The 57,671-nt window shown below is 57.2% G+C and carries 47 protein-coding genes and 1 riboswitch (2 of these 48 running past the window's edge); of the genes, 22 read left to right on the top strand and 25 right to left on the bottom strand.

The window, feature by feature from the left end:
• A protein-coding gene (locus tag AC13C0_RS08900) for a PilN domain-containing protein (protein ID WP_136629685.1) crosses the window boundary here: on the bottom strand, window positions 1–516 show its 5' portion. Its footprint begins 48 nt before the window's first position; the window shows 516 of its 564 coding nt (coding positions 1–516); it begins with the start codon at window positions 514–516; its stop codon lies off the left edge, out of view.
• Window positions 516–1,580: a pilus assembly protein PilM gene (locus tag AC13C0_RS08895; RefSeq protein ID WP_117619546.1), complete on the bottom strand. Its 1,065-nt coding sequence runs from the start codon at window positions 1,578–1,580 to the stop codon at window positions 516–518. The genes AC13C0_RS08900 and AC13C0_RS08895 overlap by 1 nt, the downstream gene beginning before the upstream one ends.
• A gap of 194 nt (window positions 1,581–1,774) precedes the next feature.
• On the opposite strand from AC13C0_RS08895, the gene AC13C0_RS08890 reads away from it, so the two are divergent.
• A complete protein-coding gene (locus AC13C0_RS08890; RefSeq protein ID WP_482954293.1) occupies window positions 1,775–4,300 on the top strand; it encodes a penicillin-binding protein 1A in 2,526 nt (841 codons plus the stop codon).
• A gap of 71 nt (window positions 4,301–4,371) precedes the next feature.
• Here AC13C0_RS08890 and AC13C0_RS08885 read toward each other — a convergent pair whose 3' ends face one another.
• Complete coding sequence (locus AC13C0_RS08885) at window positions 4,372–5,637, bottom strand: malic enzyme-like NAD(P)-binding protein (protein WP_482954292.1); 1,266 nt, start codon at window positions 5,635–5,637, stop codon at window positions 4,372–4,374.
• Between the two features lie 216 nt (window positions 5,638–5,853).
• Window positions 5,854–6,075, bottom strand: a complete 222-nt coding sequence (gene rpmE / locus AC13C0_RS08880) for a 50S ribosomal protein L31 (protein ID WP_117619543.1) — start codon at window positions 6,073–6,075, stop codon at window positions 5,854–5,856.
• A gap of 263 nt (window positions 6,076–6,338) precedes the next feature.
• Between rpmE and AC13C0_RS08875 the strand changes: the two genes are divergently transcribed.
• The 6 genes from AC13C0_RS08875 to hslU all read left to right on the top strand — a co-directional run bounded on the left by AC13C0_RS08875 (window position 6,339) and on the right by hslU (window position 14,899).
• The gene (locus tag AC13C0_RS08875; protein WP_482954291.1) at window positions 6,339–8,513 is read left to right on the top strand and encodes a primosomal protein N'; all 2,175 of its coding nucleotides are present in this window, start codon (window positions 6,339–6,341) and stop codon (window positions 8,511–8,513) included.
• A gap of 199 nt (window positions 8,514–8,712) precedes the next feature.
• On the top strand, window positions 8,713–10,413 hold the full coding sequence (locus tag AC13C0_RS08870) for a hypothetical protein (protein WP_482954290.1): 1,701 nt from the start codon (window positions 8,713–8,715) through the stop codon (window positions 10,411–10,413).
• Window positions 10,414–10,555: 142 nt separating this feature from the next.
• Window positions 10,556–12,241 (top strand): arginine--tRNA ligase, encoded by a 1,686-nt coding sequence (gene argS / locus AC13C0_RS08865; RefSeq protein WP_482954289.1) that lies wholly within the window; start codon window positions 10,556–10,558, stop codon window positions 12,239–12,241.
• A 5-nt stretch (window positions 12,242–12,246) separates the two neighbouring features.
• Window positions 12,247–12,891, top strand: a complete 645-nt coding sequence (locus AC13C0_RS08860) for an SPOR domain-containing protein (protein ID WP_482954288.1) — start codon at window positions 12,247–12,249, stop codon at window positions 12,889–12,891.
• Between the two features lie 136 nt (window positions 12,892–13,027).
• Window positions 13,028–13,558 (top strand): ATP-dependent protease subunit HslV, encoded by a 531-nt coding sequence (hslV, locus tag AC13C0_RS08855; RefSeq protein ID WP_008170810.1) that lies wholly within the window; start codon window positions 13,028–13,030, stop codon window positions 13,556–13,558.
• A 12-nt stretch (window positions 13,559–13,570) separates the two neighbouring features.
• Window positions 13,571–14,899, top strand: coding sequence for an ATP-dependent protease ATPase subunit HslU (gene hslU / locus AC13C0_RS08850; RefSeq protein ID WP_482954287.1), 1,329 nt, complete (start codon window positions 13,571–13,573; stop codon window positions 14,897–14,899).
• A gap of 73 nt (window positions 14,900–14,972) precedes the next feature.
• On the opposite strand, the gene AC13C0_RS08845 is transcribed toward hslU, so the two are convergent.
• From AC13C0_RS08845 to AC13C0_RS08835, 3 genes are all read right to left on the bottom strand, one after another.
• Window positions 14,973–16,214 carry a patatin-like phospholipase family protein gene (locus tag AC13C0_RS08845; protein WP_482954286.1) on the bottom strand — a complete coding sequence of 414 codons (1,242 nt, stop codon included), beginning with the start codon at window positions 16,212–16,214 and terminating at the stop codon, window positions 14,973–14,975.
• 109 nt (window positions 16,215–16,323) lie between these two features.
• On the bottom strand, window positions 16,324–18,630 hold the full coding sequence (gene ptsP, locus AC13C0_RS08840) for a phosphoenolpyruvate--protein phosphotransferase (RefSeq protein WP_341581361.1): 2,307 nt from the start codon (window positions 18,628–18,630) through the stop codon (window positions 16,324–16,326).
• A 15-nt stretch (window positions 18,631–18,645) separates the two neighbouring features.
• Window positions 18,646–19,176, bottom strand: coding sequence for an RNA pyrophosphohydrolase (locus AC13C0_RS08835; RefSeq protein WP_117619536.1), 531 nt, complete (start codon window positions 19,174–19,176; stop codon window positions 18,646–18,648).
• 173 nt (window positions 19,177–19,349) lie between these two features.
• Here AC13C0_RS08835 and AC13C0_RS08830 point away from each other — a divergent pair, with 173 nt between their 5' ends.
• On the top strand, window positions 19,350–20,006 hold the full coding sequence (locus AC13C0_RS08830) for a histidinol-phosphatase (protein ID WP_117619535.1): 657 nt from the start codon (window positions 19,350–19,352) through the stop codon (window positions 20,004–20,006).
• Window positions 20,007–20,114: 108 nt separating this feature from the next.
• Here the strand turns inward: AC13C0_RS08830 and AC13C0_RS08825 are convergent, their stop codons facing one another.
• The 3 genes from AC13C0_RS08825 to AC13C0_RS08815 all read right to left on the bottom strand — a co-directional run bounded on the left by AC13C0_RS08825 (window position 20,115) and on the right by AC13C0_RS08815 (window position 22,833).
• Window positions 20,115–21,311: a class I SAM-dependent rRNA methyltransferase gene (locus AC13C0_RS08825; RefSeq protein WP_482954285.1), complete on the bottom strand. Its 1,197-nt coding sequence runs from the start codon at window positions 21,309–21,311 to the stop codon at window positions 20,115–20,117.
• Between the two features lie 193 nt (window positions 21,312–21,504).
• Window positions 21,505–21,897, bottom strand: coding sequence for a glycine cleavage system protein GcvH (gcvH, locus tag AC13C0_RS08820; RefSeq protein WP_482954284.1), 393 nt, complete (start codon window positions 21,895–21,897; stop codon window positions 21,505–21,507).
• Window positions 21,898–21,942: 45 nt separating this feature from the next.
• Window positions 21,943–22,833: a LysR family transcriptional regulator gene (locus tag AC13C0_RS08815; RefSeq protein WP_117620437.1), complete on the bottom strand. Its 891-nt coding sequence runs from the start codon at window positions 22,831–22,833 to the stop codon at window positions 21,943–21,945.
• A 120-nt stretch (window positions 22,834–22,953) separates the two neighbouring features.
• On the opposite strand from AC13C0_RS08815, the gene metE reads away from it, so the two are divergent.
• The gene (gene metE / locus AC13C0_RS08810) at window positions 22,954–25,233 is read left to right on the top strand and encodes a 5-methyltetrahydropteroyltriglutamate--homocysteine S-methyltransferase (protein WP_117619532.1); all 2,280 of its coding nucleotides are present in this window, start codon (window positions 22,954–22,956) and stop codon (window positions 25,231–25,233) included.
• Here the strand turns inward: metE and cpdA are convergent.
• The 4 genes from cpdA to thiC all read right to left on the bottom strand — a co-directional run bounded on the left by cpdA (window position 25,227) and on the right by thiC (window position 29,564).
• Window positions 25,227–26,033: a 3',5'-cyclic-AMP phosphodiesterase gene (gene cpdA, locus AC13C0_RS08805; RefSeq protein WP_117619531.1), complete on the bottom strand. Its 807-nt coding sequence runs from the start codon at window positions 26,031–26,033 to the stop codon at window positions 25,227–25,229. The genes metE and cpdA overlap by 7 nt on opposite strands.
• A gap of 205 nt (window positions 26,034–26,238) precedes the next feature.
• Window positions 26,239–26,724 (bottom strand): DUF1249 domain-containing protein, encoded by a 486-nt coding sequence (locus AC13C0_RS08800; RefSeq protein WP_117619530.1) that lies wholly within the window; start codon window positions 26,722–26,724, stop codon window positions 26,239–26,241.
• Complete coding sequence (locus tag AC13C0_RS08795; RefSeq protein WP_341581359.1) at window positions 26,724–27,341, bottom strand: NUDIX domain-containing protein; 618 nt, start codon at window positions 27,339–27,341, stop codon at window positions 26,724–26,726. Before AC13C0_RS08795 ends, AC13C0_RS08800 begins: the two co-directional genes overlap by 1 nt.
• Window positions 27,342–27,686: 345 nt before the next feature.
• Window positions 27,687–29,564, bottom strand: coding sequence for a phosphomethylpyrimidine synthase ThiC (thiC, locus tag AC13C0_RS08790; RefSeq protein WP_341581358.1), 1,878 nt, complete (start codon window positions 29,562–29,564; stop codon window positions 27,687–27,689).
• A 77-nt stretch (window positions 29,565–29,641) separates the two neighbouring features.
• A riboswitch (TPP riboswitch) is annotated at window positions 29,642–29,755 on the bottom strand.
• Between the two features lie 175 nt (window positions 29,756–29,930).
• On the opposite strand from thiC, the gene AC13C0_RS08785 reads away from it, so the two are divergent.
• Window positions 29,931–31,334, top strand: coding sequence for a TolC family outer membrane protein (locus AC13C0_RS08785; RefSeq protein WP_482954283.1), 1,404 nt, complete (start codon window positions 29,931–29,933; stop codon window positions 31,332–31,334).
• 49 nt (window positions 31,335–31,383) lie between these two features.
• On the opposite strand, the gene waaA is transcribed toward AC13C0_RS08785, so the two are convergent.
• A complete protein-coding gene (gene waaA, locus AC13C0_RS08780; protein ID WP_117619526.1) occupies window positions 31,384–32,637 on the bottom strand; it encodes a lipid IV(A) 3-deoxy-D-manno-octulosonic acid transferase in 1,254 nt (417 codons plus the stop codon).
• A gap of 121 nt (window positions 32,638–32,758) precedes the next feature.
• Between waaA and lpxL the strand changes: the two genes are divergently transcribed.
• From lpxL to AC13C0_RS08760, 4 genes are read left to right on the top strand one after another with little or no spacing between them, the layout of a single operon-like run.
• Window positions 32,759–33,706: an LpxL/LpxP family Kdo(2)-lipid IV(A) lauroyl/palmitoleoyl acyltransferase gene (gene lpxL / locus AC13C0_RS08775; protein ID WP_341581355.1), complete on the top strand. Its 948-nt coding sequence runs from the start codon at window positions 32,759–32,761 to the stop codon at window positions 33,704–33,706.
• Between the two features lie 51 nt (window positions 33,707–33,757).
• Window positions 33,758–34,747: a mitochondrial fission ELM1 family protein gene (locus AC13C0_RS08770; RefSeq protein WP_117619524.1), complete on the top strand. Its 990-nt coding sequence runs from the start codon at window positions 33,758–33,760 to the stop codon at window positions 34,745–34,747.
• Entirely contained in the window at window positions 34,744–35,859 is a 1,116-nt protein-coding gene (locus AC13C0_RS08765; RefSeq protein ID WP_117619523.1) for a glycosyltransferase family 4 protein, read from the top strand. Before AC13C0_RS08770 ends, AC13C0_RS08765 begins: the two co-directional genes overlap by 4 nt.
• Entirely contained in the window at window positions 35,856–36,911 is a 1,056-nt protein-coding gene (locus AC13C0_RS08760; RefSeq protein ID WP_117619522.1) for a glycosyltransferase, read from the top strand. The genes AC13C0_RS08765 and AC13C0_RS08760 overlap by 4 nt, the downstream gene beginning before the upstream one ends.
• Window positions 36,912–36,918: 7 nt before the next feature.
• Here AC13C0_RS08760 and AC13C0_RS08755 read toward each other — a convergent pair whose 3' ends face one another.
• Window positions 36,919–37,722, bottom strand: a complete 804-nt coding sequence (locus AC13C0_RS08755) for a glycosyltransferase family 2 protein (RefSeq protein ID WP_482954282.1) — start codon at window positions 37,720–37,722, stop codon at window positions 36,919–36,921.
• A 133-nt stretch (window positions 37,723–37,855) separates the two neighbouring features.
• On the opposite strand from AC13C0_RS08755, the gene AC13C0_RS08750 reads away from it, so the two are divergent.
• Genes AC13C0_RS08750 through AC13C0_RS08735 form a run of 4 tightly spaced genes read left to right on the top strand, consistent with a single transcriptional unit; the run spans window position 37,856 to window position 43,600 of the window.
• Window positions 37,856–39,277: a mannose-1-phosphate guanylyltransferase/mannose-6-phosphate isomerase gene (locus tag AC13C0_RS08750; RefSeq protein ID WP_341581352.1), complete on the top strand. Its 1,422-nt coding sequence runs from the start codon at window positions 37,856–37,858 to the stop codon at window positions 39,275–39,277.
• Window positions 39,274–40,179 carry a lysophospholipid acyltransferase family protein gene (locus AC13C0_RS08745; protein WP_482954281.1) on the top strand — a complete coding sequence of 302 codons (906 nt, stop codon included), beginning with the start codon at window positions 39,274–39,276 and terminating at the stop codon, window positions 40,177–40,179. The genes AC13C0_RS08750 and AC13C0_RS08745 overlap by 4 nt, the downstream gene beginning before the upstream one ends.
• Complete coding sequence (locus AC13C0_RS08740; RefSeq protein WP_482954280.1) at window positions 40,173–42,185, top strand: O-antigen ligase family protein; 2,013 nt, start codon at window positions 40,173–40,175, stop codon at window positions 42,183–42,185. Before AC13C0_RS08745 ends, AC13C0_RS08740 begins: the two co-directional genes overlap by 7 nt.
• A gap of 53 nt (window positions 42,186–42,238) precedes the next feature.
• The gene (locus AC13C0_RS08735; protein WP_482954279.1) at window positions 42,239–43,600 is read left to right on the top strand and encodes an O-antigen ligase family protein; all 1,362 of its coding nucleotides are present in this window, start codon (window positions 42,239–42,241) and stop codon (window positions 43,598–43,600) included.
• Here AC13C0_RS08735 and AC13C0_RS08730 read toward each other — a convergent pair.
• From AC13C0_RS08730 to AC13C0_RS08710, 5 genes are all read right to left on the bottom strand, one after another.
• Window positions 43,555–44,250, bottom strand: coding sequence for a glycosyltransferase family 32 protein (locus tag AC13C0_RS08730; protein WP_482954278.1), 696 nt, complete (start codon window positions 44,248–44,250; stop codon window positions 43,555–43,557). The genes AC13C0_RS08735 and AC13C0_RS08730 overlap by 46 nt on opposite strands.
• Window positions 44,240–45,028 (bottom strand): glycosyltransferase family 25 protein, encoded by a 789-nt coding sequence (locus tag AC13C0_RS08725; RefSeq protein WP_482954277.1) that lies wholly within the window; start codon window positions 45,026–45,028, stop codon window positions 44,240–44,242. Before AC13C0_RS08725 ends, AC13C0_RS08730 begins: the two co-directional genes overlap by 11 nt.
• A 100-nt stretch (window positions 45,029–45,128) precedes the next feature.
• The gene (locus AC13C0_RS08720; RefSeq protein ID WP_482954276.1) at window positions 45,129–46,202 is read right to left on the bottom strand and encodes a CDP-glycerol glycerophosphotransferase family protein; all 1,074 of its coding nucleotides are present in this window, start codon (window positions 46,200–46,202) and stop codon (window positions 45,129–45,131) included.
• Window positions 46,203–47,321 (bottom strand): glycosyltransferase family 4 protein, encoded by a 1,119-nt coding sequence (locus tag AC13C0_RS08715; protein WP_482954275.1) that lies wholly within the window; start codon window positions 47,319–47,321, stop codon window positions 46,203–46,205. It lies immediately after the preceding gene.
• Window positions 47,318–48,034, bottom strand: a complete 717-nt coding sequence (locus AC13C0_RS08710; protein WP_482954274.1) for a 3-deoxy-D-manno-octulosonic acid kinase — start codon at window positions 48,032–48,034, stop codon at window positions 47,318–47,320. Before AC13C0_RS08710 ends, AC13C0_RS08715 begins: the two co-directional genes overlap by 4 nt.
• Before the next feature lie 161 nt (window positions 48,035–48,195).
• Between AC13C0_RS08710 and AC13C0_RS08705 the strand changes: the two genes are divergently transcribed.
• Entirely contained in the window at window positions 48,196–49,254 is a 1,059-nt protein-coding gene (locus AC13C0_RS08705) for a glycosyltransferase family 9 protein (protein WP_482954273.1), read from the top strand.
• A 23-nt stretch (window positions 49,255–49,277) separates the two neighbouring features.
• Here the strand turns inward: AC13C0_RS08705 and AC13C0_RS08700 are convergent, their stop codons facing one another.
• The 3 genes from AC13C0_RS08700 to glnE all read right to left on the bottom strand — a co-directional run bounded on the left by AC13C0_RS08700 (window position 49,278) and on the right by glnE (window position 53,682).
• Window positions 49,278–49,685, bottom strand: coding sequence for a DUF6165 family protein (locus AC13C0_RS08700; RefSeq protein WP_482954272.1), 408 nt, complete (start codon window positions 49,683–49,685; stop codon window positions 49,278–49,280).
• Between the two features lie 87 nt (window positions 49,686–49,772).
• On the bottom strand, window positions 49,773–50,699 hold the full coding sequence (locus AC13C0_RS08695; protein ID WP_117619509.1) for a branched-chain amino acid transaminase: 927 nt from the start codon (window positions 50,697–50,699) through the stop codon (window positions 49,773–49,775).
• A 76-nt stretch (window positions 50,700–50,775) separates the two neighbouring features.
• The gene (gene glnE / locus AC13C0_RS08690; RefSeq protein ID WP_482954271.1) at window positions 50,776–53,682 is read right to left on the bottom strand and encodes a bifunctional [glutamate--ammonia ligase]-adenylyl-L-tyrosine phosphorylase/[glutamate--ammonia-ligase] adenylyltransferase; all 2,907 of its coding nucleotides are present in this window, start codon (window positions 53,680–53,682) and stop codon (window positions 50,776–50,778) included.
• 80 nt (window positions 53,683–53,762) lie between these two features.
• On the opposite strand from glnE, the gene AC13C0_RS08685 reads away from it, so the two are divergent.
• Window positions 53,763–54,932, top strand: a complete 1,170-nt coding sequence (locus AC13C0_RS08685; RefSeq protein ID WP_482954270.1) for a potassium channel family protein — start codon at window positions 53,763–53,765, stop codon at window positions 54,930–54,932.
• 30 nt (window positions 54,933–54,962) lie between these two features.
• Here the strand turns inward: AC13C0_RS08685 and AC13C0_RS08680 are convergent, their stop codons facing one another.
• A complete protein-coding gene (locus AC13C0_RS08680) occupies window positions 54,963–55,820 on the bottom strand; it encodes a CYTH domain-containing protein (RefSeq protein ID WP_341581334.1) in 858 nt (285 codons plus the stop codon).
• 201 nt (window positions 55,821–56,021) lie between these two features.
• Here AC13C0_RS08680 and AC13C0_RS08675 point away from each other — a divergent pair, with 201 nt between their 5' ends.
• A complete protein-coding gene (locus AC13C0_RS08675; RefSeq protein WP_482954269.1) occupies window positions 56,022–56,930 on the top strand; it encodes a cation diffusion facilitator family transporter in 909 nt (302 codons plus the stop codon).
• A gap of 182 nt (window positions 56,931–57,112) precedes the next feature.
• On the top strand, window positions 57,113–57,671 hold the 5' end (the start) of the coding sequence (locus AC13C0_RS08670) for a TolC family protein (RefSeq protein WP_341581332.1). The gene runs 743 nt beyond the window's last position; only the first 559 of its 1,302 coding nucleotides appear in the window; its start codon is at window positions 57,113–57,115; its stop codon lies beyond the right edge, outside the window.

Genomic DNA, 57,671 nt, shown 5'->3' with positions numbered 1-57,671 from the left:
TTGAAACTGACTGTACCCGGCCCGGCGGCTGTCAGCTGCCGACACGTTTGATAGGTTGGGATCAGCAAACCAATAGGACTCCTCGAACTGACGCATCAACGTGGAAACGCGGCTGTTGGATTCCGCCATGCCCACGATATCCAGCCGGTCTCCTGTGCGCTTGAGGTCAGTATAGAAAAGACCATCGGGCAGCGTTCTGACCAGCTCGTCAAAAACCCGGACAATAACCGGGCGTTTACCCTGAAGGTCCTGGATAACATGCATCCGGGCAAGCAGCTCATCCCGTTTGCGTTTGAGATTCTCGATTTCCTTGATCTGCTGATCCAGCTTCTTGGCCGCCGTTTCAATATAAGCGTTCCGCGATTGCTGGTAAGCGATCCGGCTGTCCATATCGGACTTCCAGAGGAATACCAGGCCACCGGCAATGATCGCCGCACCAAGAATCATCACGACGAACTGTTTCTGCTTTTCGGCACGAAGTTCTTCGCGCCAGGGTCGGAGGTTAATCTTTGCCATCAGTCGAAGCTCCTCATTGCCAGGCCGCAGGCAATCATCAGAGAGGGAGCATCATTACTCAGCGCCGATGCATTGACCCGTGACCCCACTGCCATATCTGCAAACGGGTTTGCCACCAGTGCCGGTGTTCCTGTTTTTTCTTCGACCATTTCAGTCAGCCCCTGGATAGAGGCAGTACCGCCTGCCAGAACCACATAGTCGACAGCATTATACTGGCTGGCACCAAAGAAGAACTGAAGCGCCCGCGCCACCTGCTGCACGACAGCTTCACGGAACGGCGTCAGAACCTCTGACTCATAGTCATCGGGCAATCCACCCTGCTTCTTGGCGAGCCCGGCCTCTTCAAGAGACAATCCGTACCGGCGCTGGATTTCCTCAGTCAGCTGTTTGCCGCCAAAAATCTGCTCCCGGGTGTACACTGTCTTTCCGCCGGCCAGGACACTGAGTGTTGTCATGGTTGCGCCAATGTCGACAATAGCAACCACCAGCTCTTCACCCTGTGAGTCAAGCTGCGGCTCTATCAGCGCATATGCCCGTTCCAGTGAGTAGGCTTCGACATCAACAACTTTGGTTGTCAGTGAGGCAATCTCGAGGGCGTCTTCCCGTATGTCGACATTTTCTTTCCGGCACGCGGCCAGAAGCACATCAACCTGATCAGGATTGCTTTCGGAGGGACCCTGTACCTCAAAGTCGATGGCCACCTCATCCAGCGGGTATGGAATGTACTGATCTGCCTCGAGGGCGATCTGATCTTCCATCTCGAACTCGTTGAGGCCACCATCCATCTGGATGACCTTGGTGATAACCGCGGAGCCGGAGACCGCGACCGCAACCTGCTTCACGCTGGTGCGGGACTTGGAGGCAACGCGCTTCAGCACTTCGCCCACCGCCTCGACATCCGTGATATTTTTTTCGACCACAGCGTTCGCCGGTAACGGCTCCACTGCGTAGCTTTCAACCTTGTACCGGTCACCCTGCTTCGACAGCTCCAGAAGTTTGACCGAGCTGGAGCTTATATCCACGCCCAGCACTGCACTGGATTTCTTTCCTAACAATCCGAACACGCGCTCACCCTATACCTGGTTAGATGCACCGGGTTACGTAACTTATGTGTTTTTTATTTAAGAGAATTTCTTCATTATTCCGTCTACAATGCGTGTTCTTCTTAATCGAGAACCATTGCAGCGGTGAAGCGACTCATCCTTCCTAAAGCAATTTCTCAAATGATAGACCTATATCCAACAGTTGTCAGAAAAAAATGTCTCATTTGTTGCGCACATCTCGCCTTTTTGCCTGGGTGTTTCTTACCGGACTGAGTGTCGCCGTTATCGTAACCTCAGGCTTTTATCTCTATCTTCGCCCCGGGCTTCCACCGGTTGCTCAACTGCTGGAAATAAAACTCCAGACACCGCTGCGGGTATATAGCAAAGACAAGAGATTAATAGCAGAATTCGGTGAAAAGAGAAGGGCACCGATCACAATCGAACAGATCCCAACAATTCAGTTACAAGCCTTTATGGCCGCTGAAGACTCGCGTTTTTACGAGCATTTCGGGGTCGACATCAAAGGCCTGGCGCGGGCTGCCATCGAACTGGTCTCAACCGGGGAGATCCAGTCCGGGGGCAGCACCATCACGATGCAGGTTGCAAAAAATTACTTTTTGTCACGGGACAGAACCTTTATACGGAAGTTCAACGAGATACTTCTGGCTCTTCAGATAGAACGTGAACTGGACAAGAACCGGATTCTTGAGCTCTACCTGAACAAGATTTATCTCGGCAACCGGGCTTACGGGATTGCCGCCGCAGCCCAGGTCTATTACAACAAGCCCGTCTCCCAGCTTTCGCTCGCTCAAATGGCCATGCTCGCGGGCCTTCCAAAAGCGCCGTCCGCCTACAACCCGCTGGCCAACCCGGAGCGCGCGATGATTCGCCGGAACTGGATTCTGGGCCGGATGCAGGAACTGGGCTACATCACCCCGGACGCCTATGAGCTTGCGCTTGCAGCCCCACTCACAGCCAGTTACAACAGTACTGACAGCGAAGTTGACGCTGATTATGTCGCAGAGATGGCCCGCTCCGAACTGGTTCGGCGCTACGGCGAAGACGCCTACACCGATGGCTATACAGTTACGCTCACCGTTGACAGCACGAAGCAGCAGGCTGCCACGAAAGCCCTCAGAGATGGCCTGGAGGCCTACGACCGGCGCCATGGATTCCGGGGCCCTATCGGCCAGATTGATCCGGAGACTCTGGCCGACGGCGACCTGTCGGAGATTGTGCAGAATTATCCCCGGGTCGAGTCCCTGATCCCTGCCATTGTTACCAACGTTGACGACAAAGCCCAAAATGTCCGGGTACACGCTCGAATGCCAGGCCCCGCTATCATGCCTTTCGAAACCATGACATGGGCTAGACGTTATAAAACCGAAGACCTCACTGGCCCGGAACCCGAAAAGCCCTCGGATGTGGTTGCAGTGGGCGACGTTGTCTACGTGCGCGTTCAGGCGCCAAAGCCGGCGGGGACAACTCCCGAAAAGGAAGACCAAGACCGCAACGGGACTGCGGAGCCGGCCAGGCCGGCCATTGTATCACTCGCACAGATTCCCCGCGTTGAAGGTGCCCTGATCTCTCTGGAAGCCCAAACAGGTGCCATTCAGGCTCTCACAGGCGGTTACAGCTTCGGCCAGAGCAAATACAACCGGGCCGTCCAGGCGCAAAGACAACCCGGCTCCACCTTCAAGCCCTTCCTTTACCTCAGCGCACTCGAAAGCGGCATGACACCCGCAACCATCTATAACGATGCGCCGATAGTGTTTAATGACTCCGAACTCGAGTCCGCATGGCGGCCACAGAATTCATCCGGGCAATTTTATGGTCCGACCCGACTTCGCGAAGCCCTCTATCGCTCGCGAAACCTGGTTTCCATCCGACTACTACGCGATCTTGGCATCCAGAAAACGATTGACTACCTGGCGCAACTGGAAATTCCGGTCGAGAAAATGCCGGACAACCTGTCACTGTCCCTTGGGAGCGGCCTGCTTACCCCCATGGAGCTTGCCAGAGGCATGGCGGTGATTGCCAACGGCGGGTATGACGTTGAACCCTATCTGATCGAGACCATCAAGAACGTCCGCGGCGAGATTGTCTATCAGGCTCCGAAAACCGTTCTGTGCGACCAGGAGTGCAAGGAGATCGCAGAAGAGAACGGAACAGACACCGAAAACAGCGAAACGAGCACGGAAGCAGAACCTGCGGAAAGCACCGATAATACACAGCAGGTGCGAGTGATGCGCCGGCTCGCAGATGAACGCTCAGTATTCATTCTTCATTCCATGATGCGGGACGTCATCCGCCTGGGCACAGGTCGTCGGGCCCTGGCACTGGGGCGTGAGGATATTGCGGGCAAGACAGGCACCACCAACGAGCAGAAAGACACCTGGTTTGCGGGGTTCAATCATGAACTGGCCACAACAACCTGGGTTGGGTTCGATCAGCCGGCACCACTGGGCAGGGGTGAATTTGGCGCGAGCACTGCATTGCCCGTCTGGCTGGATTATATGAAAGTCGCCCTCGAGGGCGAGCCTCCTTCCTTCATGCCCCGCCCTAACGGCATCGTGAACATCCGGATCAACCCGGAGACCGGACAGCGGGCAAGACCGGGCGAAGACGGTGTGTTTGAGGTCTTTCGGGAAGATGATGCACCACCGCCACTGCTGTCCGAAGAAGAGAGCGATCGCAACGGGAGCTCCGGAGAAGACGACCTTTCACGCAGGATTTTCTGACACAAACGGAACAGACATAAAAAAACCGGCGGGGATCACCCGCCGGTTTTTTTATTGCCCTGAACAACGTATCAGATGATGTCGTCCATGGACTTGAGCGGGTAATGCGCAGGGTACGGGTTACGGGCAACCCCGGAATCCACAGCAGCCCGGGCAACCGCCGCCGGCACCACCTCAAGCAAGCGGACATCCATCGGCTTGGGAATAATATACTCCTTACCGAACTCGAAGCTTTCAACACCGTAAGCCTCACAGATCTCCTGCGGCACCGGCTCCTTGGCCAGCTCGCGAATTGCGTTTACGGCGGCCACTTTCATCTCTTCATTGATCACCGTGGCGCGAACGTCCAGCGCTCCACGGAAGATGAACGGGAAGCCCAACACGTTGTTGACCTGGTTCGGGTAATCGGAACGGCCGGTCGCCATGATCAGATCATTGCGAGCTGCCCGGGCAACTTCCGGGTTAATTTCCGGGTCCGGATTGGAGCATGCGAATACGATCGGGTTCGGAGCCATTTTCTTGAGCTGATCGCCGGTTAGCAGGTCCGGACCGGAAAGGCCAAGGAACACATCGGCACCGTCGATAGCGTCATCCAGCGTGCGCTTGTCAGTCTCATTGGCAAACATCGCCTTGTACTGGTTCAGATCATCACGACCAGAGTGGATCACACCCTTACGGTCAAGCATGAAGATGTTCTCAGAGCGAATACCGCAGCTGATCAGCAGTTTCATGCAGGCAATGGCGGCTGCACCGGCACCCAGACAAACCACCTTCGCCTCTTCAATCTTTTTGCCCTGCAGTTCGAGGGCATTGATCATGCCAGCTGCAGTGACGATGGCAGTACCGTGCTGGTCATCATGAAAGACGGGCACGTTGCATTTTTCGATCAGAGCGCGCTCAATCTCAAAGCACTCCGGCGCTTTGATGTCTTCAAGGTTGATCCCACCGAAGGTATCGGCAATACGCTCGACCGTTTCAATAAACGCCTGCGGGCTCTCGGAATTGACTTCGATGTCGAAGACATCAATTCCGGCAAAGCGCTTGAACAGTACGCCCTTGCCTTCCATAACCGGCTTGCTTGCCAGCGGACCCAGGTTGCCCAGGCCAAGAATCGCGGTCCCATCAGAGATGACAGCCACCAGGTTGCCCTTGGCGGTGTACTTGTATGCATTCTCCGGGTCCTTTGCGATCTCTCGGACCGGCTCGGCAACCCCGGGGCTATACGCCAGGGAAAGGTCGCGGGAAGTCCTGGTTGGCTTTGTGATTTCAACACTCAGCTTACCAGGCCGCGGCTTGGCGTGATATTCAAGGGCTGCTTCTTTCAGATCTTGAGACATTGCCACTGTTCCGTTTGTCACGTTTAAAGGTAATAAACCGCCGGGGCTTGCCCAGCGGAGCGCGCCATTATGGCCCGCCAGACCGAAAACGACAAGTGGCACGCGAACATTTTGTGAACAGTCAATAGGGCTAATTGCGTATGTATTTGCCGGCTACGTACCGCATTACAGATCAAAAAAAAAGCGCCCGGAGGCGCCTTCTCGAATCCGCAGCAATCAGTCTTTCTTGCCACCGATACGGCCGCCGAAACGCTTCTGGAAACGGTCGATACGACCACCGGTGTCCATGACTTTCTGCTTGCCAGTGTAGAATGGGTGACACTGTGAACACACATCCAGCTGCAGATCGTTCGTGTAGGTAGAACGTGTCTTGAAGGTGTTACCGCAGGAACAGGTAACGGCAATCTCTTCGTACTTGGGGTGGATACCTTCTTTCATGGCGAACCTCGTTAGGTCATGCCGCTACCTGATCACGGGGCATCTGAACTACCCAGGCGCCAGGCACCGCATGTTTGAATCAATTGAGAAGACGGGGCACAATCATGCCCTGCCGGAAACAGACCGCGAATCTTACTTGCAATTACCGCATCAGGCAAGCGCCGCCCTGATTTCCGGACCCGCCCATCAGAGATTTCGCGGCAGGCCGCCGATTAAACAGGATAGGGAAAAACCGTGACACTCGTTTTCCAGTGGGGCACTCAGTGCCGTTGATCGCACGCATTGCCCTGAATCGTCCGCTGCGCCGGCTCTTCGACTATACCGTTCCGGAAGGCCTCAAGCTTGTGCCGGGCCAGAGGGTGCGAATTCCTTTTGGCCGCCAGCAGGCAACAGGCCTTATTGTACAAACCGGGGTAGAACCGCCTCCGGGAGTCAGCCTTAAACCGGTGTTCGCGGCCATGGAGGACTGGCCGGCATTGCCGGACGAGACCGTCAACCTTCTCAGCTGGGCTAGCGACTACTACCAGCATCCTCTGGGCGAGTGCCTGTTTACTGCCCTGCCCCCCGCCCTCAGGCGGGGCCGCAAAGCGGAAGAGAAGCCCGTGGAGTGGTGGATGGCCTGCAATCACAGCGAGCCCCTTCCCGCCAACGCCCATCGACAGAAAGCACTGCTTGAATGGCTGAATCAGCACAACCAGGGCGCAGCCGCCAGCGACATCATCAAGGCCGGATTTACCCGCGCCCAACTCAGGGCTCTCAGCGACCGACAGCTGGTCAAACCCATCTCGCCACCCGCTCCTGGTTCAGAGCCTGAGGCGCCTGAATTTCTGGCGAGGCGCCCAACTCTTTCAGTTGCCCAGGCAGTCGCGGCCGAAGAGCTGACCAGCCCCCGGGAAGGGTTCAGTGCCTCCCTTCTATACGGAATTACAGGCAGCGGCAAAACGGAAATCTATCTGCACTATCTCAAGCGACACCTTGGGGCAGGCGACCAGGCCCTTGTGCTGGTTCCGGAAATTAACCTTACCCCACAGACCGTCGCCCGTTTCAGGCACTATTTCGGTACCCGCATTGTGGTGTGGCATTCCGCCATCAACGACAGCGAGCGCCTGAGCACCTGGCTGAAGATTCGTGAGGGTGAGCCCGTCATCCTCATCGGTACCCGGTCGGCTGTTCTGCTACCCTTTACCAGCTTGCGCACAATCATCGTCGATGAAGAGCATGACAGCTCCTATAAACAGGGCGAAGGGTTTCGGTATTCCGGCCGTGACCTGGCGGTTTACCGCGCGCACCTGAACCGCTGCCCGGTCATTCTGGGCTCGGCCACGCCCTCACTTGAATCTGTTCACAATGCGGAACAGGGCAAATACCGCCTGGTGAAACTCGAAGAGCGGGCGGGAAATGCGACTCCACCGGTCATCAGCCTGCTGGATATTCGCAGTCGTCCCCTCGAGGGCGGCCTTTCCCGCCCTGCCCTGAACGCCATTGAACAAACCCTCGCCAAGGGTGACCAGGCATTGGTTTTCGTCAATCGGCGCGGCTTTGCGCCGGTAATGATGTGTTTTGACTGTGGCCACATGGTCGAGTGCCCCCGCTGCGACACCCGGCTTACCTATCACCGCCGGGACCGGGCCATGCGGTGCCATCATTGCGACTTTCAGACAGCAGCCACCGAGCATTGCCCGAAATGCCAGAGTGACGCTTTCAAACCTGTTGGCCAGGGAACCGAGAGAACCGAGGACATTCTGGCATCCGCCTTCCCAGAGACGCCCGTGGTGCGGGTCGACCGCGACAGCACTCAGCGCAAGGGCAGCATCCAGGGCATCCTGAACCAGGTTAACAGTGGCAAGCCGTGCGTACTCGTCGGCACCCAGATGCTGGCCAAAGGCCACGACTTCCCCAATGTGACTCTCGTGGTGGTGGTCAACGCCGATGGCGGTCTGTTCAGTGTCGACTTCCGGGCGCCCGAGCAGCTCATTCAGACCCTGCTGCAGGTCAGCGGCCGTGCCGGCCGCGGCACGAAACCCGGAAAAGTGCTGGTGCAAACCTGCCACAGCGACCATCCGCTACTAAAAACCCTCTGCGAGGGGCATTATCTGGACATCGCCGAGCAGCTCCTCAGCGAACGCGAGGAAGGTCTGTTCCCGCCGTTCCGCGCCATGGCGATCTTCCGGGCAGAAGCCGACACCATGGAAAAGAGCCTGCAAGTCCTGGACGCCATCAAACCGCTCACCCATGCTCCGGGCATTGAAACCTGGGGCCCACTGCCCGCAATGATTGCCCGACGCGCCGACAAGCACCGCGCACAACTGATCCTGAATGCCCGGAACCGAAAGCGGCTGAACAGTTTGCTGACCGGAATCTGCCAGGAACTGGACCAGCGAAAGCTGCCGGCCGGTGTGAAGTGGATGATTGATGTTGATCCGCAGGAAACCGGCTGATTGCCTGGCCTTTAGGCTGAGCGACAGGTTACAAAGTTTTTCATAAATGAATACTAATCATCATTGCGGATCGAGATCCTGTGCTATGATTTTCAGCAAACTAACAACCAATCCTGTGAAAACACCTGAGCTTGCGGTTCTCGTGCAGGGAATGCGCATCTGAAGGCTTTTGCTGTAAATGGAAACTGGAGAAAAAATAATGTCAGGGAACATTCTTGCGCGTGCATCAGCAATTTCGCTTGCTCTGATACTCGCGGCCTGCGGCGGTGATGAAAACTCTTCCCCCTTGGTCGGAACCGGCGGATCCAATGGTTCAGGTGGGGCGAGTGACGGAGGAACCGGAGGCGACGCAGAGCAAACAGTGACTTTGGAGCTTGGGACAGGAAGCGAATCTTCTTTTCAGTCCGGCCAAATGAACGTTTCTGCGACTTCACTTTCTGCAGGCGGATCAACCCGTCTGGAGTTCAACGTAGTAAATGCCGCTGAAGGCAATAGCATTTACAATGCAGCCGAGACCTCAGTCAGCATCACTTCGCTGTGTCAAAGTGCGGTTTTTGACAGCCCGGTTACGACGACCTCCGGGTCTTTCAGTACGACTTATGAAGCGGGTTGCGCAGGCACAGACACAATCACAGCCAGACTGCCAAACGGTGCAACTGCCATAGCTAACGTCACGGTAGCAGCACCAGAAATCGGAGAACTGGAGTTTATCAGCGCTACCCCCGATTCGATTGCGTTGAGTGGCAGCTCTAACAGTACTCGCCCAAGCGTCTCAGAAGTGGCTTTCAGGTTGACCGACAAAAACGGCAACCCTATTACGTCTGGCGAAGAAATAAGTTTCTCTCTTTCAACAACTGTCGGTGGAATTTCACTTTCCCAAAGCTCGACGCAAATCGACGAGCAAGGTCAGGCAACAACTCGGGTCAACGCAGGGTCGGTTGCAAGCGTTGTCAGTGTTATTGCCACTTACACTCCCGACTCTGGAGTCCCTATCCAGACAACATCAGCGCCTATTTCGATCAGCGCCACCATTCCCGATCAAGACAGCTTCTCGGTGTCGGTTCAAGATAATTTCTTGCCAAATGCAAGAAATTATGACGGGGTAACTGTACCCATATCGATCAGGGCCGCGGATAGAAACAACAACCGAATTAGTGACGCCGTCGTTAATTACATAACCAATGCGGGATCAGTTCAGAGTGAGTGCACACTCCAAGATGGAGCTTGCTCAGTAACTTGGATAAGCCAGGACCCAAGGCCAGAAGATGGAATCGTTCTTGTGCTCGCTCGCACGGTAGGCGAAGAAAGCTTTAGAGATCTGAACAGTGACGGCAAATATCTAAAGTCAGTTGACGACTTCAATGTGGCCAATGACGACAAAGGAGAAGCGTTCCTTGACCGAAACCTGGATGGCGCACGAGATCCGGACGAAGAGTATTTTGACTACAACGATAACGGGCAGTACGACGCAGCAAATTCAATTTATAACGGAACGGCCTGTGCCGACGATGCAGCAAACTGTACAACCTCACTCCTGGAAATCACTCAGACCGCCAAAATCTTTATGGCCAGCGACAACATCATCATCAATTTTACTACCCCTGTGGCTCCAGGTGAGGTATGCGTCGATGTAGCAGGCGTATTTTCCGACAGCCTGGGCAACCCTGTGCAGGGCCCCCCACCCGGAGGCACGCAAGTGAGCTTCTCATCAACAAACGGGACTATTGTCGCGCCAAGCTCGTTCACAACAACCACATCCTACACGGAAGATCCCGTTGAACAATGCGTTATCATTGAAGCCGACGACACCCCATCTACTGGAACATTAACCGTAGAGGTGACGCCTCCGGCACCGTTCACTGGCAACGCCTATATATCAAGAGTTGCTCTTTCCGATTAAAAGCTATGGCCGCCCTACTTCGATATAGGGCGGCCATATATTTGAGAAGACCGCTCCTTTCCGCGATAATACCCGCCTTCTGTTTTCAACGGGCGCCCTGCCCCCGATTCCAATTCTCCAGCAAACCGAGTCATCTGACAGCATGAAAGAGACCGTTTCCGAACTGCTCCAGTCTGCACTGGCAGCGCTCCAATCCGATGGTACTCTGCCGGCGGACCAGTCTTTTACCCCCCAGGTAGGCAATACCAAGGACAAGTCCCACGGTGATTACGCCTGCAATATTGCTTTGGTTGCATCCAAAGCAGCCGGCTGCCCGCCCCGTCAGCTGGCGGAAGCACTGATTGCAAAGCTGCCACAGAGCAAGGCGGTGGAGAAGGTGGAGATCGCCGGGCCGGGCTTTATCAATTTCTTCATGAGCACCGCCAGTGCGTTCGAAGTCGTGAATTCGATTCTGGATGAAGGACAAGGCTTTGGCCGTAACAATCAGGGCAAAGGCGAAAAAGTGCAGGTGGAGTTTGTATCAGCCAATCCCACTGGCCCCCTGCATGTCGGCCACGGACGCGGCGCGGCGATTGGCGACTGCCTGTGCCGGCTGCTGGAAGCCAACGGCTACGATGTGACCCGGGAGTTTTATTACAACGATGCCGGTGCCCAGATCAACAATCTGGCGCTTTCAGTTCAGGCACGGGTGAAAGGTCTGACCCCGGAAAACGACAGTTGGCCGGCGGATGGCTACCGCGGCGATTACATCATTGACGTGGCCAACGCCTACCTCGCTGGCGAGACAGTGACCGCGGATGACCGCGAGGTGACTGCCAAGGCAGATCCGGAAGACCGTGACGCCATCCGGGAGTTTGCCGTGGCCTACCTGCGCCGGGAGCAGGATCTGGATCTGAAAGCCTTCGGTGTCCAGTTTGATGTCTATTTTCTTGAGTCCTCCCTTTATGAGGAAGGCAAGGTCGAAGCCACGGTCAGGCGCCTGCAGGAAAACGGCTACACCTACGAGCAGGACGGCGCCCTGTGGCTGAAAACCACAGAATTCGGCGATGACAAAGACCGCGTCATGCGCAAGAAAGACGGTGGCTACACCTACTTCCTGCCGGATGTGGCCTATCACTTCGACAAATGGCAGCGGGGCTTTACCACCGTTATCAACGAACAGGGTGCCGATCACCATTCTACCGTTACCCGCGTTCGTGCCGGCTTGCAGGCGCTGAACGCCGGAATCCCTGAAGGCTGGCCAGACTATGTTCTGCACCAGATGGTCATGGTCACCCGCTCCGGCCAGGAGGTAAAAATCTCCAAACGGGCCGGCAGCTATGTCACCGTCCGGGACCTGATCGATGAAGTTGGCCGCGACGCCACCCGGTTCTTCCTGGCCGCCCGGCGCGTCGACTCCCAACTGACCTTCGATATCGATCTTGCCCGCTCTCAGACCAATGAAAACCCGGTGTACTACATTCAGTATGCCCATGCGCGCATCTGCAGTGTGCTTCGCAAACTGGCGGAGGAAGGCGTGGAGCGCGGTCGCAACGAATGCGTGGGTGATCTGTCACTGCTGACCCTGGACGAGGAAAAAGAACTGGCCAACCAGTTGGCCAAATACCCGGAACTGATTGCCAATTCCGCCGCCCAGCGTGAGCCGCACCATCTGACGCACTACCTGCGGGACCTGGCGGGCCAGTTCCACACTTACTACAACGCTCACAAGGTGTTAATCGAAGACACAGCCACCCGCGATGCCCGTGTCAGCCTTTACCTTGCAATCAGGCAAGTTATCGCCAACGGCCTGGACCTGCTGGGCGTCAGCGCCCCGGAAGAGATGTAAAACGAATGTCCCGAGACTACGCCCGTAAAGACAGGTCATCAACCAAGGCTTCAGCCACCGTGCGCCGCAAACCTGTGAAACAGGCCAAGGCGAAAGCTGCCCGGCCAAAACCGGCAGCCACTGCCCGCTCGCAGCGCGGGGGGTTGTCGCTGAAGTGGATTTTGTCTCTGGCGGCCGTCGGCGGGTTCATCGGTTTTATTGTCTACCTGAACTCCCTGCCGCCCGGTCCAGGCGGCAACGTTCAGCCAGCGACTGAAAAACCGGCCCAAAAAACAGCCAAAAAGCCAGCGGAAACAGCCCGCCAGGAAGACCAGAAACCGGCATTCCGCTTTTATGACATGCTGCCGGAATCCGAGGTCGTACCCCCCAAAGTTGACGAGTACACTCCTGGCCCAACCCAACAGGACTTCGACTACCTGGTGCAGTCAGGCTCCTTCCGCAGCAAGGAAGACGCCGAACGCCAGCGGGCCCAGATTGCCTTCCAGGGCCTGCGTGCGAGCATCCAGCGGATTAATCTGGACAATGGTTCCATCTGGTACCGGGTCAACGTAGGGCCGTTCACGTCCCGCAGCCAGATGAACTCTGCAATCGACAAGCTGGTTTCCCTCAGCATCCAGCCATTGGTTCGGAAGGTTCCCAAGGAAGGTTGATCTTCGTTTTCCGGCCCGTGTTTTGGAAAGCAAAAACCCAACCCGGGCCTTCTCCCCAGCCGGAGCACTCTTGAATTCCAGTCAGAAGCCTCCATAACTTGCGGATACTAAGTTCAATCAGGCAATTGGAGCCCCAATGACTACCATTCTTTCTGTCAGGCGCGATGACGAAGTTGCCATGGGTGGCGACGGCCAGGTTTCCCTGGGCAACACCGTAATGAAAGGCAATGCCCGGAAGGTTCGCCGCCTCTACAACGGCCAGGTGATCGCCGGGTTTGCCGGTGGCACGGCCGATGCCTTCACCCTGTTTGAACGATTCGAGGCCCAGCTGGAGAAACACCAGGGCAACCTCACCAGGGCCGCGGTGGAGCTGGCGAAAGACTGGCGAACGGACAGGGCGCTGCGCCGGCTGGAAGCCTTGCTGGCCGTGGCTGACAAGACCGCCTCGCTGATTATTACCGGCAACGGCGACGTCATTGAGCCGGAACAGGGTCTGATTGCCATTGGCTCAGGCGGTCCTTTTGCCCAGGCCTCGGCCCGGGCCCTGCTCGAGAACACCGATCTTTCCGCCCACGAGATTGTCGAGAAGGGCCTGGATATCGCCGCTGACATTTGCATCTACACCAATCACAATCGCACCCTTGAAGTGCTCTCCAAAAACGACTGATCCGGAGCAACCATGCCTGCAATGACTCCCCGTGAGATTGTCCACGAACTCAACAAACACATCGTGGGCCAGCAAGAAGCCAAGCGGGCGGTAGCCATCGCCCTGAGAAATCGCTGGCGCCGGATGCAGCTGGACAGCAGCCTGCGTGATGAGATTACACCGAAGAACATTCTGATGATCGGCCCCACCGGTGTCGGTAAAACCGAGATTGCCCGGCGCCTGGCCAGGTTGGCCGATGCTCCGTTCCTGAAAGTGGAAGCCACCAAGTTCACCGAGGTGGGTTATGTTGGCCGCGATGTCGAATCCATTATTCGGGATCTGGCGGACATGGCCGTAAAAATGCTGCGTGAAGCAGAGATGAAGCGCCATGAAAGCCAGGCACTCGATGCGGCGGAAGACCGGATTCTGGATGCACTCATTCCGCCACCCAGGGATTTCGGCGAAGACAGCCAGCGCAGCTCAGACTCATCCACCCGCCAGCTGTTCCGGAAAAAGCTCCGGGAAGGCGAGCTGGACGACAAGGAAATTGAAATCGACCTGCGCAACTCCGGTGCCGGCGTGGAAATCATGGCGCCTCCGGGCATGGAGGAGATGACCAATCAGTTGCAAAGCATGTTTTCCAATCTCTCCTCCGACAAGCGCAAGACCCGCAAGATGAAGGTTTCGGATGCCCTGAAGCGGGTCAAGGAGGAAGAGGCCGCCAAGCTTGTCAACGAGGAAGAGATCAAGCAGAAGGCCATCCAGGCAGTGGAACAGAATGGGATCGTGTTCCTTGATGAAATCGACAAGGTCGCCAAGCGCTCGGAAAACACCTCATCCGATGTATCCCGCGAAGGCGTTCAGCGTGATCTGTTACCGCTGATCGAGGGCAGCACGGTAAGCACCAAGTATGGCGCGGTACGCACTGATCACATCCTGTTTATCGCCTCCGGGGCGTTCCACCTGTCCAAGCCTTCGGACCTCATTCCGGAACTCCAGGGCCGCCTGCCAATCCGGGTGGAGCTGCAGGCACTCACCCCAGAGGACTTCAAGCGCATTCTGACCGAACCGGATGCGTCCCTGGTTCAGCAGTATGAGGCGCTGATGTTAACCGAAGGCGTAAAACTGACTTTCCGCGAAGACGCCATCGCCCGTATCGCGGAGGTTGCCTGGAAGGTTAACGAAAGCACCGAAAACATTGGTGCCCGGCGGCTTCATACCGTACTTGAACGGTTGCTCGAGACCCTGTCCTTCGATGCCGGCGACGAGGTTACCGATGGCTTTGAGGTCACGTCCGAGTATGTGGATGAAAAGCTTGGAGAGCTGGCAGAAGACGAGGATCTGAGCCGGTTTATCCTCTAAACGTGAAGTTGGGGTCAGATGAAATTGGGGTCAGATGAAATTTCATCTGACCCCAATTTCATCTGACCCCCGATTACTCGGCTTTCGAAAAGAGGTGGGTGACATTCTCAAGGCCGGTTGCCAGCTTCCCCTTGTCTGCCCTTTTCTTTCTGTCCTTGGCCACATACAGGGGCAGCATTTCCCCGTAAAGGCTGGTACTGATCGTGCGCTGTTCGTCTTCCAGACGATCCCGCCGCAGTTTGATGCCGTATTTCGCCAGCTTGGGCTCCAACTGGTCCGCGCGGTTCAGGAGATCCCGCCGGGTCATCTGGTAGGCATGTTCGCAGACCATGCGCCGGGACTGGAAACTGAACACATTGGAGAAGAACAGTTTGGCGTCGTCGCGGGTTGGCTCGAACAGCAGAATGTCCTTGTCTGGATAGTCCCGGGCGTACTGGGCAATACCGGACTGCATACGTGAGTAGACGATGGTCCGGAACATCTGGGACAACAGGTTCGGCATACCGGATCGGGTCAGCTCACCTGGCTTCATGGATCCGGCACGGACCGCAGCGCTGGCATCAATGGGCACCTGGGGATTCACGGCGAATACGAGATCCGCGCCATCTTCGAAGGCAACGGAGGCGTGCAACCCCTTGCGCAGGGTGCCGTCCACGTAATAGCGGCCATCAATATTCACGGGCACATACAGGCCCGGCGACGAGGTGCTTGCCTGAATCGCCTTTGAAATGGGCACGTGGTCAAAGCCCGGGGCACCAAAACAGACTGCCTCCGTACTCTCGACATCGGCTGCCACTATGTAGAGGCTACGCTTCAGCTGGCGGAAATCGTTGGTCCGCCCCAGCATGGTAAAGGCACGCTTGAGATAGTCATGCAGACCTTCGTTATCAAACAGTCCCGCTGGAGCTGCCTGCGCCAGTATGGTCATGGCTTCCAGCAGGCTCTGATCGTAGGGGTTATTGACAAACCGGCGCACCGCGGTTGAAACCAGCCCCGGCACCGCCAGCAACCGACTGCCGATTTCCCGGAATGCCGGCCGATAGAAGACTTCCGGGTGAAAGGGGTGAACCTCGGCCTCATTGCGCACGAAAATCCGGCACAGCTGTGCGGTGGTCATCTGGTTTGCCAGATTCGCCGCCACAAAAGAACCGGCATTTACCCCGACATAAACATCGATATTGTTGAAGTCGAGGCCGTCCAGCACTTCGTCCAGGGCACGCAATGCTCCGATCTCGTATATTCCGCCCAAAGGACCACCACCGCCCAGGGCAAGCCCGATGCGGGGAGCGGATTTAAGATCAGTTGGTGCCTTCATAGCCTTTCCTTTTCCGGACAAAAAGTGCGATTCCGTGTTCTGAACCACCGGATACTGCAGATACCAAGGTAACAACCCGCTTTAGAGTACACACCCTATATTCGCCGAGTCAGGAAACGGCCGCCTCCGAAACCGCCATGGCGCTTGACTTGCCGGGCCTCAGGTAGCGGCCAAAACCGGCGTTTCGGAGAGCCAGATCCACACAGCTCTTGATGACGTGCGGAGAATCCAGCAGCAATACATCTTCCAGCAACTGGACGGCCCACTCCCGGCTGATACTCCGAATGACCGATTTGACCTTTGGTAAGCTGGCCGCGTTCATGGACAGGGAATCATACCCCATGGCCATGAGGAGCAACGCGCCACCGGGATCGCCGGCCAGTTCCCCGCAAATGCCCACCGGCTTCCCGACCGAATGGGCATCCTGGGCAATCCGGACCAGTGCCTGAAGCACTGCCGGGTGGTAGGAATGATAGAGCTGGGCAACCCTCGGGTTGTTGCGATCCACCGCCAGCAGGTACTGCGTCAGATCGTTGGAACCCACCGACAGGAAATCCACCCGGTCGGCCAGCTCGCGGATCTGGTAGACCGCTGCGGGAATCTCGACCATCACGCCGACTTTCGGCATGTGAATGTCGTAGCCCTCTTCCCGGACCTCGTGATACACCCGGTAGATCAGGTGCAGGGATTCCTCCACCTCCGAGATATTGGAGATCATCGGCAGCATGATCTGCAGGTTGTTCAGGCCCTCGCTGGCCTTGAGCATTGCCCGCACCTGAACCAGGAAAATCTCCGGATGGTCCAGGGTTACCCGGATGCCGCGCCAGCCCAGGAACGGGTTTTCCTCGTGGATCGGGAAGTAGGTCAACGCCTTGTCGCCGCCGATATCCAGCGTGCGCATGGTGACCGGACTGGGCGCAAAGGCCTCGAGCTGCTCCCGGTAATATTCGCGTTGCTCCTGCTCGGAGGGGAACTGGTCCTTGACCATGAAGGGGACTTCCGTCCGGTACAGACCAATGCCCTCGGCACCGTGGGACAGCGAGCGAACGACATCGGTCATCAGCCCGGTGTTTACCAGCAGCGAAACCCGGTGATGATCGGTGGTTTCACAGGGCTTGTCCTTGAGCACTTCCAGGCCCCGGATCAGTTCATCTTCTTCCTCACAGATCGCCTGGTAATACGAGCGAAGATCCGCAGACGGTGACGCGAATATCTGGCCCTCAAAACCGTCAACAATCAGGTCCTTGCCATCGAGCTGGTTAACGGGAATATCCACCAGCCCCATTACCGTGGGCACACCCATGGCACGGGCAAGAATCGCCACATGTGAGTTGCTGGAGCCCTTCACCGACACCAGACCTACCAGCTGCCCCTTGGGCACCTCACCCAGCATGGCGGGCGTAAGCTCCTCGCTCACCAGAACAGTACGTTCCGGATAATTCAGATGTTTCTGCTCACCCTCCTGGAGATGGGACAGCAGACGGCGGCCCAGATCCCGGATATCAACAGCGCGCTCCTGGAGGTAGTGGTCGTCCATCATCTCGAAGTGGCGGATGTACTGCTGGACCACCTGCTTCAGAGCACCCTGGGCCCAGATCCCTTCCCGGATCTTGTTTGCGACCTCACCGGGCATGGCATCGTCGCCCAGCATTCTCAGGTAGACATCGAACAACGCCTGCTCTTCCGGACGCAACTGCGAGGCGAGCCGTTTGGCTACGCGTTCGATATCTTCCCGGACCGCCTTCACCGAAGCCCGGAACAGCTCCAGTTCCTGGTCAATGTCGTCGGTGGGCTTTTCAGGAACCACATCCAGATCGGCGGACGGGTAAACCACAACGCCACTCCCGATCGCCACACCCGGAGCGCCGGGGACGCCACTGAAGCTGACATCGTGAGCCTCTTCTCCGGTCAGGGACAGACCACTGATAGCCCCGGTCGCTTCACTGTGGGCAATAACACCCGCCAGCTGTGCCGATACGGTTACCAGGAAAGCTTCTTCACCCTCGTCGAAACACCGGGAGCTTTCCCGCTGCTGAACAACGAGTACGCCAAGGACACGGCGATGGTGAATGATCGGGACGCCCAGGAAGGAGCGGAATCGCTCCTCCCCGGTTTCCGGGAAGTAGCGATAGCGTGGATGGGACGGCGCATCTTCCAGGTTGATGGGTTCTTCACGGGCGCCCACCAGACCGACAAGGCCCTCGGAATACGCGAGACTCACCTGCCCCACTGCTTTCCGATAGAGGCCTTCGGTGGCCATCAGGATATAGCGGTTGGTAGCGGGATCGAGCAGGTAGACGGAACAGACTTCCGTTCCCATGGCCTTCTGCACCCGCGATACGATGATATCCAGCGCCTCCTGCAAATCGCGGGCGCTGTTTACCTCTTGTACTAGACTTCGCAGAATGCTCAGCATGGCGGTGTCAGTCCGTCATTTCTGTTGTTCCTTTAAACGCCGGTTCTGCTCCGCCCGATGCCACTGTTCCATGTTGTAGAACAGCCGCGGCGCAAGCTCTCTCAGCGCACGTCGATACACTTCACGCTTGAATGAAACTACCTGGCCCAGTGGATACCAGTAGCTTACCCACTGCCAGCCGTCGAACTCCGGTGAATTCGTGCCGTCCACGCAAACCTGCGCATCCGGCGATAACATCCTCAGCAGGAACCATTTCTGTTTTTGACCCACACAAACGGGAAGCGAGTTGTGGCGTACCATCCTCCTCGGGAGTCGATACCTCAGCCAGCCCCGGGTGCAACTGATGATTTCCACATCGTTCGCACACAGGCCGATTTCCTCTCCAAGCTCCCGGTACAGTGCTTCCTCGGGTGATTCATCATGCTTGATACCACCCTGTGGAAACTGCCAGGAATCCTGCCCTATTCGCCTTGCCCAGAGAACTTCTCCCCTGTGGTTGGCCAGAATGATTCCGACGTTGGGTCTGAAACCGTCTGAATCGATCACGGCACAGTCCTCTTAAAAGTCGGTAGACCAGTACAAAAATTCACCGGTCAGATTTGCCCAAGTTGCTCTCATTCTTACAGAATCCCAAGGGTTCGGCAAACGGAGCCGTTGAGGACAGGTCGTGTTAGACTTCGCGCTTTCCCGCAGGCCCTGTGATCACTGGAGGTAACAGCTTGACGCTCGCAATTTTTGATCTGGACAACACCCTTCTGGCCGGCGACAGCGACCATGCCTGGGGTGAATTTCTGGTAGAGGAAGGCATTGTGGATGCCGAGGAATATCGCCTTGCCAATGACCGCTTCTATCAGGAATACCTGAACGGCGAGCTGGATATCCTGCATTACCTCGGTTTTGCCCTTCAGCCCCTGGCCAGCCATAACATGGGCGAGCTGCTGGCCTGGCGGGAGGCGTTTATGGCGAAGAAAGTACGCCCCATGATGCAGGCCAGCGCGGAAGACCTCCTGAACAGCCACCGGGAGCGGGGCCACACCCTGATGATCATTACCGCCACCAACCGCTTTGTGACTGAACCCATTGCCGAAACCCTCGGCATTGAGCATCTTATTGCCACCGAACCCGAACTGGTGAACGGCCGCTACACCGGCGAAGTGGCGGGAACCCCGAGCTTCCAGGATGGCAAGGTCAAACGCCTGAACGACTGGCTGGAAGCCCATGACAGGACACTTGAAGGCGCCTGGTTCTACAGCGACTCCCACAACGACCTGCCGCTGCTGAAGAAAGTGGACAACCCGGTAGCCGTCGACCCGGATCCCACCCTGGAGAAGTTTGCCCGGGACAGCGGCTGGCCCGTTATCTCGCTGCGCAACTGAAGTAAATTTGGGGTCAGATGAAAATGGGGTCAGATGAAAATGGGGTCAGATGAAATTTTCATCTGACCCCATTTTCATCTGACCCCGACTTCACCGACTTCACTGGCTTCAGAAGAACCCGGTAAGCGAGCGGACAAAGCAGGACTTGATGTAATCGGTCTCGGGAATGCCCGGAATTACCGGGTGGTCCGGGGCCTGATGCCCCTGCTCCAGCAACTGGACAAAGCGGTCAATCTTCCGGCCGCTGCCCCGGATGATATCTACCAGTTTCTCCTGCGACAGATGCATCGAACAGGACGCCGAAACCAGCACCCCGTCCCGCTCCAGCAAACGCAGGCCAAGCTGGTTCAACCGCGCATAGGCCTCTTCCCCCGCCTTCTGGTCCCTGCGCCGGGGAATCAGTGCCGGAGGGTCCAGCACCACGATGTCGTACTTTTCCTTCTCATCCGCCAGCGCCTTGAGCGCCTCAAAGGCATCGCCTTCAATCGTTTCCACATTGTCCAGACCATTGAGCCGGGCATTGTGGTGAACCGAATCAATCGCACCGGCCGAACTGTCCACACAGGTCACCTGAGTGGCCCCGGCACAGGCCGCCTGAAGACCCCAGCCACCGACGTAACTGAACACATCCAGAACCCGCTTGCCCGGCGCATAGGCCTGAAGACGCTGCCGATTCATCCGGTGATCATAGAACCAGCCGGTTTTCTGGCCACCCTCCAGCGGAACCTCAAAACGGACGCCGTTCTCCTCAACCTGCAGCAGACTGACCTCCGGGCCATGTGCCTGCTCCACATAGGTCTCCAGCCCCTCGACCTTGCGCATCTTGCCATCGTTCTTGAGGATAATCGCCTCAGGGTGCACCAGCCGCTGGACTGCCCGAACAACTGCCTCCTTCATCGCTTCCATACCGGCCGTGGAAATCTGCACCACCACCGTGGAATCAAACCGGTCAATCACCAGCCCCGAAAGCCCGTCACTGTCGCCAAACACCCAACGGTAAAACGGCTTGTCGAAAAGCCGTTCTCTGAGCGCAAGCGCAGCCTCCATCCGCTGGGTCAACCGCTGGGGCGTCATACCGTGGCCCGGATCCCGACTGATCAGCCGGCCACAAATCAGCGCATGGGGATTAACGAACACTGTACCCAGAGGCTTGTCGTTCGACGCCCGAAGCTCCGCCTGAACACCGGCCTCGAATTCCGTCAGCGGACTGCGGCGGGTGTCCACCTCATTGCTGTAAACCCATAGATGGCCAGCACGGAGACGGCGCTCTGCGCCTTTGCGTAGATAGAGGACAGGGAAGTTCATAACGACCACCTGGAAAGGAAAGACAGGGATTATACAAGATGAGTTGAAACTGACACCGATGTATGACGGGCTGACGGGGCGGGCCTTCCAAAACTGTGCGGAGCCAGGGATGGCGGAGCCAAGCGTACAGGGAAGTATTCACAGCGTGTTTTGGAAGGCCCGCCCCGTCAGGCCAGCCTCCCAAATGGAAGCATTATTCCTCGGCAGCCACATGCTCCGCATAAGCCGCAGCATCCATCAGGCCATCGAGCTCACCGGCATCCGCCAGCTTCACTTTATACAGCCAGCCATCGCCATAGGGGTCTTCATTGACCTTCTCCGGCTCATCCTCCAGGCTCTCATTCACCTCGAGAACCTCACCGGTCACCGGACTGAACACATCCGAAGCCGACTTCACAGACTCCGCCACACCGGCTTCCTCACCACCGTTAACCGTCGCGCCCACATCCGGAACGCCGATATAAACCACATCACCCAACTGCTCCTGGGCAAAATCCGTAATGCCGACCGTCGCCGTGCCATCGTCAGACACGCGAACCCACTGGTGGGTCTCAATGTATTTCAGGTCTGCGGGTATCTCACTCATAGTCTGGTTTCCTGATCAAATTTTTGCGCAGTTTAACCGAAGACACTAGCTCCAGCGAACCTCTCTTGCCAACGTCATGAACGAATTCAGATAATCCACCTCCCGATCCCGCTCGCGAAGCCCCAGAAAGATCTGTTTGGGAATACCTGTCTTACCAAGCTGAACAGCCCTTACCGGGATCCGCCCCCCGTAATCTTCCACCAGCCATCGCGGCAAGGCTGCCACACCGCGCCCTGCTGCGACCATCTGCAGCATGATGTCGGTGGTTTCAATGGTTTTATGCCGCGCCGGGCTGGCATGGGCCGGCAGTAGAAAACGCGTGTAGATATCCAGCCGCTCAATCTCTACCGGGTAGGTAATCAGAGTCTCGTTTTCCAGATCCTCCGGTTCTGCCCAGAGTTTGCCAGCCAGCGGATGATCCGCCCCCACCACCAGTACCTGCTCGTAATCAAACACCGGCTCAAAGACCAGACCAGGACGGTGCAATGGGTCTGGCGTTACCAGCATGTCGATATCGTGGCCAAACAGGGCGCCAATGCCGCCGAACTGGAATTTCTGTTTCACATCCACATCCACCCCCGGCCACTGCTCCAGGTAGGGCCCCACTACTTTCAGCAGCCACTGATAACAGGGGTGGCATTCCATCCCGATGCGGAGGGTTCCCCGCTGACCCTTGGCAAACTGACCAATCAGCATCTCGGCGTGCTCAATCTGCGGCAACAGCCTGTTGGCCAGGGCAAGTAAATACTCACCTGACTGGGTCAGCCGCAGCTGCCGCCCCTCCCGCACCCAAATGTCCGTACCAAGCTGTCGCTCCAGCTTTCGGACCGAATGGCTCAGAGCAGACTGGGTCAGGTGTAGCCGCTCGGCGGCCGCCGTCAGGGACCCCTGCTGATCCACCGCCCTGAGAATTTCCAGATGGCCACGCTCAATCATTCCGCCTCCAAACATGAGCTAAATTCATTGATACCTGAAATTTTACCATTATTTTTCATCTCGCAAGGGCGATAACCTGACCCCTCCTGCAAACAACACGATTGAACAAAGGACAACACCATGGTGACCACACACAATCTCGGCTTCCCGCGCATTGGCGCCCGCCGGGAGCTGAAATTTGCCCAGGAAGCCTTCTGGAAAGGGCAAATCACCGAAGAAGAACTGCAGATCACAGGTACTGACCTGCGCCGAAAGCACTGGCATAGCCAGCGGAAGCTGGACCGGGTTCCGGTGGGCGATTTCTCGTTTTACGATCAGGTTCTGGATATGAGCTTTACCCTGGGCAACCTGCCCGAACGGGTGAGCGAGACCGGAGGCAGCGCGCTCGATCAGTATTTCCGGGTAGCCCGGGGCCGCTCCGGGCAGGAGCCGTCCTGCTGTGGCGTGCAGGCAGGAGAAATGACCAAGTGGTTCGACACCAACTATCACTACATCGTGCCGGAATTCCAGCAGGACACCCGTTTCCAGCTCAATGCCGACCGGCTGATTGAACAGATCAACGAAGCCAGGGCCCAGGGGCTGATTCCTAAACCGGTGATTATCGGCCCGGTGACCTATCTCTGGCTGGGAAAATCCAAAGACGACAGTGACCGGCTGACCCTGCTGGACTCCCTTTTGCCTGTGTACTCGGAACTTCTGGATCTGATGTCGAATCATGGAATCGACTGGGTTCAGGTGGACGAGCCCGCCTTGGTCGCCGATCTTGATGCAGACTGGCGCCACGCCTTCAGCCTGGCCTACCACCATCTCAAGACCAGCCGCCTCAAGCTGTTGGTAACCACTTACTTCGGTGAGTTGCGGGAAAACCTGCAAATGGCCTGCGAACTGCCGGTTGCCGGCCTACACCTCGACGCCATCAGCGCGCCACAGGAAGTAGCGCGGATGGTGGACTGGCTGCCACCCCACAAACAACTTTCCTTGGGTGTTATCAACGGCCGGAATATCTGGCGAACAGATCTCGGCAAGACCCTGGACTGGCTGGAGCAGGTCCATGAAAAACTGGGTGATCGCCTGTGGCTGGCGCCGTCCTGCTCTTTGCTGCATGTTCCGGTAGATCTCAACAGCGAAGAAAAGCTGGACCCGGAAATCCGCGGCTGGCTGGCGTTTGCCCTTCAGAAACTGGACGAGTTGGCCATTCTCGCCACCGCCCTGAATCAGGGCAGAAACGCAGTCCGTAAGGAACTGGCTGAATCCGCTCTAGCGACGGAAAACCGGAAAACGTCCGGAAGGGTTCATAACCCCTCGATAGAGACCCGAATCCAGGCAATCAGGCCGGACCTCGGTCAGCGGCAAAGCCCCTACTCAGCGCGCATCACAGCCCAGCAACAGAAACTTGACCTGCCCCTGTTTCCAACCACGACCATTGGGTCCTTCCCCCAGACACGGGACATCCGCCAGGCTCGCCTGCAATTCCGTAAGGGCACACTGACAGAAGCCGCCTACAGGCAACGGATTCGTGAGGAAGTAAGCCGTTGCATTGACGAGCAGGAAATACTGGGCCTGGATGTTCTGGTGCATGGCGAGGCGGAGCGCAATGACATGGTTGAATACTTCGGCGAACAGCTTGAGGGTTATGCCTTCAGCCAGTTCGGCTGGGTCCAGTCTTACGGCTCCCGTTGCGTGAAACCGCCCATTCTGTTCGGCGACATTTCCCGCCCGAGAGCCATGACCCTGGAGTGGACTCGCTACGCCCAGTCACTGACCGAAAAACCTGTAAAAGGCATGCTGACCGGTCCCGTGACGATTCTAAACTGGTCCTTCGTACGGGACGACCAGCCCCGCAGGGATACCTGCCTGCAGCTGGCGCTGGCGATTCGGGAGGAAGTGCTTGATCTGGAAGCCGCCGGCGTTGGCATTATCCAGATTGATGAGGCGGCCCTGAGGGAAGGCCTTCCGCTGCGGAAATCAGACTGGAGCGACTACCTGGACTGGGCGATAGAGGCATTTCGGATTGCCGCCAACGGCGTTCGAGATGAAACCCAAATCCATACTCACATGTGTTACTCGGAATTCAACGACATAATCGAAGCCATCGCTCGCATGGACGCAGATGTCATCACCATCGAAACATCCCGTTCGGACATGGAGCTGCTCGATGCATTCCGGGGCTTCCGGTATCCGAACGACATCGGCCCCGGCGTCTACGACATTCACTCCCCCAACATACCGGACAGCGAGCAGATCAAGTCGCTTATGGTGAAGGCTGCAGAGCAGATACCAGCGGAGCGGCTATGGGTTAACCCGGACTGCGGCCTGAAGACCCGTCAATGGGAGGAAGTCATTCCGGCGCTCAAGAACATGGTGGCTGCAGCCCGTGAGCTGCGAGAGCGGATTCAGTAACCGGTGCTGTTCTGATCCAGCTCGAACTGGAAATCTGTGGCCCGGCGGACTTCCGTCATGAAGTCCCCGGTGTCATGGAACTCAAACCAGCGGTAGCCAGGTGGCAAGTCCTCAACGGCGAACTTGCTGGAACCGGAGGTGAACTGAATGCAGGTAGACGGCGTGGCCATCAGCTGCACACCATGGCGCTCGCGTTCGTGTTCCTGATGGATATGTCCCCACAACACAATTTTTACCTGAGGGAACCGGTCCACAACCCGCCAGAAGGCATCCCGGTTGGTGAGGCCAATCTTTTCCATCCAGTCAGATCCGATGTCTACGGGATGGTGGTGCAATGCAACGACGGCTGGCAGATCCGGATGCTGCTCCAGGGCTTGGGCCAGGAACTCCAGCTCTGAATCGGCCAGGGCACCAAAGACCTTGCCGGGCACGGAGGAGTCCAGCATCACGAACTGCCACCCGCCCTGGATCACATGGCGCTGGTTCGCATCGAACTCTGCGGCAACTCTTTCCAGGTTTTCGATACGGTCGTGATTGCCCGCAATCCACGTGGAGGGGCAGGAAAACACCTCAAGGCTCTCTCCAAACACGCGATAGGCGTCCACCGAACCATCCTGGGCCAGATCCCCGGTGGCCAGTATCAGGTCAGGCTGGCCGTGTACCTTCAGCACTTCTGCGATGACTGCCTGCAGGCTTTCGCGGGTCTTAACGCCCAGCAGGTCCCCGTCGGCACGCGCCATCAGGTGCGGATCGGTCAGTTGCAATACCCGGAGCGGCCGGGTTTCTTCCTTAATGGTCATGGCGTTCTGGATCTACTCGCTGCGCAACACTTGGTCTGGACACAAGTGTACGACGTCAGTTTGCGGATTTATCACTCGCGAATCGAACTGGAGTCACATTCTGGCCAGGCTCGGACGATATATTGCAATTTTTGACAACTATGGCACATCAGGGGGCCATGGCCACACCACTTTAGTACTGCCTGCCGCCCTTTAAAACGTCGTTTCAGTCGACGCCTTCACCGGCAGACCAGGCGGCATGTTCCATGGGAAGGTGGCCAAACCGCAGACAATAATCCAGCCAGTCGGCCAGAAAGCCGTTGACCTGGACCTTCTCGTCCGGGTGGTGCATAAAACGGTTGGGGTAGTCATTCACAGGGGCAATCTGGCGATCCCGGTAACAGCTGATGACCTCGGCCATGGAAGCATCGTGGTAGACCCGGACGGTCATTTGCGGATTATTGAGCCAGCGCCCCGGGTTGTGCACCTGCTCAAGCAGCAGGGTTTCGGTAAACCTTGCAGTCTGCAGCACCTGGATACGGACACGCCCGAGGTAATGATTCTCCCGGTGCAACTCAAACTCGCACACGGGCTTACCGTCCACTTCCAGCTGACGCAGCTTCTGCAGTCTCCGGTAGTTGCCATCACACAGGGCACCGAGCTGACGCAGGTCCGGAACATACCGCTTGGGTTTCATGGTCCACTCACCCATTACTGCCACCCTCTCCTCAAACGGGCCCGATTCAGTTCAAGCCACTGGAGGGCAATAATGGCGGCAGCATTGTTGATGCGGCCATCGTGGATCATCGCTATGGCATCTTCCGAGGAAACGACGTGGGCGCGAATATCCTCGTGTTCGTGTTCCATGCCATAAAGACCGCCTGCATCTTCCGTGCTGATGCGGCCACAGTAAAGGTGGATCATCTCGGTGCTGCCACCGGGAGAAACCAGGTAATCGCAGATCTTGTCGAGCCGCTGAAAAGTAAGCCCGGCCTCTTCCTGCCCTTCCCGCCGGGCAACCTCTTCCGGGCTTTCGCCATCTTCGTTCATGCCGGCGACCAGTTCCAGCAACCAGGGCGATTGCGTGCGGCCCAAGGCGCCGAGGCGAAACTGTTCAAGGAGTACGACTTGATCCCGTTCAGCGTCGTAGGGCAGCACGCAGGTGGCATCGCCCCGGATAAAGAGTTCCCGGGTAAACACGGGCATGTCCCCGCCATCAAAACGCGGGTGTGTCAGCCAGAGCTTGTCCATACGGAAGAAGCCCTGGAAGACGGTTTCGCGTTTTTCGACTTTGACGTCGCTGGCTTTAAACTGGAACGGTTTGGTCATCTTTCATCCGGTTGTTGAATCGACTTTGAACGATAGCCTTTACTTGGGTCTTACTTCAAGCTCTAGCTCCGGCCCCAGCTTGTTGTTTTCGGGGGAGGGTGTGTCGGGACCGGGTTCCCAAAACACGCTCCTTGCGGCACGTCCATGTGACGCTTGAGCTCCGCCATCCATGGCTCCGCACAGTTTTGGGAACCCGGTCCCGACACACCCTATCGGACAATGTGCTTTCGCCTATAAGACCCTCCAAACCAAACTTTGAATATGATGTCTTTAATTACAGGCAAAACCACTCATACGAATTACTCACGCCCAGACAGAGCCACCAGGAAAACTCAAAGTACGGCTTTAGACCTTGTCGTAGAGCTTGCTCCCAGACTCCACGAACTCCCGGGATTTCTCCTGCATGCCCGCATCCACTGCGGATACCTCATCGAGGCCATGCTCCTTCGCGTAATCCCGAACCTCCTGGGAGATCTGCATGGAGCAGAACTTCGGGCCGCACATGGAGCAGAAGTGGGCCACCTTGGCGGATTCCTTCGGCAGGGTTTCGTCGTGGTAGGCGCGGGCCGTGTCCGGGTCCAGGCCGAGGTTGAACTGGTCTTCCCAGCGGAACTCGAAACGGGCCTTGGAGAGGGCGTTGTCGCGGATCTGGGCGCCCGGGTGGCCCTTGGCCAGGTCGGCGGCGTGGGCGGCGATCTTGTAGGTGATGATGCCGGTTTTTACGTCGTCCTTGTTGGGCAGGCCCAAGTGCTCTTTGGGGGTCACATAGCAGAGCATGGCGCAGCCATACCACCCGATCATCGCCGCGCCGATGCCGGAGGTAATGTGATCATAGCCCGGGGCGATGTCGGTGATCAGCGGGCCGAGGGTGTAGAACGGGGCTTCGTCGCAGCATTCCAGTTGCTTGTCCATGTTCTCTTTTACCAGATGCATGGGCACGTGGCCGGGGCCTTCGATCATGCACTGGACGTCGTGTTTCCAGGCAATTTTGGTCAGCTCACCCAGGGTTTCCAGTTCGCCGAACTGGGCTGCGTCGTTGGCGTCGGCGATGGAGCCGGGGCGCAGGCCGTCGCCAAGGCTGAAAGAGACATCGTAGGCTTTCATGATTTCGCAGATGTCTTCGAAGTGCTCGTACAGGAAGCTTTCCTTGTGGTGAGCCAGGCACCATTTGGCCATGATCGAACCACCCCGGGAGACGATGCCTGTGGTGCGCTTGGCAGTCATAGGCACATGGTGCAGGCGGACGCCGGCGTGGATGGTAAAGTAATCCACCCCCTGCTCGGCCTGCTCAATCAGGGTGTCCCGGAAGATTTCCCAGGTCAGGTCTTCGGCCACGCCGCCGACTTTTTCCAGGGCCTGGTAAATCGGCACGGTGCCGATGGGTACCGGGGAGTTGCGGATGATCCATTCCCGGGTCTCGTGGATGTTCTTGCCGGTAGACAGGTCCATGATGGTATCGGCGCCCCAGCGGATGCCCCAGGTCAGTTTCTCGACTTCTTCCTCAATGGAGGAGCTGACCGCTGAGTTGCCAATGTTGCCGTTAATCTTCACCAGAAAGTTACGGCCAATGATCATCGGCTCGGATTCCGGGTGATTGATGTTCGCGGGGATGATGGCGCGGCCGCGAGCCACTTCGTCCCGGACGAATTCGGGGGTAATCTGGTCCGGCAGGCCCGCACCGAAGGACTGTCCGGGATGCTGGTCTTTCAGCAGACCCTGTTCCCGGGCCTCCTGCAGCTTCATGTTTTCACGGATGGCGATGTACTCCATCTCCGGGGTCACGATACCCTGCCGGGCGTAGTGCATCTGGGAAACGTTTTGGCCAGGTTTGGCCCGTAGCGGTTTTCGCTCGTCCATGAACCTCAGCGGGTCAAGCTGGGGGTCTTTCATGCGGCGGCGGGTGAACCCGGAAGAGTAGTCCGGAAGCTGTTCCACATCACCGCGTTCGGCGATCCAGGCGGCGCGGACTGGTTTGAGACCTTTACGAAGATCAATAGCAGCTTCAGGATCTGTGTACGGGCCGGACGTATCGTACACAACCACCGGAGGGTTCGGCTCGCCGCCCATCTCCGTGGGCGTGTCCTGCACGGTAATTTCCCGCATAGGTACCCGCAGATCGGATCGGCTACCCTGCACGTATACTTTTCGTGAGCCTGATAATGGTTTGATGGCGGCGGAATCCGCCGCTGCGGATTCACTGAGATAGGCTGGCAAGTCCGTCATGGTCTGCTCCCGGTATTGGAGGGTTGTCGGGTCGCGTATGACGGGCCTTCCGGTACGGAAGAGGCTGGAACCAGCACGTTTTGAATGGTCTTAATCCCTACGCCGGTATTATCCGGATCAGGTTGCGGGTTCCGCACTGCAATCTCAGCCAACCACCGGTTTTCGGTGTATCAGCACCCCGTCAAGACGCGAACTGCTCACAAAATGAGTGAACTCTGCAAGTGTAGATGCGGAGGCGTTTATTGTCCATAATGAGCAACCAATACCTTTGGGTCACCGTCGGCACCGGCCCATACCTTGAATACAGGCCTTCCGAACCCCCTATCCAGATCAGGGATACCCGGAGATAGTTTGTCAGGAGAAGCAATGAATAAGCGTTTACTTCCAGGATTGATCAGCCTGCTCGCAGCCCAGCCTGCGTTCTCTCTGGATCTGATGGAAACCTATGAAAAGGCACTGTCCTATGACTCCGGCATTGCCTCGTCCCTGGCGCAGTTCCAGGCACAGCAGGCAACCAGCGATGTCAGCAAGAGCGCCCTGCTGCCCAAAATCTCGGCGGTTGGGTCAGCAAGCTACACAAGTTTCGAGCCCAGGAATATACCCGGGGGGGCAAACGCCGATGAGCTGACGCGGCAACTCTTCTCGGGAGACAGTTATCGAACCTACCGCTACGGCGTCGAGCTGACCCAGCCACTGTTCCGGGCTCAAGACTGGTTCAGCTACGAAGCCAGCCAGTTCCAGACCGAGGCGGCCGAGGCCCAGTACAACCTGGCCCAGCAACAACTGATTCTGGATGTGGCAACCGCCTACTTCGATGTCCTGCGCGCCAAGGACACCGTCACAACCGCAAAAGCGACTGAAACGGCCATCCAGCGCCAGTACGAACAGGCCCGGGAACGGTTTGACGTGGGGCTCATTGCCGTCACCGAAGTCTATGAAGCGCGTGCCAGCTACGACGATGCCAGAAGCCAGCGCATCGCCGCCGACAACGACCTGAATGTGGCCAGGGAACAACTGGCCCGGTTAACCGGAGAATATCCGGACGCCATGGAAAATCTCAGGCAGAATTTTCCGCTCGGGCGCCCGGAGCCCATGGATCCGACTTCGTGGGAAGCAACCGCGGTGGAGCAAAACTGGTCTATTCAGGCGGCCCTGAGGCAACTCAATGCCAGCGAAGCCAGCCTGAAAGCGGCAAAGTCCGGTCATTTGCCAACCCTTGAGCTGAGCGCCTCCTACCAGGAAACCAGTCTGGAGAACGCCCTTTTTACCCAGCAGGAGGGCAGCCAGTCCGTTGCCTCACTGTCACTGACCATCCCGCTCTACACGGGCGGCGGCACCCAGGCCGGCGCCCGGGAACAGCGTTCGCTGGTCACCGCCGCCGAACAGGACCTGAATACGGTGCGCCGGGACGTACGGGTGAATACCCGGAGCCTGTTCCTGACGGTCAACAACAATATAGAGACCGCTTCCGCCCTGGAACAGACCATCATCTCTCGCCGCAGCGCCCTCGACGCCACCCGCGCCGGCTATGAGGTTGGAACGCGAAATATTGTGGAAGTGCTGGATGCGGAACGGGCCTATTACGTAGCCCTGAGGGATTACGCCAACGCCCGCTATGATTATGTGATCAACTCGCTTCAGCTCAAACAGGCCGCCGGAATCCTGACCCCTCGGGATCTGATCGACCTGAACAACTGGCTGAGCGCCGCTGCCCCCGGGATCGAGGCTCTGGCCAACGAGGAAGAAACGCTGGACGATCCTACCCAGTAACCGCAAAGGCGGGTGAATCGGTTCACCCGCCTTTGCGGCCAGCCAGGCCTCAGACTCGTTCAATGATCCCGTCGACCACCTTATCCAGGGCTCCCCGGTTTTTATTGACCACCTCCAGGGCCCGGCGGCCGATGGCCTGGCGTTCTTCGTCATCACCGAACAGCAATGACACGTGAGTCGCCAGCTCATCCGCATCGGCGACCAGCTTGACCCCCTTGTCATCCAGCAGCCGCTGGTAGATGGTTTCAAAATTGAAGATGTAGGACCCTGAAAACACAGGAATACCCCAGCCAGCAGGCTCCAGGGGATTATGCCCGCCGCGCTCAATCAACGATCCACCGACAAAGGCCAGATCACTGGCGCCATACAACATCATCAACTCGCCCATGGTATCCCCGAGATAGACCCGCGCCTTGCTGGGATCGTCCCCCAGTGACCGGCGGGCGAGCGTGAGCCCCTTCCGGACAGCTTTTTCGGCCACCGACTCAAAGCGATCCGGGTGCCTCGGAACCAGAATCAGCAGGGCGTCTGGATGTTTTTCCAATACCCTGAGATGTGCCAGCAACAGCTGCTCATCCTCGCCGCCATGGGTGCTACCGGCAATCCAGACCGGCCGGCCGGCCAGGCTCTGCCTGAGGGCAATGGACGCTGCCCGCACCTCATCCGGAATATCAACATCGAACTTGACGCTCCCCGTGACGGCCACCTTCGATGGCGAAACACCGATTCTCCGGAACCGGTCGGCATCCTTCTCTGCCTGGGCGGCGACCCAGCTGATGCTTTGCATGATAGGTGCCACAAGGCCCCGGATGCGCTCATACCCGCGCGCAGAGCGCTCGGAGAGGCGGGCGTTGATCAGAAACACCGGAACCCGACGAGCCCGGCACTGACGAATCATGTTCGGCCAGATTTCAGTTTCCATAATAACCAGTATCCGGGGCTTGACCCGGTCCAGAAACCGCCGGATGGCACCCGGCGTATCATAGGGCGCGTAGGCATACTGCACCTGATCACCAAACATCTTGCGTGCCTGGGCCAGCCCGGTATCGGTCATGGCGGTCATCAGGATGGTGATGTCGGGGTTCCGTGCCAACAGGCGCCGGACCATCGGGGCTGCGGCAATGGTTTCGCCCACCGAGACCGCGTGCACCCAGACCACGGATCCGGAGGCCGCCGGCACCAGCCCGAGGCGCTGGTGCCAGTTTCGTCGCAGCTCCGGCGCGCGCCGGCCGTGCCACCACAGACGCAGCAGAATAAACGGCAGAAGCAGCCTTATCAGCTGGGAATAGATAAATTGCAGCACACAGGACTCCGGGCAAAACAGTGCGCTATCATAGCGCAAAACCCATTGATTTGCTTCCGATTGATCGGCCACCCGGTGGGGTCAGGACGATCAGGACACGGCCTGGCAGGAACCGCTTTACGTGAACAGGAAATACCGCAAACTACCGCGAAACACCAACTACTCCGCATACCTTCATCCCCGGTGGTGGCCTACCTGGCTGGGCATCGTGGTGATGTGGTCTGTTTCCCGGCTGCCGATCCGCGTCCAGTGGTGGCTTGGCAAGGTCGCCGGACTGCTGGCACTCCGCCTCGCGCGCAGCCGCCGCCACATTGCCGAGGTTAACATCCGGCTGTGCTTTCCGGAGCTCACCACTGCCCAGCAGTCCGCCCTTGTGCGCAAAGCCTTTATCGCCAATGGCATCGGCTTGCTGGAGCTGGGCATTGCCTGGTTCCGCAACCCGGCCAGGCTGACGGGCATTACCCGGGTTCATGGCCTGGAGCATTTTGAAAAGGCCCTGTCCGAAGGCAGGGGCATTCTGCTGCTCGGCGGCCACTACAGCACGTTGGATCTGGGTGGCAGCCTGGTAACGGAATTCATCGAGGCCGACGTGATGCAGCGCGATCACAATAACCCGCTGATGAACGCCGTTATGACCCGCGCCCGTGAGCGCCGGTATGGCCAGGCTCTGAGCGCCAGGGACCTTCGGGGCCTGTTCCGCAGCCTGAAGAAAAACCGCGCGGTTTGGTACGCCACGGACCAGGATTACGGTCGCAAGGACATCGTATTCGCGCCATTTTTTGGTGTCCCTGCCGGCACGATTACCGCAACCTCACGCATTGCCGAACGCAGTGGGTGCAAGGTAGTGCCTTTCAGTCACTTCCGCCGGGAAGACGGCCCCGGGTACGACATCTATTTCCACCCGGCTCTGGAGGACTTTCCCAGCGGGGATGACCTCCAGGATGCAACATTGATCAACCAGACTATCGAAAGAGAAGTCCGGCGCGCACCGGATCAGTACCTGTGGATGCACCGGCGCTTCAAGACTCGTCCGGACCCGGACGATCCCGGCTTTTATGGCCGCCGCTGAACCCTATAACCCCGGGGCAACAAGGAGGTGGGCATTCAGTGCCTGACAACCATGCCGAAGCCCAGTGAACAGGACTCAGCCGCACCGGTGGTGTGGCTTCTGACCGACAACAAACCGGGCCACCGGAACCAGCTGAAAGGTCTTGGTAATCGACTTCGCGTGCTCGCCGGAGCAAGCCTGTACTGGGTCGACGCCTCCGCAATAAAGGTCCCGATCTGGCGAACCCTGCTGGCCATTGCGCCACGCATGGAACCGGCACTGCCCCACCCCGATCTTGTGATCGCAGCCGGGTCCGGCACGCACCGGCTATTACTTTCCCTGCGGAAACTCAGGGGAACCAGAACACTGGTCATCATGAAGCCCGGCTTCCCGCTATCACTGGTCAGCGGTGCCCTGATTCCAGCCCATGACCGTGTCCAGCCCGATTCCCGGATATTCATTACCGAGGGTGTTGTGAATACCATAACGCCTCTGGCAAAAATCACCGGAAAGCGGGAAGCGCTTTTGCTGGTTGGCGGACCTTCACCTCATTTTGACTGGGAGGATGATGTCATCCTCGGGCAGGTGTCTCATCTGATCGGGCAATATCCGGACTGGCGATGGACCATCAGCAGTTCCCGGCGAACCCCGGAAGCACTTCAGGACCGACTCGATGAACTCGCCGGGCTGCGGACTACCGTCGTTCACCCGCAGCAGACTCATGCGGACTGGCTCAACCATCAGCTTTCTGCCTCACGGGCAGTCTGGGTGACACCGGACAGTATGTCGATGGTGTGCGAAGCGGCAACTTCGGGTGTTCCGACCGGGATCTTCGAGTTATCGGCCAGGCCCGGCAGCCGGGTGGCCGGGGGCGTAGACCGGCTGGTCCGGGAGGGTTACATTGGCCAGTGGCGCGACCATGCCAGCGTTATGGCCGGCAATGTCAGCCATGATCACGCCCTCTGGGAAGCCAATCGTGCCGCCCGCTGGGTACTGGAACAGGGACTTCTGCCACAGAATCACAAAGCCAACCAACGCCAGCTCAAGGGGACCAAGCGTTGAAAATTCTCCAGGCACTGCCGGCGCTTTACAGCGGTGGAGTGGAAAGAGGAACCGTGGAGTTCGCCGCGGACCTCGTCAAACGTGGCCATGAATCGTTTGTGGTCTCAAAAGGCGGCCCCATGGCCGAGCAGCTCCGCGGCCAGGGCTCGAAACACATATTCATGCCCATACACCGGAAGACCCCAGCGTCTTTCGGGCAGATTCTGCCCATGCGAAAACTGCTGCTGGCGTTGAAACCGGATATTGTGCATGTCCGCTCCCGCATGCCGGCCTGGATCATTTTTCTGGCCCTGAAAAGCATTCCGGCCCACAAGCGCCCCGCGGTTGTGTCCACCTTTCATGGCATGTACTCGGTCAATCCCTACAGCGCCATCATGACCCGTGCTGACCACATAATCGCCGTTTCCCGGTGCGTGCAGGACTATGTTCTGAATAACTATCCCGTGCCGGAAGAAAAACTGACGGTCATCCAGCGAGGTGTGGATGTGGATGCCTTCCGCCAGCGGGAGCTCACTTCACAATGGCTGGACCGCTGGTTCCGGCAATACCCCCAGCTAGTCGACCAGAAAATCATCATGATGCCCGGTCGCATCTCACGCTGGAAAGGCCAGCTGGATTTCCTGACCATGATGGCACAGCTGGTGCGTGAACGGCCGGATTGCCATGGCATCATCGTGGGCGGCGCCGAACCCGGCAAGGAGCATTTCCTGGAAGAGCTGGAGAAAGAACGCGCCCGTCTGGACCTGGCCGACAAGGTCAGCTTCCTTGGCCAGCGCAATGACATGACCAACCTGTATCTGCTTGCGGATGTGGTCTGCCACATGAGCACCAAACCCGAGCCCTTTGGCAGGACAGTGACCGAGGCTCTGGCTTCCGGAACGCCCGTCGTCGCCTATAACCGGGGCGGCGCAGCGGAAACCTTGCAAGCCTGCTTCAGGGAAGGACTGGTGCCACCGGACAATATCGGGGACTTCGCCCAGACCGTATCCCGGCTTTTGGATTCCGAACCGCCGGCGATCGAGATTCCCTACCGGTTCCGTCTTGAGGCGCAAACAGAGGCGACGTTGCAGGTTTACGAGAAAATACTAAAGCAGCCCGCCTACCGAACATGAATCCGTCCAGACGATTAACCATCGCATTTCTCCTCGCAACGCCCGGCACAACCTGGGGCGGCATGGAGCAACACACGGCCGATCTGGCGGGAGCTCTGGCCGACCGCGGCCACAGGGTCCATGTCCTTGGCCACCGGGCTTACCGTGACAAATTTCCGGCCAATGTCGGATTTCATCCGCTACCCGTCCATCTGGGGCGCCGTAACCTGTGGCTGCAACTGGCCCTTCGCCGATGCCTGCGCCGGCTGTCGCCGGATATTCTTCACGCCCAGGGCAACAAGGCCGCGCAACTTGCCGGCAAAACCGGAAAACTGGCACGCGTGCGGGTGGGCACGGTTCATGGCACCAAATCCAGCCACAAGGCCTTTGATCGTCTTGACCGGGTTATTGCGGTCAGCCCACAGATTTTCAGGGCTCTGCAGCACCCCCAAAAGCACCTGATCTACAACGGTATCGACATCACCAGGCAACTGAAGAATCGGGACGACGGACCAGCCCTGCCAAAAGGCAATATCAATGTCATTGCCGTCGGGCGACTGGAGCCCGTAAAAGGCTTTGACGTCCTCATCCGGGCCTGGTCGATGCTAGGCAAGTCTGCAGAAGGCTGCCAACTGACCATTTTTGGTGAGGGCAGCGAGCGGAAGCCGCTTGAAGGCCTCATCCGCCAATCAGGACTGGAACAACAGATCGCCCTGGCGGGGTTCCGCCAAAACCTGGCACCGGTTTACAGGCAGGCACAACTGGCGGTAATCAGCTCGGAACGGGAGGGTTTTCCCTATGTGCTGGTAGAGTCGCTGCTGCATGGCTGTCCGGTTGTGTCAACGCCGGTATCCGGGCCCCGGGATATTCTTCCCGCCACAGCTCTCAGTCCGGGGCACAGCGATCAGGATCTCGCGGACCTGCTATCCAGATCGTTAGCCGACCTGGATGCCCTGAACCAGGCTGAACAACCGGCAATGGCCTTTGCCCGGGAAACGCTGACCCTGGAGGCCATGGTGGCTCAGACCGAAACCCTGTACCTCTCGGCAACGGCCAGGCATTCCGGAAGCTGAGAAAACGTCAGGGCTGCTTCTGCCTACCACCTTTCTCAAGGGCCGCCAGCATCTGCAATTCCCTGGCCTTGGCCAGCCGCATGAAATTCCGGTTGGCGGCCGTGATTGCCACGCTAAGGCCAAACCAGCCATTCAGTATTTGCCGGTGTACCAGGTAATATTTCAGAAACTTCAAAGGGAACTCGGCAAAAAGCCGGGGGCTCGAAATCTTCCTTCCCTTTTCTGCCAGAAAGCGGGCCTGCTCTGTCGACAACTGACAGTACTTGCGCTCCATCTGCTCCAGCGAAATCAGGGTGCGATGCAGGACATCGCCTTTCAGATCCAGTACGCGACCATGTTTTACCTGTGGCCGGTCATTGTTGCTGTCTTTTTCCGCCTCGATAACGGCTTTGTTTCGGTTGTAGAGCCTCAGGATCTTTTTTGATTTGTCGTGCCGGAATGGATGCCTGGGGTCCGGCTGGGAGAGTACCCAGCGCATTCTGAAGCCCGCGATGTCAGCATCCACAGGCTTTGAAAACAAGCCCTTGATATTGATCACCAGCTCGCCAGAAAGCACTTCATCCGCATCCAGGTCCAGCACCCAGTCGTTCCGGCACAAACTGGCGGCAAAGGCCTTCTGGCAGGCAAATCCCTGCCAGTCATTGTGAACAAACCGGGCGCCGGCGGCTTCTGCAATTTCACGGGTTCGGTCAGTACTCCCGGAATCGACTACGATGATCTCATCCACCCAGCCGGCAACCTTTGCCAGCGACTCCGGCAGCCGCAGTTCTTCGTCCTGGGTGATGTAATAAACGGATAACGGTAGCTTCATCACAATTCCTGGTGGCTTGGTAATCAGTTTACGGTTTGGTCAGAACAATATCATGGATGCCTTATGGTAAGATGACGCGCCTGATTTTGATGTTTTTTCACGACATTCTCCAACTCAAGCCCGGAGTGTACAGATGATTCACCCCGTCATTATGGCTGGCGGCACCGGCTCACGGCTCTGGCCGATGTCCCGGCAGCTGAACCCGAAACAGTTCCTGAAACTGGCCAACGGCCCCCTGTCGATGCTGCAGGCCACCGTGGCGCGGCTTGAGGGCATGGACGCAGCGAACCCGCTTCTGATCTGCAACGAAGAGCACCGGTTTCTGGCGGCAGAACAGATGCGCCAATCCGGCCACGAAGATACCCGCATTATTCTTGAGCCGTGCGGACGCAATACCGCCCCGGCTATTGCACTGGCCGCCCTCCAGTTGTCTGAATCCGTGGAAAACGGCGCCGATGATCCCCTGATGCTGGTACTGGCGGCTGATCATCTGATCAAGGACGTCACAGCCTTTCAGGAGGGCGTCAAAAAGGCCATCCCCCTGGCCCGGGAAGGTAAACTGGTTACCTTCGGCATTGTCCCCCACCATCCGGAAACCGGTTATGGCTACATACACCGAGGCACCGAACTGGGCCCGGACAGCTATGCGGTTGACAAATTTGTCGAAAAACCGGACCAGGCAACCGCGAACAGCTACCTCGATTCCGGAGAATACCTCTGGAACAGCGGCATGTTCCTGTTCGGTGCCCGCCGGTATCTTGAAGAACTCGAAGCATACCGTCCCGATATCCTCACCGCCTGCCGCGCCGCCATCGCCGATACTGCCGATGACCTGCACTTTACCCGGGTCAATGCCCAGCGCTTTGCCGAATGCCCCTCCGAATCCGTTGACTACGCGGTGATGGAGAAGACCGGCAAGGCCGCCGTGGTTGCCCTGGATGCCGGCTGGAGCGATATCGGCTCCTGGTCGGCGCTTTGGGCCGTCAGCGACAAAGACCCGAACGGCAACAGTCTGACCGGGGATGTGATTACCCACCAAACGTCCAACACCCTCGTGCGCGCAGACAGCCGTCTGGTGGCGACCGTTGGCGTGGACAACCTGGTTGTCATTGAAACCAAGGACGCGCTGCTGGTGGCCCACAAGGACAGCGTTCAGGACGTGAAAACGGTCGTTGAGCAGATAAAAAATGATGGCCGACACGAACACATGAACCATCGGGAAGTCTACCGGCCCTGGGGGGTTTATGACTCCATCGATAACGGTGCCCGGTATCAGGTCAAACGGATTACGGTGAAACCCGGAGCCAAACTGTCGGTGCAAATGCATCACCATCGCGCCGAACACTGGATTGTGGTCAGCGGTACAGCCCGCGTCACCAATGGCGAAAAAACCTATCTGGTCACGGAAAATCAGTCTACCTTCATCCCCGTTGGGCAAGTACATTCCCTTGAAAATCCTGGGGTCATCGATCTGGAGCTGATTGAGGTGCAGTCTGGCTCCTATCTGGGCGAAGATGACATCGTAAGGTACGAGGACCGGTACGGCCGAAAATGAGCAAGTTCAAGTATTTCGTAATCGCCGGTCTGCTCAGGATTGCCGGCTGGTTTTCTCTTGCCGGCGCCCAGCGGGCTGGCCGATTCGTTGGCTACCTGGTGTGGAGGCTGCCAACCCAGTCACGCCAGGTGACCGACATCAACCTCTCGATCTGCCTGCCCGAGTTCTCCGGGCCCGAGCGCGCAGCCATGTCAAAAGCATCCCTGGCCCAGACCGGCATGACCATGCTGGAAGTTCCTCTGATGTGGGAATGGCCGGTGGAGAAATGCCTTGGCCTGATCCGGGAAACCGAGGGCCTGGAACTGATTGACCAGGCCATGGCCGGCAACAGGGGGCTGATCCTGCTCGCACCGCATCTTGGCAACTGGGAACTGGCAGGCCTGTTCTTCTCCTCGCGCTACAAGATGGCGGCACTTTACAGCCCCCCGAACATGCCCGAGTTCGAGGACTACATGATCAAGGTTCGCGGACGGCTTGGCTCCGAACTGGTCCGGGGCGACCGGCGCGGCCTGGCCCGACTGGCCTCCATCCTGCGGGAAGGTGGCGTTGCCGGCATCCTGCCAGACCAGTCACCCCGGGGCAAAGGCAATGCCTTTGCGCCCTTCTTTGGTATGGAAGTGAAGACCATGACCCTCGTCTCCAGGCTCATTCAACGGACCGGAGCCAATGTTCTGATCACCTACGCCGAACGTCTGCCCGATGCTGAGGGCTTTCGCATCGTGGTCCGGGAAACCGGGCCTGGCCTCGGTGACAGTGATCCGGTTGTCGCGACGACCGCCATGAATCACGCCATTGAACAGTGCGTCCGGGAAATTCCTGAACAGTATCAATGGGAGTACAAACGGATGCGTCATCGGCCACCGGGAGAGATCAACCCCTACAACCCGGATCGCGTATGCTAAGCCCGAGACTGTCGTTCCATGCACTGCTGATGATCGGGCTGGGGGGCGCACTCCTGTCGTCAAGCATTCTGGCCGGCGCCACCCTCTTGCTTGCTATCGCCGGGATTGCGCTCAGTGTTCGGAAATCGCCAGACAAAACTGGCTGGGACAAGCCCAAAGAGCTTCGACTGCTGCATTTCGCGTTCTGGTTCTTTGTTTTGGTAAGCTTTCTCTCGTGGGCCCTGGAAGGCTTCGATTATGAGGGCGGCAAAACATTTGGCACACACGCCCGGTTTATTCTGTTCTGGCCCTTGATCGTGGCCATGAGCTATGCCCGGATTGGAGCCCGAACCACATTTGTCGCCATCGGCCTGATAGCGGTGTCCATCATCGGGGTTTTCCTGGTCACCGTCGCCGCCCGGCAGGGTACCTTTGAACAGGTCCTGAATTCTCGCTTCGGCGGCGGCATCAACCCCATCAGCTTTGGCAATCTCGCCCTCCTCGGTGGTATGCTGACGATTGTTGCCGCCCTATTCTTCACCCGCGACAACCGCAGGGGCGTAGCAACGCTGCTCTTCCTGGCCGGAACAGCTGCCATCGTGATTTCCATGCTTTCGGAAACCCGCAGTAACCTGGTAGCACTACCGTTTCTCCTGGCCGCGCTTATCCCGCTCTTTGGTAAACGCCTGCGCATCGCCGGCCTGGTCGCAATTCCCCTGCTCGTCACCGGCGCAATCGTAATCAGTGACCGCATGTCCCACTCACTGGAAGGCCTGCTTCATGATGGGGGGCTGGATACAGGGATGGAGATACGCCTGGAAGTCTGGGCGCAAGCCTGGAACATGTTCCGGGAAAGCCCCTGGACCGGGGCCGGCCTGGGCGGCTTCACCCATCGGATTGAATCGGAGGTTGAGGCCGGGAATCTGCCAAAGCACTTTATCGACTGCTGTACCGGCCACGCCCATAATGATTTGCTGAATGTTGCTGCAACCAGCGGCATCCCGGGCATCCTCAGCTGGGCGCTGCTCATTTTCATCCCACTCGCCATTTTTGCGCGCCACCTGTTCAGCCGTCATATTCCTACCGCGCACCTGGCAACGGCCGGCACCATGGTCTGTGCCGGATACTTTTTCTTCGGACTGACCGAAGCCACCTTCAACCGGAGCCTGTTTGTGACCTTCTACCTGCTCGCGGTTGCCTCCCTGGCCTCTGCAATGTTTACGGAACTGAGTGGGTCCTACGTTCGCAACAGGGCTCGAAAGGTCTCTGCGACGGTCATCACTAAAAACGAAGAAGACCATATTGCCGACTGCCTGACATCGGCACGACTGGTTGCCGACGAGATTATTGTCCTGGATAGCGGCAGCACCGACAGAACCGTAGAGATTGCCAGGGGATTGGCCGATGTCGTGGAAGTGACAGACTGGCCGGGGTTCGGGGTCCAGAAACAGCGAGCACTCGAGAAAGCCACGGGTGAATGGGTATTGTCTCTGGATGCGGATGAACGCATCACACCGGAGCTTGCCAGGGAAATCAACCACCACTTGGCAGACCCGGATGCAGATGCTTACAAGCTCCCCTGGGCGGTCACCATCTATGGCAGCCGCCTTGATTTCGGGCGCAGTGGCCGGGCCCCCCTGAGACTGTTTCGCCGACAAGGTGTGAGCTTCTCCGACGCGCTGGTCCACGAGCGGATACTGATTCCAGCCGGCCGGAAGATTAAAACCCTCCGTGGTCGCCTGACCCATTACACCCACCGGGATTTCGGGCACTCCCTGGAGAAGAGTGCCAAATATGCCTGGCTAGGCGCGATGGAAAAGCATCGGAGGGGCAAGAAAACCCGGACCATGATCTACCCGACGCTAAGAGGGCTAATGACTTTTGTACAGGTTTATTTTATCCGGTTCGGTTTTCTGGACGGTGCTGTGGGTTATCTTACCGCTGTGACGTACGCTCAGGTTACCTTTAATAAGTATGCGGGACTGTGGACACTCGACAGATCTCAATCTGACACCTTCCATGAGTAACATCACATTTTATCTCAGGTGCCATCTTGTTGTTTTGATATTAACGACTCCTCTTGAACTACATCTTGGGTGCTTCGTTGAAAACTAATATTGAGTCTGTTTTAAAGGGACGAACTTTCTCACTGGTGATGTTCACCTGTGTAGTCGGATTTGTTTTATTCAAGCGTTTCTATCGGGATTTGGGCGATATCTTTATCTTCCTGGTGGTGCTCGGAACCATTGCATCTGCATGCTACAATTTTCGACTTGTAAAGAAAGACCCTATATTCATTGCATTCATTCTATCACTAATCGTCCCTGTAATAAGCTGGATCAACAGCACGGTTCAAATACCTGAGCTTGCCAAAGACTCTCCATCCCCCTTCTTGTTTTATGACTTCTTTTTCTTCTGGTTTATCGCGTACTGGACTAATGGAAAGAACGAACGAATCGCGGCCATCCTTCTTGCCTATTGCCTGAGTGTCTTGGGAATCTACATTACTCATTCGCCTGATTTTACAGGGGAAATTGTACGCGGCCTTCGCGGTTCGCGTATTGATTTTGATGTTGTGAATGCTCAGTACACGTCACTTTTCGCGGGTTTTGGGCTGATTTCGGCCGCGTTTCTTTTTGTTATTAAGCTCAACCTCTCTCTCAGGCTTGAAGTTCTTAAAAAGCTCGGTGCAGCGACATTTCTGGTATTCTTTATACTTGTTATTCTGATAACCCAGTCAAGACAGGTGTGGCTTGCTTTGGTCGCATGCTTTTTATTTGCCCCATTGGCACACAAATTAATATCTCATTCACGAGTATCAATACGTGCCACTGTCCTAACCTATTCTGCGCTTGCATTAATTATTGCCGCAGTCTCAAGTATCGATATTGTTGAGCAGCGGATAACAACGGAAAAATCCACCATAACGAAAATTGTAAACCTTGACCTGGAGTCTGTTCCCGACTCCGGCAGCATTGGTTTGCGAATTCACCTCTGGCTGGAGGCATGGGAGTGGATCAAGAAGCGCCCCATTCTGGGAAGCGGGGAAGATGCCAGGGAGTTAGTCATAACCGAATCCGAAAAGCTGCCGAAGCTCGTTCGGGATAACTTTACTCATTTGCACAACTCGCATTTAGAAACCCTCGTTAGCTTTGGGCTCCTGGGGGCCACTATCATTTATTTCGTGATCGTCTGGCCTCCCGTTTATACCACTATGGCATCTCCTCACTCAGTTCAAAAAACCTGGAAAGCATTTTCACTCATTGTCGTTATTTTCTGGCTGACCGTGAATTTCTTCGAGTCCTACTTCTACTCAGCAGACGGCATATTCATCTTTTCGGTTTTCTATGGGGTCGTGTACAGCTTCAGGTTTCCGACACCTGTAGCGAAGGGGGATCAGCCTCGTGAAAACCCTCGGAAAAAATATTTCTGCCAAACGTAAAGCTTTCCCCACACGCCAAGGTGCTTGGCTTTAACGAAGACCATTCCTCGAGAATCTTTCCAGCTGTGCTGGAACCAATGAACGAGATAGCTTTCGTCCGGGCACTCAAAGTGTAATGGTTCTTGCTGATAAGGAAAAAAGTATTCTGCAGGCAGCAGCTTGCAGCTCTCAACTTCGAGAAGTTTTCTATCCTTTATCAGGTGTGTTGCGATTTGCGGCCCGATATATAGCGGTGACCTCCATATTTCGTCTTCATAGAACCGGATTAACTCAGCCAGGATTCTTGAGTCAGGTTCTGCATAGATTGCTGCCGTGCCTAAATAGTCCCCTGTTTCGTAACCAATGACAAACTTTGCACCCGAAAACAGTGGGAAAGGATCCTTTCGGATCGTTACGTCTGTATCGAGATAAAGCCCTCCCTCTTCCTGAAGGATTTTCAAACGAAGGTAATCCGAAACGAAGGCGTAGAGCCCTCGCTCGTAACATTCCTTGGCGAACGAGCAAGAGTCAATCCAATTCTGGACCCGATCATCCGAGTCGCTCCACAAGCAGTAATCGAACCCCATTTTCTTCCAGTCATCGAGGCAGGCGTGCGGCAAAGGTGGCATTTTATCGCCCAGCCAAATAGCATGAATCAAGTTAGGTATCATTAGCCCTCCTCGATCTGTACTTGCTGCCCAAGCAAAGATTATAGAAAAAGCGTCGCACCCTTTCACTCAACATAAACAGTTCTCTATTCAGCCGCATAGACAAAGGTCGGCGGCCGGTTTTTTGCTCATACCCAATAATGGACTCAAAACCGAAGTCATGGGATACAAAGCCTGGGCTGATCCCCAAACACACCACATCGTTCTGCCAATATCGGTCCATGTAGATGTCCACGGGTAAAAAGATAGGATCGGCGGAAACAAGGAATTTCCGGGCGGCGGCTGGCGTCAGATAATACCCCATAGTGCTCATGGGCCCCTTGGTATATCTCAGGATATTGAACGGGCCAACCTCGCCTAGTTTATATTTTTTATGGTTCCGAGTTTTATTGTCGAAAAGCCTCAGGCACTCGAAAGAGGGTGGCAAGGCAGGAAGAGCCTGAAGAAACAACCGGAAGCCCGCGGTGTCAAACACAACGTCATCTTCAAGGACCACATACTTCTTTTGATCTTTGATGCATCTGTTCCAGATATTGTAATGGCTCGCAAAGCATCCGAGCTGCCCCGGCGTCATCGGCTGCCCTTTGGCTCGCAGCCGTTTCGACTCATCGTACATGCTCAACGACGGGTCATTGTCTTTCCGTCCGTCAACACCCCAGAAGAACTCAAAGCCGATCCCTGCTTCATCCAGGGACCTTTTTATTCTGGTCTGTCTATCTGAGGATTGAGGTAAAGTTAACACCACCACTTTTACATCAGGATTCGCTAAAAAACTGGCCATTTAAAATCCGTATCCGAATCATTTTTGAGGCCGACACCGGCTTCGCCATCGCTTGGAACTTACCACAGCATCGCAGTCAGCGCTCAGTACACACAAAAACCTAAACATGCGGAGCTGAGGCTCGAAGCTCGCGACGCAATCGTCGCCTAACCTTGAACTTTCTCAGCAGATTCAGCGGCTTTTTTCGCAACCCGGCCTGTTTAACGGTCACGAAGTCGTCTACTGCATTCAGTACTCGCTCGCTGGAGCGGCCGTCCCGAAAGCTGTGAAGATCCGAGCACAGAGCCCGAGTCGCATTCATCAGATCCTTCGGATACTGCAATGCTTTTTCAAGAGCGGGTTCTACCTCTTCCACTTTGTCTACATCAATCAGATAGGGGCCTGGCATTTTCGTCCTGTAGGTGACCACTGGCCGATCCAGAAACATGAACTCGAACATGATTGAGGAGGTATCACACAGCATGACGTCCGCTGCAGGCAGAATTGGGAGCAGATCTTCATCACTCTCGACAAAACGCAGATTCTCGCCAGCCAGATTCCGGTACTGTTCGACCACACCGGCATCCATTTTGGGATGAAGGGTTACAATGAACCTCCAGCGACCACTTTGGGAAAGCTCGCCAATTTTTTCCACCAGGTCCGGCGCGGAAGTTACGGAACGGCTAAATGTTGATGCATAGAACACCACCGGCAACTCAGCTTCCGAACGCGGCCGTTTATCCCGAACCGGCTGGGATAACAACGGATCAAGCTTGGGCCACCCCGTATGGGCGACTGCAAAATGCCGGTGCTGCTCAGCCAGTTCCCGGAACTTAGCCGTATCCTTCATCGCGTGGGTACAGTATAGATCGAACCAGCCCCGGATCCGGTAATGATCACTGTCCTCTTCGCTGCTGTGGCCACGCTTGTTTCGTGCCATACCATGAAACACTTCAACCTTGATACCCGGAAAGAAATAAGGCACCCAGTCCCCGGGCACAAAGGTGGCATCAGCCTTGTAGTCCATCACCTCTTTAACGGTCGCGAGGCGACGCTCATCGGGCAGAAGGGGCGCTGTTGAGCAGCCGGCGACAAACCACGCTGCCTCATCGCCCCGCCGGCGAATTTCAGCCTGAAGCGGGCGAAGGATTGAATAGGAATAGGGTTGATTGACAAAAAAAAGATACCGGCGCATTCAGCCCCTGCCCGTCAGTGCTTTGTATAGCTCACCCGTCTCTCTGACGGTTTGTGAGGTGTGGAAATTCCGACCGATCCTTTCCCTCGCGGCTTGCCCAAGCCTCGACGCCAGTTCCCTGTCACGATATAGCCGGGCAATGGCGGCCGACAATTCTCCGGAATTGCTGGGGCCAACCACCAGGCCACTGGCCCCGTCTTCAACCAGTTCCGGCATGCCACCTACATTGGTCACGACAGGCGCCACCCCATAGGCCATGGCTTCGATAACGGCCCTGGGCAGCCCCTCGCGCTCTTTTGATGGCAGGACAAACACATTGCTGGCAGCGGCAATGGCAGGCGCATCAGTTCGGAACCCGGTAAAATGAATGCGCTCCGGATGAGAAGACCCGGCTGCCAGGGCCTGAAGTTCATCATTGTTGATCACATCCCCAACCAGCAGCAGGTGGACATCGACATCGGCCGGAAGCTCATCCATGGCATTGATCAGGACATCAAACCCCTTTCGGGGGCTGTTCCGCCCGGTACAACAAACCACGAAGGCATCGTCTGGCACGCCAAACTGCGTCAGGTCTGCCGGTGTAGCCTGGTACCACTCCAGGTCATGGCCTTTATAGATTCGCTGGAGCTTTGTGTCCGGAATGCGCATCCAGAGAAAACGCAGACTCGCCAGATAATCCCTGATCGCATCGGCAACACATACAATCCTGCTGACCCGCGGATGCAAAAAGGTAATCCAGGACTCCGGGTTAAGGAAGCTGATGTTTCCGATTACCCCACGGTAGGCCACCACCTTGATATCCGTTCCCCGGGAAGCACGAAGCCCGCAGGCCAGCGCCCTCGGGTTGTAGGCGTGAATCACCTCATAATGCTTCTTGGAAAGCTGATCACGGATGGCAGACACCCCATCCTTGTCAAACCGGCTTTTCAAGGCCATGGGCTGGGCAACCATCCCTTCGTCCAGCAGGCGTTGATAGTTCCGGCCCTTGGGGTTGCACATAACGTCGAGATCAAAGCCGGCGTTCTTCAGACCGATAAAAAGTTCAGTCTCCGGACGATCACATGCATCGGTGAGACATAGGATTGACGGTAGCAATTCGCCCTGCTGTGGACTGGTCAAGTGGCCATTCCCCTGTTGTATCCGTTCAAAAATGAATTCCAGACCTGCTCCCGGGCCTGCGCACCGGCGACCTTTACCAGTGACCGGGAAAACCGCTCAAGGTTGGCCGCTTTCCAGCGGGCCCGGGTACCATTCCTCATGAGCCGACCTTTGTCGAAATCGATAAGAAAATACTCTCCGCGCCGGACAAGCACATTGAAACAGTTGAGATCCGCATGCATGACGCCGGCATCGTGAAACCGGCGAATGGTTGTCCCGAGCGATTCCCAGGCCTGACTGTCCAGCCTCAGAATCCACTCTGCCAGAGGCACGGTATCCTCAAGCCGCTCGATCATGATGGCAGCCCGGTATTGTACCGGTGAAAGCTTTCGGTACCAGGCCGCGACAGGGCGAGGTACCGGAAGCCCCAGTGTCACCAGCTTGTTCAGCAGACGGAACTCGGCAAAAGAGCGCACGTCAGATTCACGCACATAAGCGTAGGCATGTTGCGCTACCCTGGCCATCAATCCGCCGCGGCGATACTCCCGTAGAACCAGCCTGTCATCTCCGGCCCTCACAAACCAGGCGCCGCCACGGCCTCCGCTGCTCACTGGCCGGGCGTTATCGCCCCAATAGTCGGCATTGAACCAGTCGGCAGTAACCCTGCCCCGGTAATCGGGATGAACCAGCATTGCAGAGCCTTGTTCCCGACTACAGATTTCAGACTCCACCATGCTGGGCACCCGCGGTCACCGAAACAATCCAAGAGGATGGACCGCACCCGCACGCGCCGGGACGGACACGTTCGAGTACGATAGAATGGCCGCCAGTTTACCAATGATTGCCGACAAAGCTCTACAGCCCCAGGCCACAACCTGAACCGGATCAAAACCTGATGAATTCCATCTGCATTCTTCGCCTGTCCGCCATCGGCGACGTGACCCACGTGATTCCTGTTGTTCTGAGCCTCCAGGAGCAGCTTCCCAGCGTGAAGATCACCTGGGTCATCGGCAAGATCGAAGCAAAGCTGGTCGGCGATTTGCCCGGCGTTGAATTTATTGTTTTCGACAAAAAGGCCGGCCGCAGGGGCTACTCCGATCTTCGCAAGAAGATGCAGGGTCGAAAATTTGATGCACTGCTTCACATGCAGGTGGCTTTTCGCGCCAATCTGGCGGCGGCGTGCATTCCGGCAGGCGTTAAAGTCGGTTACGACAAGGCCCGAAGCAAGGATTTGCATGGCTTTTTCATCAATCGCCGGATCAAGCCTGCGCCACGACAACACGTTCGTGATTGCCTTGCCAGTTTCCTTGAGCCGCTGGGGCTGACGGCCGCACCACCGCGCTGGCAAATTCCGATAAGCGAGGATGACCATGGCTTTGCCAGGGCTCAGTTGGCAAATGACCGAAGGAACCTTGTCATCAGCCCCTGTGCCAGCCACACGCTGCGCAACTGGCCGGCCGAGCGCTATGCAAAGCTCGCTGACCATGCCATCCGGAAGCTCGGAATGAAGGTCATTCTGGTCGGTAGCCCCGCCCCATTTGAAGCCGAGTATTGCGCCGCCATTGAAGCGGCGATGGCAGAGAAGGCGCACAACATCTGCGGCAAGGACACCCTGAAGCAACTGGTCGCCCTGATGACCCACGCTGACCTGGTGGTGGCGCCTGATACCGGGCCGGCGCATATTGCCAGCGCCGTTGGCACGGATGTACTGGGACTGTATGCGGCAAGTAACCCTTATCGCTCGGGGCCCTACAATTCGCTGGAGTGGTGCATGAACCGCTATCCGCAAGCGCTGGAGACATTCACCGGGAAAACGGTCGAGCAGGCACGCTGGGGCGCCAAGGCAGAGTATGAAGGGGCTATGGAGCTGATCACGGTGGCGGATGCGACGGATATGCTGGATCGGTGGATTGAAGCTCACCCGGTGGCCAAAGCTGAAAATGGGGTCAGATGAAAGCGTTCATCTGACCCCTTGTTTCACTTGCGGGCGGTGTAGTCCTGGTAGGACTTTTCTTCCACGAAACGAGACCCCAGGGCGAGGTTGACGTCTTTCTTGATAGCCGCGCGCTTATCATTGGTGACGTACACCGCACGCGCCAGCTCAATGAATCTCGGCCCGAAGTCCCGGGCGGCTTCCTGGTCTCGGATGTCGTCTTCGATCACCCAAAGTTCTTCGTTAACAGCCTTCAGCTGCTTGCGCAGGCCGGCGATTTCGGACGCCTTGTCCTTTACCGCGTCATCCCAGGTGGCATTCAGTTCGCCCAGTTCAAGCCGAACATTCCTGAGCTTCGCCTCATCCTTGATGCGCTCGGACTTGATTTCGAGAATGGTGATCTTGTCCAGCACTTCGCCAAACGATACCGGCACCTTGATTACATCTGCCATTTGCTCGTCCCGCCAATGAATAGGGTTTACAAAAAAACAAAACCGCCGGGCTGAAACAGTCAGCGGCGGCTTGCGAACCTTCTGAAATCAGCCTTTAACGTGAGTCAGCCAGCGGCTGTGCTCGGCCAGCTTGCCCTTCACCGCATCAAAGTACATCGACTGGAGCTTCTCGGTTACCGGACCACGCTTGCCGGCGCCAATGATCCGGCCGTCCAGCTCACGGATCGGAAGCACTTCAGCAGCGGTGCCGGTAAAGAAAGCCTCGTCGGCGATGTAAACCTCATCACGGGTAATCCGGCGCTCTTTAACCGGAATATTCAGGTCCCGGGCAAAATCGAGGATCGTCGCACGGGTGATACCCTCAAGGCAGGAGGTCAGTTCCGGTGTATGCAGCACGCCGTCGCGCAGGATGAAGATATTCTCACCGGAGCCTTCGGCAACATAACCTTCGTTGTCCAGCAGCAGGGCTTCCTCGGCACCACCGGAGATGGCTTCGTTCAGCGCCAGCATCGAATTGATGTAGTTGCCGTTGGCTTTGGCCTTGCACATGGTGATGTTGACATGGTGGCGGGTGTAGGAAGAGGTGCGCACCTTGATCCCCATTTCTCTCGCCTCCGGAGACATGTAGGAGGGCCAGCTCCAGGCCGCAACCATCACGTGCACCTTGAGGTTATCGGCGCGCAGCCCCATACCTTCGGAACCGAGAAACGCCATCGGGCGCATATAGGCTTCATCCAGATTGTTTTCACGTACTGCCGCGCACTGGGCTGCGTTCAACTCATCTTTGCTGAACGGCATCTTCATGTTCAGGATGTGAGCGGAGCGGAACAGGCGGTCGGTATGTTCTTTCAGGCGGAAAATAGCCGGACCGTTCGCGGTGTTGTAGGCCCGCACACCTTCAAAACAGCCCAGGCCGTAATGCAGGGTGTGAGTCAGGACGTGGGTTTTGGCTTCGCGCCAGGGAACCATTTCACCATCCAGCCAGATAACGCCATCGCGATCAGCCATCGACATGCTTCGTTGCTCCTAAAAAAGCAGTTTTCGGGGAACCGGCATTCTAGCAGGAAATTCTGCCGGAATTGAATTTGCCTCAAGCATCAATCATCACTTTTTTCCACATCGCACGGATGTACTCACGCTCCTCCAGAAAGGCGTCACCTTCTATCTGGCTGTTGAGGTTCTGGAGCGCCCGACGGTGAATAGTGGAACGCAAGGCTATGAAGGTTTTCCGTAATTTTTCAGCGTCTTCAACGGTCATCACGCCGGCTCTGCCCAACTCTTCCATCTGACGGATGTTATCGGACCACTGGGTCAGCTCGGGATGCTCGGCACACCAGGCCAGCATCAGGTACTGGACCATGAACTCGATATCAATGATGCCGCCAGCATCATGCTTGATATGGAATACCTCGGCCTGCCGGCTCTCCGGTGTGCCCAGGCTGGCCCGCATTTTCTCTCGCATCTCGACCACATCCGCGCGAAGCTTGTCGCGATCCCTTTGCTGGCAGAGGATGTCGTGCCGGATAGATTCAAACGCTTCCAGGGTTTCCGTGCAGCCGGCGACGCCCCGGGCGCGGGCCAGGGCCTGGTGTTCCCAGGTCCAGGCATCTTCGCGCTGATATTTTTCGAAGGCTTGCAGTGTACTGACCAGCAGGCCGGAATTGCCGGAGGGCCGCAGGCGCATATCCACTTCGTAGAGTTGGCCGGACGGCGTCTGGGTATTGAGGATATGAACAATCCGCTGCCCCAGTCGGGTATAGAAAACCGCATTGTCTATCGGCTTCTCACCGTCGGTGGCCAGCTCTGGATCGGCGTTGTGCACGAAGACCAGGTCAAGATCGGAGGTATAACCCAGCTCGATCCCGCCGAGCTTGCCGTAACCGATGATCGCGAAATCCGTCTCGCAGGCCGAGCCATCGGCTTTTCCCGGGTAGCCGTGGCGGCTGACCAGATTGGCGAAGGCCACATCCACCACGTGGTCCAGGACCACCTCGGCGATCCAGGTCAGATAATCGCTGACTTTCATCAGCGGCAGTGTACCTTTCAGCTCGGAAGCTGCGACCCGCAGAATATGGGCCTTTTTGAAGTGGCGCAGGGATTCCATCTGCTCTTCAAGATCCTCAAAGGGAATCCGCAACATCTGCTGTCGAAGGTCGTCCTGCAGCTCTGCTTTTGCCGGAGGGTTGTAAAGGCTCTCGGCGTTAAGCAACTCATCCAGCAGCAATGGCGTTTCCGCCAGCTGGCGGGCGATCCAGGGGCTTTCACTGCACAGGCCGACCAACTGCGTGCGTGCGCCCGGGTTTTCGAGCAACAACACCATATAAGCAGTACGCCGCAAAATCGCCTCTACCAGCTGCAAGACCCGGGACAGGGTCTCCGAGGGGTTATCAACCCGGGTGAGCGCTTCCAGAAGAACGGGCATGAACTGATTAAGCCGTTTCCGGCCCTGGGTCTGCAGTGTCTGAACCGTGCGGTTTTCGCGTAGCTCGGCAAGCTCGGCAGAACTTGCCTCCGGATTCTCATAGCCCCGCGACTTCAGCCACTCGATGGCGGTGTTTCCATCCATTTCCGCCAGCCAGAGCTCGAACCAGCCTTCATCCAGAGATGCCGGGCCTTCCTCTTCGTTCTCTTCAGTGGCAATGATATTTGAGAAGTGGGTGGCAACGCGCTCCCGATGCTCCCTGAGCGCTTCCTCACAGGCTTTCCAGCGTTCAAACCCCATGATCATGGCAACACGGGCCCGGGACAAATCGTCCTCCGGCAAAAGCTGGGTCTGCTTGTCCTCCACGCCCTGAAGGGCATGCTCAAGGTTACGCAGGAACACGTAGGCGTCACGGAGCTCCCGGACCACCGTCGGCGGCAGTAATTCCAGGGCTTCGAGCTCCTGCAGAATCACCAGCAACTCCCGCTGCTGGAGCTCCCGGTCACGGCCGCCACGAATCAACTGAAACGCCTGGACCACAAACTCGATCTCACGGATACCGCCGCTGCCCAGCTTGATGTTATTTTCCAGCCCTTTGCGCCGCACTTCCCGGCTGATCATGGCCTTCATACTGCGCAGGGACTCAAAGGCACTGAAATCGATGTATTTGCGGTACACGAACGGCCGCAGGCTTTCCATCAGCACCTGCCCCGCCCGCTGATCCCCGGCCACCACCCGGGCCTTGACCATGGCGTAACGCTCCCAGTCGCGCCCCTGGTCCTGATAGTAGGTTTCCAGGGCAGCAAAACTCAGAGCCAGGGCGCCGCTCTGGCCATAGGGCCGCAGGCGCATATCCACGCGGAACACGAACCCGTCTGCCGTGATCTGGTCCAGGGCCTGTATCAGCCGCTGGCCCAGGCGGACGAAAAACTGCTGATTGTCGAGGGAGCGCGGCCCTCCCTGGGTCTCGCCCTTGCCCGGAAAGGCAAAGATCAGGTCAATATCCGACGACACGTTCAGCTCACGACCGCCCAGCTTCCCCATCCCGAGAACAACCATTTTCTGGTCTGCCTCTTCGCCCGTCACCGGGTCCGCTCCCCTGGGCGTGCCATACTGTTCACAGGAATCCCGGTAGAGCCAGTCCAGTGCGCCATCAATGCAGATCTCGGCGAAGGCGCTGGTGGCTGCCATGGTCTCGGCCAGATCAGCCCAGCGCATCAGGTCCCGCCAGATCATCCGGAACTGGGATTCCCGGCGGAACCGGCGCAAGGCGGAATGCAGCGCCGGCTCACCGTCCACTTCGTTCAGATACTCCTGCCATCGCCGGTCCAGATACTCAGGGGTTGTCGGCTCCGTCAGCAGCCTCGACTTGAGCAGGGTCTGCACCTGCTCAGGGTGCCGTTCAAGGGCCTGGCGCAGGAACGGACTCCGGGACAGCGCATCGGCCACCACAGCCTCGCTGATTTCGTCATCCGAAATCAGCCATCCCGGAACTCCGCCCGGAAACACCGAGTGCCAGCACGCGGCGACATCGTCGGCCAGCGGTTCCGGAAGGCTGTGCCATGGCTCGGACATAATGCAAACCCCTGTCTCTCTGTTATATTTCGAGTACTGTATAACGAACCCACCCGCAACTGAACAGGCCGAACCGACGGATGCAGAGAAACCGCCGCCCGCTAAACCCCGAGCATCAAGCAACACACCTCCCTATGGGGGGCTTGATCCGCCATCGGATGAAGCGCCTGTTCCTGATACTCGCCGGCCTGCTGGTGCTGCAGATCCTGGTTATCTGGACTGTCGAGGACCTGACCCTGTTTGAATCGGTCTGGATCACCATGACAACGATATCCACGGTGGGCTATGGCGATTTCGCACCGAAAACCTACGCAGGCCGCATCAGCACCATACTGATCATGTTTGTTGGCGCAATCACCATGCTGACGCTAATCATAAGTGATTACATCGAGTACCGGTTCTATCGCCGGGAACGCATTCTGATGGGAAAATGGATCTACAAAATGAACGACCATATCGTGATCATTAACACCCCCAAGCACGGCGGCGAACAGTACTTCATACGGTTTGCCTCCCAGATTCGCGGGATACCAGACTATGAAACCATTCCAATCATGATCCTGACGCGGCAGTTTCCCAGGGGCCTGCCAACCGAATTATCCGACATCGGGGTAGTGCACTATCACGGTGCCGGTTTTGAAGCGGAGTCTCTGAAAGCGGTTCACGCAGGCAGCGCGAGACACATTATCGTGCTGGCCGCCGATGAAGCCGATCCCTATTCGGACAGCCTGACGTTCGACATCGCCCATCGATTGGCAGAGCTGAATCTCGGAAATCACACCATCGTTGAATGTGTAAACGACGACAACCGGGCGCGCTTCAAGGCACTGGGAATACGAACAACCATCCGCCCGGTGCGGACCTACCCTGAGATCATGGTGCGTTCAGTGGTAGCGCCGGGTTCGGAAAAGGTTCTGGAAGACCTGTTCAACTACGAACACGACCACCCCCACCGATACGACCTGAAACTGGACGACCTGAACTGGGCCGATATCGTCAGTGCCCTGGTACGCCATGGCATCGGCACCGCCCTGGCCTTTATTGATGCGGACAACGAAGTGGTCTGCCACCCGTCAACCGACCAGGTGGTTGAGGGTAAGGGGTTGATCGTACTGGTCAACTCCAGTGAAACGCCCGATGTGCAGCTGGTGGAGGAGGCCCTTGCGCGCTACCGCGAATTCATTAATAAGTGGCACGATCTGCAGGAACAGGCTGCGAAGGAAGAAAATTCAGCAAACCAGTGTCCTTGACAAATATTTGACGGATTTTTGTCAAGGATACTAGCCTGCGGCAATCGCCAACTGAAGCTGCCCCAGCTCCTTGCCTGAAACCAGATCACTGACCGCCGGGCCGTCGGCCAGGGCAGTCACCACCTTTTCGTACAGTTCCCCGACGCCGCGCTCACCGGCCAGCCGGCCAATCGCATCCAGACGTTCCCTGCCAAAGCAAAGGGGCTGACCGGTCAGCCATGAACCACTCAGAAGGAACAGAAAATCATTCACTGCCAGATCAGATTTCCCCCCCGGCTCCGGAGCCGGATGATAAAGCCCCGCAAGATGGTACCCCTGCTCTGCCTTGCTGACCAGGTTCAGGAACACCGGCACTTCGTCCGCCAGCCTACGCGCCCATGGGAGCAGTGCCGACGAATCCCCCGACTTGAGCTCAAATTCAATCTCATTAAGCGGAAGCGACTGGCCTCCGGCCACAATCGCACCGGAATCGATGGCCACCTCGATCACACTGTCCTCTTGGTCAATCACAAGCACGCGACGCTCAAAGTTGGTCTCGAACACCGGCTGCAGTTCGGCAAGATTCACGCCCTGGCCCACCGGCGTATCCGCAATCAGGCCCAGTTTGAGTTCTGGGCCAACGAGCGGCCACTCCCATTCCTGGCGCCGGTGGGCACCATCCACGAACTCGCCCCGGGCTTTCAGGGTCTGGATGAACTGGTCACCGGCCTGACGAATCCGCAGGGCCACCTTCCGGCGATTGAGGTCTCCGGCAGGCGTGTCGAAGTAACGGTTGACCAGCGTCTTCCCGGTGCCTGCCCTGACACCTTTCTGGGCCGAGAGCCATTCTCCGGCCTGGTTCAGGGCGTCCGGGGTGAGAGTTAACTTGATTTCCAGTTCTTCCGCCATGGATTTTCCACCGGTATTGAGGGGGGGGGAGTATTGCCCGGCCCTTAAAAGTGATTTTTTGTTCAAGCTTGATTAAAGAAGCTGACCTACCATAGGGCACTGCTGACCAAACCAATCCACTGATCGGATAAGAAGACATGGTATACGTCCCCACCTGCCCTCACCAGCGACAAAACCCATTACCAGGGAGGCCCTGATCCCATGAGTCACGAACATGTTCATCTGGATCCCGAATCCAAGGACAAGCGAGTTGCTATCGCAATCTGGGCAAACGGCATCCTGACTCTGGCACAGATCGGGGGCGGTATCTTTGCCGGCAGCCTGGCGCTGATCGCCGACGCTTTGCACAACTTTTCGGATATGGCATCGCTTGTCATCGCCTTTGCAGCCCGGAAAATTGCCCGCCGTCCGGCCGACTCACAAATGACCTTTGGCTACGGACGGGTTGAGATTGTCGCAGCCCTCATCAACTACACCTCACTGATCATTATCGGGCTCTATCTGGTTTACGAGGGCGGCATGAGGATCATCGATCCTCCGGAAATCAAGGGGTGGTGGGTTGTCTGGCTTGGCGGTATCGCCCTGGTGGTCGATACCTTGACGGCATTGCTGACCTACTCGATGCAGAAAGACAGCGTCAACATCCGCGCCCTCTTTCTTCACAACCTTTCCGATGCACTGGCGTCGGTCGCCGTAGTCGTTGGCGGGGCCCTCATTCTGCTTTACGACATGCGGTGGGTGGATCCTGCCATCACCATTGGTATTGCCGGATACATTCTCTACCTTGGCCTGACGGAAATCGGCGGGACCATCAAAACGCTCATGCTGGCCAGCCCGGCGGATATCGACACGGACGCAGTCATTCAGGCCCTGTCGGACATTGACGGCGTTATCGGTCTGCATCATGTGCATTTCTGGCAGATGGGAGAGCACGAGGCGTCGCTGGATGCTCACGTGGTTATTGAGGAAAACGCGTGGGGTCAGCTTGAGAACACCAAGTACAGGATAAAACAGGCGCTGGAGCAGGATTTCAACATACATCATTCGACGTTGGAGTTCGAACATCCCGATCACCTTCACAAGAATGCCCGGACCTATGGCCATGGATGAGTAAAAAGGTTCCGGGCGACCCGGACAAGCCCCCGTTTGCGGACTCAGGGGCTTGTCCGCGGCAATCAAACCACGGATTCAGGTAACAGCTAAAACCGGCTTCCTGTTCAAGCTCGTTTAAGAAGGGGGAGCTACCCTAGCTTGCCGCTAACCGAACCAATCCACGAACGGGATAAGCAGATATGGGAAATATACCGAGACGGCTTTGTCGATTACTGGTCGTGTCTGTTGTGGGCGCCGCTCCGGCCTGGACCCTCGCAGGCGCAAGCGTATCTCTGAGCGATTACCAGGAGATGAGGGCGGAGCAGGCCCTTTCGTTGGACGAAGCGCTGACCACGGCCTTTGACAACAACCCGGCTTTAGCACTGCAAAAATCGCGGGTTGCCGGGCAGCGTGGGCAGGTTGTGCACTCCGGCCGGCTGACACCAAGCAATCCGGTGATTGAGGTCCAGGGAGAAAAATACCCCTCGCGAATTCCGGATAATGTCAACTACCAAATCCGGCTTAGCCAGGAAATCTGGATGGGTAACAGGAGGGACCTGGGAAGAGATCGGGCGACAAGCGAGCTGACTGCCACCGAGCAGGATCTTGAGTTTTTACGAATCGCGACGGCGGCCCGCGTACGCTCCGCATTTTTCAACGTGGTTTTGGCCAGGGAAGAGCTGGCGACCGCAAAACGGGCGGTCGACCTCATGGAGCAGACCAGTGAATTGATTGAGGCTTCGTACCGCCGGGGCAAAA

This window comes from Marinobacter sp. B-21 (assembly GCF_056857895.1).
The sequence above is the reverse complement of the archived record's forward strand: the minus strand, read 5'-3'. Positions and strand labels throughout refer to the sequence as shown.

Bases quoted from the DNA above. Each gene is read 5' to 3' on its own strand.
- AC13C0_RS08685 (WP_482954270.1), top strand. From the start codon at position 53,763: ATGCAGAGAAACCGCCGCCCGCTAAACCCCGAGCATCAAGCAACACAC.
- thiC (WP_341581358.1), bottom strand. From the start codon at position 29,564: ATGACGGACTTGCCAGCCTATCTCAGTGAATCCGCAGCGGCGGATTCC.
- AC13C0_RS08750 (WP_341581352.1), top strand. From the start codon at position 37,856: ATGATTCACCCCGTCATTATGGCTGGCGGCACCGGCTCACGGCTCTGG.
- AC13C0_RS08815 (WP_117620437.1), bottom strand. From the start codon at position 22,833: ATGATTGAGCGTGGCCATCTGGAAATTCTCAGGGCGGTGGATCAGCAG.
- AC13C0_RS08845 (WP_482954286.1), bottom strand. From the start codon at position 16,214: ATGAAGGCACCAACTGATCTTAAATCCGCTCCCCGCATCGGGCTTGCC.
- AC13C0_RS08680 (WP_341581334.1), bottom strand. From the start codon at position 55,820: ATGGCGGAAGAACTGGAAATCAAGTTAACTCTCACCCCGGACGCCCTG.
- hslU (WP_482954287.1), top strand. From the start codon at position 13,571: ATGCCTGCAATGACTCCCCGTGAGATTGTCCACGAACTCAACAAACAC.
- gcvH (WP_482954284.1), bottom strand. From the start codon at position 21,897: ATGAGTGAGATACCCGCAGACCTGAAATACATTGAGACCCACCAGTGG.
- AC13C0_RS08695 (WP_117619509.1), bottom strand. From the start codon at position 50,699: ATGTCGATGGCTGATCGCGATGGCGTTATCTGGCTGGATGGTGAAATG.
- rpmE (WP_117619543.1), bottom strand. From the start codon at position 6,075: ATGAAAGAAGGTATCCACCCCAAGTACGAAGAGATTGCCGTTACCTGT.
- AC13C0_RS08890 (WP_482954293.1), top strand. From the start codon at position 1,775: ATGTCTCATTTGTTGCGCACATCTCGCCTTTTTGCCTGGGTGTTTCTT.
- AC13C0_RS08740 (WP_482954280.1), top strand. From the start codon at position 40,173: ATGCTAAGCCCGAGACTGTCGTTCCATGCACTGCTGATGATCGGGCTG.
- ptsP (WP_341581361.1), bottom strand. From the start codon at position 18,630: ATGCTGAGCATTCTGCGAAGTCTAGTACAAGAGGTAAACAGCGCCCGC.
- AC13C0_RS08800 (WP_117619530.1), bottom strand. From the start codon at position 26,724: ATGGGTGAGTGGACCATGAAACCCAAGCGGTATGTTCCGGACCTGCGT.
- AC13C0_RS08700 (WP_482954272.1), bottom strand. From the start codon at position 49,685: ATGGCAGATGTAATCAAGGTGCCGGTATCGTTTGGCGAAGTGCTGGAC.
- AC13C0_RS08720 (WP_482954276.1), bottom strand. From the start codon at position 46,202: ATGCGCCGGTATCTTTTTTTTGTCAATCAACCCTATTCCTATTCAATC.
- argS (WP_482954289.1), top strand. From the start codon at position 10,556: ATGAAAGAGACCGTTTCCGAACTGCTCCAGTCTGCACTGGCAGCGCTC.
- AC13C0_RS08725 (WP_482954277.1), bottom strand. From the start codon at position 45,028: ATGGCCAGTTTTTTAGCGAATCCTGATGTAAAAGTGGTGGTGTTAACT.
- AC13C0_RS08745 (WP_482954281.1), top strand. From the start codon at position 39,274: ATGAGCAAGTTCAAGTATTTCGTAATCGCCGGTCTGCTCAGGATTGCC.
- AC13C0_RS08795 (WP_341581359.1), bottom strand. From the start codon at position 27,341: ATGACCAAACCGTTCCAGTTTAAAGCCAGCGACGTCAAAGTCGAAAAA.
- AC13C0_RS08705 (WP_482954273.1), top strand. From the start codon at position 48,196: ATGAATTCCATCTGCATTCTTCGCCTGTCCGCCATCGGCGACGTGACC.
- AC13C0_RS08785 (WP_482954283.1), top strand. From the start codon at position 29,931: ATGAATAAGCGTTTACTTCCAGGATTGATCAGCCTGCTCGCAGCCCAG.
- cpdA (WP_117619531.1), bottom strand. From the start codon at position 26,033: ATGACCATTAAGGAAGAAACCCGGCCGCTCCGGGTATTGCAACTGACC.
- AC13C0_RS08760 (WP_117619522.1), top strand. From the start codon at position 35,856: ATGAATCCGTCCAGACGATTAACCATCGCATTTCTCCTCGCAACGCCC.
- AC13C0_RS08860 (WP_482954288.1), top strand. From the start codon at position 12,247: ATGTCCCGAGACTACGCCCGTAAAGACAGGTCATCAACCAAGGCTTCA.
- AC13C0_RS08825 (WP_482954285.1), bottom strand. From the start codon at position 21,311: ATGAACTTCCCTGTCCTCTATCTACGCAAAGGCGCAGAGCGCCGTCTC.
- AC13C0_RS08675 (WP_482954269.1), top strand. From the start codon at position 56,022: ATGAGTCACGAACATGTTCATCTGGATCCCGAATCCAAGGACAAGCGA.
- AC13C0_RS08710 (WP_482954274.1), bottom strand. From the start codon at position 48,034: ATGGTGGAGTCTGAAATCTGTAGTCGGGAACAAGGCTCTGCAATGCTG.
- AC13C0_RS08870 (WP_482954290.1), top strand. From the start codon at position 8,713: ATGTCAGGGAACATTCTTGCGCGTGCATCAGCAATTTCGCTTGCTCTG.
- glnE (WP_482954271.1), bottom strand. From the start codon at position 53,682: ATGTCCGAGCCATGGCACAGCCTTCCGGAACCGCTGGCCGACGATGTC.
- metE (WP_117619532.1), top strand. From the start codon at position 22,954: ATGGTGACCACACACAATCTCGGCTTCCCGCGCATTGGCGCCCGCCGG.
- AC13C0_RS08885 (WP_482954292.1), bottom strand. From the start codon at position 5,637: ATGTCTCAAGATCTGAAAGAAGCAGCCCTTGAATATCACGCCAAGCCG.
- AC13C0_RS08770 (WP_117619524.1), top strand. From the start codon at position 33,758: ATGCCGAAGCCCAGTGAACAGGACTCAGCCGCACCGGTGGTGTGGCTT.
- hslV (WP_008170810.1), top strand. From the start codon at position 13,028: ATGACTACCATTCTTTCTGTCAGGCGCGATGACGAAGTTGCCATGGGT.
- AC13C0_RS08755 (WP_482954282.1), bottom strand. From the start codon at position 37,722: ATGAAGCTACCGTTATCCGTTTATTACATCACCCAGGACGAAGAACTG.
- AC13C0_RS08730 (WP_482954278.1), bottom strand. From the start codon at position 44,250: ATGATACCTAACTTGATTCATGCTATTTGGCTGGGCGATAAAATGCCA.